This is a genomic window from Bifidobacterium sp. LH_230 (assembly GCF_056357555.1).
This window is the reverse complement of the sequence record NZ_JBKEWJ010000005.1, coordinates 57,672-115,342: the sequence shown is the minus strand read 5'-3', so window position 1 is coordinate 115,342 and position 57,671 is coordinate 57,672. Positions and strand designations below refer to the sequence as shown.

The 57,671-nt window shown below is 62.5% G+C and carries 40 protein-coding genes and 3 tRNA genes (2 of these 43 cut by a window edge); 24 read left to right on the top strand and 19 right to left on the bottom strand.

What is annotated here, in order from left to right; all coding sequences use genetic code 11:
• Positions 1 to 49, bottom strand: the 5' portion of a protein-coding gene (locus tag AC1A0G_RS03775; protein ID WP_476527652.1) for a nucleoside deaminase. 629 nt of this gene lie to the left of the window's left edge; only the first 49 of its 678 coding nucleotides appear in the window; the start codon lies at positions 47 to 49; the stop codon falls past the left edge of the window.
• Between the two features lie 652 nt (positions 50 to 701).
• Here AC1A0G_RS03775 and AC1A0G_RS03770 point away from each other — a divergent pair.
• Complete coding sequence (locus AC1A0G_RS03770) at positions 702 to 2,777, top strand: cation:proton antiporter (RefSeq protein WP_476527628.1); 2,076 nt, start codon at positions 702 to 704, stop codon at positions 2,775 to 2,777.
• A gap of 77 nt (positions 2,778 to 2,854) precedes the next feature.
• On the opposite strand, the gene AC1A0G_RS03765 is transcribed toward AC1A0G_RS03770, so the two are convergent.
• The 3 genes from AC1A0G_RS03765 to AC1A0G_RS03755 form a co-directional block, all read right to left on the bottom strand.
• Positions 2,855 to 3,565 carry an alpha/beta hydrolase gene (locus tag AC1A0G_RS03765; protein ID WP_476527650.1) on the bottom strand — a complete coding sequence of 237 codons (711 nt, stop codon included), beginning with the start codon at positions 3,563 to 3,565 and terminating at the stop codon, positions 2,855 to 2,857.
• Positions 3,566 to 3,866: 301 nt separating this feature from the next.
• Positions 3,867 to 5,294 (bottom strand): DUF4032 domain-containing protein, encoded by a 1,428-nt coding sequence (locus tag AC1A0G_RS03760; RefSeq protein WP_476527626.1) that lies wholly within the window; start codon positions 5,292 to 5,294, stop codon positions 3,867 to 3,869.
• Positions 5,295 to 5,452: 158 nt separating this feature from the next.
• Positions 5,453 to 6,580, bottom strand: a complete 1,128-nt coding sequence (locus tag AC1A0G_RS03755) for an ABC transporter ATP-binding protein (RefSeq protein WP_214374783.1) — start codon at positions 6,578 to 6,580, stop codon at positions 5,453 to 5,455.
• 518 nt (positions 6,581 to 7,098) lie between these two features.
• On the opposite strand from AC1A0G_RS03755, the gene AC1A0G_RS03750 reads away from it, so the two are divergent.
• From AC1A0G_RS03750 to AC1A0G_RS03720, 7 genes are all read left to right on the top strand, one after another.
• Positions 7,099 to 9,498: a serine/threonine-protein kinase gene (locus AC1A0G_RS03750; protein ID WP_476527624.1), complete on the top strand. Its 2,400-nt coding sequence runs from the start codon at positions 7,099 to 7,101 to the stop codon at positions 9,496 to 9,498.
• 135 nt (positions 9,499 to 9,633) lie between these two features.
• Complete coding sequence (locus AC1A0G_RS03745) at positions 9,634 to 10,620, top strand: DsbA family protein (RefSeq protein ID WP_476527622.1); 987 nt, start codon at positions 9,634 to 9,636, stop codon at positions 10,618 to 10,620.
• 655 nt (positions 10,621 to 11,275) lie between these two features.
• A tRNA-Thr gene (locus AC1A0G_RS03740) sits at positions 11,276 to 11,349 on the top strand.
• A gap of 333 nt (positions 11,350 to 11,682) precedes the next feature.
• The gene (locus AC1A0G_RS03735) at positions 11,683 to 13,434 is read left to right on the top strand and encodes an aggregation-promoting factor C-terminal-like domain-containing protein (RefSeq protein WP_476527648.1); all 1,752 of its coding nucleotides are present in this window, start codon (positions 11,683 to 11,685) and stop codon (positions 13,432 to 13,434) included.
• A 106-nt stretch (positions 13,435 to 13,540) separates the two neighbouring features.
• Complete coding sequence (gene rsmA / locus AC1A0G_RS03730; protein ID WP_476527620.1) at positions 13,541 to 14,422, top strand: 16S rRNA (adenine(1518)-N(6)/adenine(1519)-N(6))-dimethyltransferase RsmA; 882 nt, start codon at positions 13,541 to 13,543, stop codon at positions 14,420 to 14,422.
• A complete protein-coding gene (locus tag AC1A0G_RS03725) occupies positions 14,419 to 15,321 on the top strand; it encodes a 4-(cytidine 5'-diphospho)-2-C-methyl-D-erythritol kinase (RefSeq protein WP_476527618.1) in 903 nt (300 codons plus the stop codon). Before rsmA ends, AC1A0G_RS03725 begins: the two co-directional genes overlap by 4 nt.
• A 31-nt stretch (positions 15,322 to 15,352) precedes the next feature.
• Positions 15,353 to 16,045, top strand: a complete 693-nt coding sequence (locus tag AC1A0G_RS03720) for a LytR C-terminal domain-containing protein (protein ID WP_476527616.1) — start codon at positions 15,353 to 15,355, stop codon at positions 16,043 to 16,045.
• A 523-nt stretch (positions 16,046 to 16,568) separates the two neighbouring features.
• Here the strand turns inward: AC1A0G_RS03720 and AC1A0G_RS03715 are convergent.
• Positions 16,569 to 17,990 carry a CCA tRNA nucleotidyltransferase gene (locus AC1A0G_RS03715; RefSeq protein ID WP_476527615.1) on the bottom strand — a complete coding sequence of 474 codons (1,422 nt, stop codon included), beginning with the start codon at positions 17,988 to 17,990 and terminating at the stop codon, positions 16,569 to 16,571.
• Between the two features lie 86 nt (positions 17,991 to 18,076).
• Here AC1A0G_RS03715 and AC1A0G_RS03710 point away from each other — a divergent pair, with 86 nt between their 5' ends.
• Genes AC1A0G_RS03710 through AC1A0G_RS03700 form a run of 3 tightly spaced genes read left to right on the top strand, consistent with a single transcriptional unit; the run spans position 18,077 to position 25,336 of the window.
• A complete protein-coding gene (locus AC1A0G_RS03710) occupies positions 18,077 to 18,865 on the top strand; it encodes an NUDIX hydrolase (RefSeq protein WP_476527613.1) in 789 nt (262 codons plus the stop codon).
• A 58-nt stretch (positions 18,866 to 18,923) separates the two neighbouring features.
• Positions 18,924 to 21,206 carry a DUF6049 family protein gene (locus tag AC1A0G_RS03705; protein WP_476527610.1) on the top strand — a complete coding sequence of 761 codons (2,283 nt, stop codon included), beginning with the start codon at positions 18,924 to 18,926 and terminating at the stop codon, positions 21,204 to 21,206.
• A complete protein-coding gene (locus AC1A0G_RS03700) occupies positions 21,203 to 25,336 on the top strand; it encodes a lipid II flippase MurJ (RefSeq protein WP_476527608.1) in 4,134 nt (1,377 codons plus the stop codon). The genes AC1A0G_RS03705 and AC1A0G_RS03700 overlap by 4 nt, the downstream gene beginning before the upstream one ends.
• Positions 25,337 to 25,748: 412 nt before the next feature.
• Here AC1A0G_RS03700 and AC1A0G_RS03695 read toward each other — a convergent pair whose 3' ends face one another.
• A complete protein-coding gene (locus AC1A0G_RS03695; RefSeq protein ID WP_476527606.1) occupies positions 25,749 to 26,363 on the bottom strand; it encodes a sugar O-acetyltransferase in 615 nt (204 codons plus the stop codon).
• A 371-nt stretch (positions 26,364 to 26,734) separates the two neighbouring features.
• Here AC1A0G_RS03695 and trxB point away from each other — a divergent pair, with 371 nt between their 5' ends.
• On the top strand, positions 26,735 to 27,682 hold the full coding sequence (gene trxB / locus AC1A0G_RS03690; RefSeq protein WP_476527604.1) for a thioredoxin-disulfide reductase: 948 nt from the start codon (positions 26,735 to 26,737) through the stop codon (positions 27,680 to 27,682).
• A gap of 371 nt (positions 27,683 to 28,053) precedes the next feature.
• On the opposite strand, the gene AC1A0G_RS03685 is transcribed toward trxB, so the two are convergent.
• The 8 genes from AC1A0G_RS03685 to rpmH all read right to left on the bottom strand — a co-directional run bounded on the left by AC1A0G_RS03685 (position 28,054) and on the right by rpmH (position 34,160).
• Positions 28,054 to 29,427 (bottom strand): ParB/RepB/Spo0J family partition protein, encoded by a 1,374-nt coding sequence (locus AC1A0G_RS03685; protein WP_476527602.1) that lies wholly within the window; start codon positions 29,425 to 29,427, stop codon positions 28,054 to 28,056.
• A gap of 1 nt (position 29,428) precedes the next feature.
• Positions 29,429 to 30,412, bottom strand: a complete 984-nt coding sequence (locus tag AC1A0G_RS03680; RefSeq protein ID WP_476527600.1) for a ParA family protein — start codon at positions 30,410 to 30,412, stop codon at positions 29,429 to 29,431.
• A gap of 298 nt (positions 30,413 to 30,710) precedes the next feature.
• Positions 30,711 to 31,424, bottom strand: coding sequence for a 16S rRNA (guanine(527)-N(7))-methyltransferase RsmG (gene rsmG / locus AC1A0G_RS03675; protein WP_476527598.1), 714 nt, complete (start codon positions 31,422 to 31,424; stop codon positions 30,711 to 30,713).
• A 208-nt stretch (positions 31,425 to 31,632) separates the two neighbouring features.
• On the bottom strand, positions 31,633 to 32,163 hold the full coding sequence (locus AC1A0G_RS03670) for a Jag family protein (RefSeq protein WP_476527596.1): 531 nt from the start codon (positions 32,161 to 32,163) through the stop codon (positions 31,633 to 31,635).
• A 111-nt stretch (positions 32,164 to 32,274) separates the two neighbouring features.
• Positions 32,275 to 33,285, bottom strand: coding sequence for a membrane protein insertase YidC (yidC, locus tag AC1A0G_RS03665; protein ID WP_476527647.1), 1,011 nt, complete (start codon positions 33,283 to 33,285; stop codon positions 32,275 to 32,277).
• A gap of 5 nt (positions 33,286 to 33,290) precedes the next feature.
• Positions 33,291 to 33,614 (bottom strand): membrane protein insertion efficiency factor YidD, encoded by a 324-nt coding sequence (gene yidD, locus AC1A0G_RS03660; protein WP_476527594.1) that lies wholly within the window; start codon positions 33,612 to 33,614, stop codon positions 33,291 to 33,293.
• A 4-nt stretch (positions 33,615 to 33,618) separates the two neighbouring features.
• Positions 33,619 to 33,999, bottom strand: a complete 381-nt coding sequence (gene rnpA, locus AC1A0G_RS03655; protein ID WP_476505845.1) for a ribonuclease P protein component — start codon at positions 33,997 to 33,999, stop codon at positions 33,619 to 33,621.
• A gap of 26 nt (positions 34,000 to 34,025) precedes the next feature.
• On the bottom strand, positions 34,026 to 34,160 hold the full coding sequence (gene rpmH, locus AC1A0G_RS03650; RefSeq protein WP_163232700.1) for a 50S ribosomal protein L34: 135 nt from the start codon (positions 34,158 to 34,160) through the stop codon (positions 34,026 to 34,028).
• Positions 34,161 to 34,472: 312 nt separating this feature from the next.
• Between rpmH and dnaA the strand changes: the two genes are divergently transcribed.
• From dnaA to AC1A0G_RS03615, 7 genes are all read left to right on the top strand, one after another.
• Entirely contained in the window at positions 34,473 to 36,062 is a 1,590-nt protein-coding gene (dnaA, locus tag AC1A0G_RS03645; protein ID WP_476527592.1) for a chromosomal replication initiator protein DnaA, read from the top strand.
• A 1,750-nt stretch (positions 36,063 to 37,812) separates the two neighbouring features.
• Entirely contained in the window at positions 37,813 to 38,934 is a 1,122-nt protein-coding gene (dnaN, locus tag AC1A0G_RS03640; protein WP_476527590.1) for a DNA polymerase III subunit beta, read from the top strand.
• A gap of 240 nt (positions 38,935 to 39,174) precedes the next feature.
• Positions 39,175 to 40,638 (top strand): DNA replication/repair protein RecF, encoded by a 1,464-nt coding sequence (gene recF / locus AC1A0G_RS03635; protein WP_476527588.1) that lies wholly within the window; start codon positions 39,175 to 39,177, stop codon positions 40,636 to 40,638.
• A complete protein-coding gene (locus AC1A0G_RS03630) occupies positions 40,635 to 41,141 on the top strand; it encodes a DciA family protein (protein WP_476527587.1) in 507 nt (168 codons plus the stop codon). Before recF ends, AC1A0G_RS03630 begins: the two co-directional genes overlap by 4 nt.
• A 376-nt stretch (positions 41,142 to 41,517) precedes the next feature.
• Positions 41,518 to 43,608 carry a DNA topoisomerase (ATP-hydrolyzing) subunit B gene (gene gyrB / locus AC1A0G_RS03625; RefSeq protein WP_476527645.1) on the top strand — a complete coding sequence of 697 codons (2,091 nt, stop codon included), beginning with the start codon at positions 41,518 to 41,520 and terminating at the stop codon, positions 43,606 to 43,608.
• Positions 43,609 to 43,830: 222 nt separating this feature from the next.
• A complete protein-coding gene (gyrA, locus tag AC1A0G_RS03620) occupies positions 43,831 to 46,458 on the top strand; it encodes a DNA gyrase subunit A (protein WP_476527586.1) in 2,628 nt (875 codons plus the stop codon).
• A gap of 56 nt (positions 46,459 to 46,514) precedes the next feature.
• A complete protein-coding gene (locus AC1A0G_RS03615; RefSeq protein ID WP_476527585.1) occupies positions 46,515 to 47,087 on the top strand; it encodes a DUF3566 domain-containing protein in 573 nt (190 codons plus the stop codon).
• Positions 47,088 to 47,516: 429 nt separating this feature from the next.
• On the opposite strand, the gene gdhA is transcribed toward AC1A0G_RS03615, so the two are convergent.
• Positions 47,517 to 48,863, bottom strand: coding sequence for an NADP-specific glutamate dehydrogenase (gdhA, locus tag AC1A0G_RS03610; protein ID WP_476527583.1), 1,347 nt, complete (start codon positions 48,861 to 48,863; stop codon positions 47,517 to 47,519).
• 336 nt (positions 48,864 to 49,199) lie between these two features.
• Here gdhA and AC1A0G_RS03605 point away from each other — a divergent pair, with 336 nt between their 5' ends.
• Complete coding sequence (locus tag AC1A0G_RS03605) at positions 49,200 to 49,496, top strand: hypothetical protein (RefSeq protein ID WP_476527581.1); 297 nt, start codon at positions 49,200 to 49,202, stop codon at positions 49,494 to 49,496.
• An 86-nt stretch (positions 49,497 to 49,582) separates the two neighbouring features.
• On the top strand, positions 49,583 to 50,023 hold the full coding sequence (gene mscL / locus AC1A0G_RS03600; RefSeq protein WP_476527580.1) for a large conductance mechanosensitive channel protein MscL: 441 nt from the start codon (positions 49,583 to 49,585) through the stop codon (positions 50,021 to 50,023).
• A 21-nt stretch (positions 50,024 to 50,044) separates the two neighbouring features.
• On the opposite strand, the gene AC1A0G_RS03595 is transcribed toward mscL, so the two are convergent.
• On the bottom strand, positions 50,045 to 50,998 hold the full coding sequence (locus tag AC1A0G_RS03595; RefSeq protein ID WP_476527577.1) for an aldo/keto reductase: 954 nt from the start codon (positions 50,996 to 50,998) through the stop codon (positions 50,045 to 50,047).
• A 278-nt stretch (positions 50,999 to 51,276) separates the two neighbouring features.
• Between AC1A0G_RS03595 and AC1A0G_RS03590 the strand changes: the two genes are divergently transcribed.
• Positions 51,277 to 52,590 (top strand): ATP-binding protein, encoded by a 1,314-nt coding sequence (locus tag AC1A0G_RS03590; protein ID WP_476527575.1) that lies wholly within the window; start codon positions 51,277 to 51,279, stop codon positions 52,588 to 52,590.
• A 329-nt stretch (positions 52,591 to 52,919) separates the two neighbouring features.
• Here AC1A0G_RS03590 and AC1A0G_RS03585 read toward each other — a convergent pair whose 3' ends face one another.
• Positions 52,920 to 54,236, bottom strand: coding sequence for an ATP-binding protein (locus tag AC1A0G_RS03585; RefSeq protein WP_476527573.1), 1,317 nt, complete (start codon positions 54,234 to 54,236; stop codon positions 52,920 to 52,922).
• 519 nt (positions 54,237 to 54,755) lie between these two features.
• On the opposite strand from AC1A0G_RS03585, the gene AC1A0G_RS03580 reads away from it, so the two are divergent.
• Positions 54,756 to 55,427, top strand: coding sequence for a hypothetical protein (locus AC1A0G_RS03580; protein WP_476527571.1), 672 nt, complete (start codon positions 54,756 to 54,758; stop codon positions 55,425 to 55,427).
• A gap of 563 nt (positions 55,428 to 55,990) precedes the next feature.
• On the opposite strand, the gene AC1A0G_RS03575 is transcribed toward AC1A0G_RS03580, so the two are convergent.
• Together AC1A0G_RS03575 and AC1A0G_RS03570 are read right to left on the bottom strand one after the other, a co-directional pair.
• A tRNA-Ala gene (locus AC1A0G_RS03575) sits at positions 55,991 to 56,063 on the bottom strand.
• A 54-nt stretch (positions 56,064 to 56,117) separates the two neighbouring features.
• A tRNA-Ile gene (locus AC1A0G_RS03570) sits at positions 56,118 to 56,191 on the bottom strand.
• Positions 56,192 to 56,831: 640 nt separating this feature from the next.
• Here AC1A0G_RS03570 and AC1A0G_RS03565 point away from each other — a divergent pair.
• Positions 56,832 to 57,671: the start of a beta-N-acetylhexosaminidase gene (locus tag AC1A0G_RS03565; RefSeq protein WP_476527570.1), read on the top strand. The gene runs 1,506 nt beyond the window's last position; only the first 840 of its 2,346 coding nucleotides appear in the window; its start codon is at positions 56,832 to 56,834; its stop codon lies off the right edge, out of view.

Below are 57,671 nucleotides of genomic sequence, written 5' to 3'. Positions count from 1 at the left end.
CCTCCCCATCAGCCGCCGCTTCGGCCGCAAGCGCCAACGCGCGGCCCATCGCCTCGTCATTCGTCATGCATCCCAGTCTACGGGCCAGTAAGGCACACGCCGGCCTCCCCCGTCCTCATCGGCTGCCAGTATCCTACCGCTCACCACATTGCGTGATATTTGTGCTAGTAGTAGATGGCTACTAGCACAATCATCACGCGAACAGGGCCGGATGCGTGACATTCGTGCGAGCAATGACCGACTCCTAGCCAAAACATCACGCCAGAGAAACCATTTGCGTGATATTTGAGCTACTAAGCACCGGGTACTAGCAAAAACACCACGGCAGAAGCAACCGTCAGCGCAACTAATTCAGGACGAAGCCGCGGATTTCCGGGAATAGTTGCGCGGAGCAACCGTCAGCGCAACTATTCCCGGACAATGCGGCTGTTTTCCGAGAATAGTTGCGCTCAATGCAACGGCAATCACAGACCACAGACCGATACCAAGTCCGATCTTCGCACCGAACGGCAGTCGCGTCGGTTCGCATCCGGTACAAGCCGCTTTCGCGCCCAACGAAAACCGACAGTCGAGGCGGCCCGCGCCCAACAAAACCGCCCCGCACCACGCGCACAATCGCCCAGCGGAAACGTAACGTGTCGCGAAGCGCGGGGCTGGTAGGCTGAACACGGCAAAGGCAGCCGCGGGAGAAGGAGGAGAACGTGGCGGTTTTTGAACTCATCCTGTGCATCATCGCGGCGGTCGTGCTGTCCTCGTTCATCAGCAGGTTCATTCCGAAGGTCTCGACCCCGCTCGTGCAGATCGCGCTTGGCGCGATCGCCGCGCAACTGCCGTTTTTCCCGGACGTCGAACTCGACCCGGAACTGTTCATGGTCCTGTTCATCGCACCCCTGCTGTACCTCGAAGCTCATGAGATCGACAAGTCGGAACTGTTGCGGTCGATCAAGCTATCGTTGTCATTGGCGATCGGACTGGCGATCGCAACGATGGTCGCGGTCGGCGTGATCCTGCACGCGATCTGGCCCGCGATCCCGTTCGCCGCGGCCCTCGCGCTCGGCGCGGCACTCGGCCCGACCGACGCGGTCGCCGTCAGCTCGCTCGGCAAGGAGGCCGCGCTGACCAGACGTCAGACCGGCGTGCTCAAAGGCGAATCGCTGTTCAACGACGCATCCGGCATCGTCGGCTTCCAGTTCGCGATCGCGGCGGCCGTCACCGGCCAGTTCGAGGTCGGCGAAGCGGCCGGCGAGTTCGTGATGTCGTTCATCGGCGGCGGCCTGTTCGGCCTGGCGATCGGCATGATCGCGAACTGGCTGTTTGAAACGATCCGTTCGCTCGGCTGGGAGACGACCACCACGCGCATCCTGATGGAGCTGTTCCTGCCGTTCCTGCTGTACTTGGCCGCGGAGGACGTGGCGCACGTGTCCGGCATCCTGTCGGTCGTCGCGTCCGGCCTGTTCATCCGCTTCGACCGCACCGGCATCGGTCCGAACGTGGCGCGCACGAACATCGTGTCGAACAGCGTGTGGGGCGTGCTTTCGTTCACGTTGAACGGCGCGGTGTTCATCCTGCTCGGCATGCTGCTGCCCGACGCGATGGGCACGAGCTGGGACGACCCGGGCGTGAGCAATACGCTGCTGATCGGCGTGATCCTGCTGGTGTCCGGCGTGGTGATCGTAATGCGATTCCTGTGGGTGAGCGTGATGCTGCGCCTGGCGCGCGACGTGACCACGCACCAGCGGCGCAAGATGACGCCGGAACGACTGCGTTCGGCCGCGGTGATGACGTTCGGCGGCGCGAAGGGCACGATCACGCTGTCGCTGATGTTCACGATCCCGTACGCGCTGGCGAACGGCCACTGGTTCCCGATGCGTGACGAGCTGATTTTCGTCGCGTCGGGCGTGATCATCGTGACGTTGCTGCTGGCGAACTTCCTGCTGCCGCTGCTCGCGCCGAACCGGTCGAAGGATACGTCGCTGGAGATGACCGAGATCACGATCGAGGTGCTGCGGCGGACGGTCGAGGAGCTGACCGGCCGCGTGACCGACGACAATCGCCGCGCGATTTTGATGGTGATCGATTCGTATACGAAACGCATCACGCGATTGAAGCAGCGTGCGGGAGAGCTGGACCCGCAGGGGTACGCGCAACTGCAGATCGACGCGCTCGGCTGGGAGAAGGATTACGTCAAGCAGCGGCTGATCGATACGAAACGCAGCAAGGAAGGCACGCAGGCGAGCCGCGATCTGGAGATCGAGGCTTGCGAACGATTGCTGGATCAGATCATGAATTCGCTGCGGCATATCGACACCGATCGCAAGTCGGGCCGCGCGATGTGGCAGATCAAGGGTCGTGCGCGCGCGTTGCAGCGGCGTGTGCTCACGTTGATCCGGCGCACGTCGAGCCGCATCCGCCACACGACGCCGCTGATCAGCGACGATGCGGTGTTCGCGCACTCGCGCATGGTGCAGCTCGACGCGTTCGACCATGTGATCGACCGGCTGTACGAGGAGATGACGCGCGACAAGTACAACACCGAGCACTGCACGATGCTGCTGCTCGACTACCGTCGCGCCGAGTCCGCGTTGCGCGCGCGGCCGAACATGAGCGGCAGCGCGCAGACGATCACGATGGCCGAGGACGTGAAACGCGAGAGCTACGGCATCGAATTGGGCGTGATTCAGGACATGTTCGAGGCGGGCGACATCACGCGAGCGCAGGCGAAGGCGTTGCGGCGCAACGTGTACGTGATGAGCGTGGATGCTGATTCGAGCATCTAGCGGGGTGCCGAGCATGTCACCCCCTCAGTCAGCTGCGCTGACAGCTCCCCCTTCAGGGGGAGCACAGCAACTGGCAATCACAGCACGCCGGAGGAGATGCCGTTGAGCAGCAGCCACTGGCGCAGGTCCGCGAACTCCTCGAGACTGACCTCGTGGCCGAGCGCACGGTAGCTTTTCGTGGTCAGCCACGTGTGCTCCTCGAGCCATGCGGCGGCCGCGAACAGTTCGTACTTGGGGATCACCGCATCGTTTTTGCCGTACACGTAGAACACCGGCGTATCGAAATCCGCGAGCCGGTCGTCGGCCGGCGCGGTGCCGGGAGCGTTACCGGGAGCGATCGGGCCGGACAGCGAGACGGCCGCGCGGTAGCGTTCGGGATGGATGCGCAGCAGATGGATGGCCAGCAGACCGCCTTGCGAGAAGCCGATCGGCACGATGTCGCGTTCGATCGGGATGTGCTCGTCGACCCAGCGATCGATCGCGATCGCGGCGGCGTAGGCGGCACGGTCGAGATCGTCGCCGGACGGCGGTGCGGACGCGGCGGTCTGGCCCGGGAACCACGAGTAGGCTCCGGGCACATGACCGTCGGGCTGTGGTTCCTGCAGCGTGATCGGCGCGCGCAGCGACACGTAGTCGTTGTACGGCGCGATGTAGCGCATGATGTCGGCGAGGTCCTCCTCGTTCGAGCCCCAGCCGTGCAGGCACAGGAACATCGGACGGCCGGGCATGGCGTCACCGCCGCCGCGCGAATACTGCGCGTGGGTGATGGCTAGTGGCTGCTGCACGATCGACCTCGGTTCTGTGGGTGGACTTGATGGGGGTTGGAGGCGGGGCAAGGCATTGGATGTGGTGGGGGGTTCATCCCCTCAGTCAGCTGCGCTGACAGCTCCCCCTTCAGGGGAGCAGAGAGCTAGCCTATGTCACCAACACGTACAGCTCGCCTCCGGAGTAGAGAGCCAGCGGGGCTGCGCTAACGTTTCGTTGGACGTGGCGGGGTATTCACTCCCCCAGTCAGCTGCGCTGACAGCCCCCTCATCTGAGGGGGCCGAGGATGGAGGTCAGTGGTTCCGCAATAACGGGCCTCGCTGCCTAGTGGCTCCATACCGCCGCGTCCGGGTCGTCGTCCGGGTTGTAGCCGTCGTCGTCATACGCCGACGAACCGGCCTCGTTGTACGTGTACTCGTCGTCCACCACACCGGAATCGGCCTCGGCGTTCAACGCGTCCACGTCCTTCTTGTCGAGCTTGTACTGCGGCAGCACGTTCTCGATGTAGCTCTTCACGGCCTCGGCCATCGGCACGTCATGGCCGGCCTTCTCCGCAAGGAACCAGCGGTGGTCGAGCACCTCGTGGAAGAACTGCGCCGGCTCGATCTGCGAACGGTACTCGCGCGGGATCATGCGCACGGTCGGCTCGTACACCTCACGCATCCAATCCGTCGCGACGATCTCCAGCTCCTCGCCTTCACGCCACGTCGACGCGCGGTACGCGTCCAGATCGTTGAGCAGTCGGCGGGCCTGGTTCTCCTGCACGTCGAGGCCGGTCAGACGCAGCAGCTTGCGCGACGCGTAGCCGGCATCGACCACGCGCGGCCGCACGAGCACGCGCTTGCCGTCCTCCGCGGTCTTCATCTCCAGCTCGTCCACGTCGAAGCCGAGCTCGTTGAGCTTGTTGACGCGCTTCTCGATCTTCCACATCTCGTCCGGGTTGAATTTGTCGGTGTCCGTCAGCGCGCTCCACAGCGAGTGGTAGCGGTCCGCAAGCCGGTTGCCGACCTCGATCTCGTCGACGTCGCTCGGCAGCAGTCGGCCGGACGCGAGATCCATGAGTTCGCCGATGATGTTCGTGCGGGCGAGGTCGATATCGTACTCGCGCTGGCCTTCGGTCAGGTTGACGTGCAGGTCACCGGTTTCGGCGTCGACCAGGAACGCGGAGAACGCGTCGGCGTCGCGCAGGAACAGGACGTTCGACAGCGAGACGTCGCCCCAGTAGAAGCCGGCGAGGTGCAGGCGGACCATGAGCACGGCCAGCGCGTCGATGAGCCGCTCGGCGGTGTCCGGACGCAGGTTGCGGGCGAACAGCGCACGGTACGGCAGCGAGAACTTGAGATGCTTGGTGACGAGGATCGCCTCGAGCGGCTCGCCGTCGTGCGTATGACGGCCGGTGACCACGGCGATCGGCTGGACGGTGGGCAGGTCGAGCTTCTGCAGTCGGCGCAGCAGCTCGTACTCGCGCTCGGCGACCTGACGGGTGATCTCCTTCATCGCATACACCTCGTCGCCCACGTGCACGAAACGCACAACGTGACGGGAGATGCCTCGCGGCAGGTTGGCGAGCAGCTCGGCCGGCCAAGTGGCGAGCGGCTTTTCCCACGGCAGGGTGAACATCTTCGGGTTCGAGCTGGCGGCGGTGATCTTCAGCGCCTGCGGCTCGGGAGTTTCGGCGGACGCATCCTCGGCTTTGACGGATGTGGCCTTGAGGGCGCGCGGGTCCAGTTGGGTCAAATCGTTAACTTCCATAGCACTCCATCGTACTTGTACAGGCGGAACGGCTTGCGGGCGGCCTAGGTACAAGAAAGGCCCCGCTACTACGCGGGGCCTTTCCAACGAGGCCTAAGAGAGGAAGAGAATGCCTCGTTTAATGGTTGACACGGTTATCTCTCCGTGCCAAGTATCTACTAGTTCAGACGCAGCTCGGTCGACGGAGCGAACAGGTGCATCTTGGACGGGTCGATCTTGATCTTGACGGTCTCGCCGACCTTCGGCAGCGCACGCGGGTTCACACGAATCGTGGTGAGCTTGTTCTGGTCGGACATGACCTGAGAGGCCTCCGCGGCGGAACCATCGGTGATGATGTTGCCGTAGATGTAGCCGTCAGAACCAAGGTCCTCGACGTTGACAACCTTCAGGGAGAAGGCGTTCGGGTCATCCGGGGTAGCCAGGGAGGCGTCCTCCGGACGGAAGCCGACGACGATCTTGCCGCCGTCCTCAGCGGTCAGCTTGTTGACGGCCTCGGCCGGCAGATCGACGGTGTCCTCACCGATCTTCGCCTTGCCGTTGACCACCGGGTGGGTGTTCAGGTTCATCGACGGGGAGCCGATGAAGCCGGCGACGAAGACATTGGCCGGGCGATCGTACAGCTCGGTCGGAGCGCCGACCTGCTGCAGGATGCCGAGCTTGATGACGGCGATGCGGTCGCCCATCGTCAGAGCCTCGGTCTGATCGTGGGTCACGTACAGGGTGGTGACACCCAGCTGACGCTGCAGAGCGGCGATCTGAGTACGGGTCTGGACACGGAGCTTCGCGTCGAGGTTGGACAGCGGCTCATCCATGAGGAAGACCTTCGGCTCACGGACGATTGCACGGCCCATAGCAACACGCTGACGCTGACCACCAGACAGAGCCTTCGGCTTGCGGTCGAGGTACTCGGTCAGGTCGAGGATCTCGGCGGCCTTCTCGACGCGCTTGCGGATCTCGTCCTTCGGAGTGCCGGCGATCTTCAGGGCGAAGCCCATGTTGTCGGCCACGGTCATGTGCGGGTACAGAGCGTAGTTCTGGAACACCATAGCGATGTCGCGGTCCTTCGGCTGCATCGTGGTGACGTCCTTGCCACCGATGAGGATGCGGCCCTTATTGACCTCTTCCAGGCCAGCGAGCATACGAAGGGTGGTCGACTTACCGCAACCAGACGGGCCAACCAGCACCAGGAACTCGCCGTCCTTGATATCCAGATTCAGATCATCCACGGAGGGCTTGTCGTTGCCCGGGTAGATACGAGTAACATGGTCGAAAACGACTTCTGCCATGATGTTTATCCTTTCAGAGACAGGTACGTGTCTCACGATCCGTTGTAAAGGGATGTTGGGTTTGTTACTGTGCTTTGGTCCGCGACTTCCCACATTGGCCAAGTCCCAAACCGCGGCGTTCAGTTATCTTCGGTTCGTTGAAGATCTCTTCGCTGAGCCAAGCTCTACTATACACGCCGAGTTCGTTCCGTCAACGGTATGTTACGGCGTGTTTCCGCCATTTTCGTAATCTCAACGATAAGATTCCGCATTTCGTCCAATCATCGAACAAATCCGTCGTTCTTGTCGTGCATCTCACACGGCCGCCCGCTCGGATCAACACGCTCTCCGTTGCCGCGTTGCAGTCCGAGTTGCTCGCCGCGCGACGATTGTAGCGAGTCGCGGTCCGTGCACGCATGAAACGACAGGCCGGAAAACACCCCGGCCCAACGATCGACACTTCTCAAAATTTTTGGGAAGTGTGTCCATTCGGCCGGAGCCGCGGCACGCACTGACGGTCGAGCGGGTGTCTGGCTAGGATGGTGGGCATGAGTGACTTGAGCGCGTTGAATTTGCAGCCTGGGGATGTTGTCGGCGGCTATACGCTGATCTCTCGTTTGGGAGCGGGAGCGATGGGTTCGGTCTGGCGCGCGCGTGACGACGGCGGGCAGGAGTACGCGATGAAGATACTGCGTGACTCGCTTGCCGACGATGCCGATGATGCGAGCGATGACAGCGTTCGCGAACGGGTGACCGCACGCGAACGTTTGCGTCGCGAGGCAATGGCGTTGAAGAAGGTCAACCACCCCGGCGTGTGCGGGATCGTCGATATGGAACTGGATGATTCGGTCGCGTTCATCGTGACCGAACTGATCGAAGGCAAGAACCTGCGCGAGGATGTGCGCATCAACGGACGGTATTCGGGCGACGATCTGGAGCGGCTTGCACGCAAGCTGATCGCGGCCGTGAAGGCGGTGCATGATGCGGGGATCGTGCACCGCGATATCAAGCCGACCAACGTGATGGTGTCGGCGTCCGGTCCGGTGCTGGTCGATTTCGGCATCGCGATGACCGGCGGCGAAAGCCATGTGACCCGTACCGGACTGGTGATGGGCACGCCGGGCTTCATCGCGCCGGAGATCATCGACGGCGCGGAGTCCGATGCGATGACCGACTGGTGGTCGACCGCGTCGGTGCTGGCGTTCGCCGCGACCGGGGCGCCGGTGTTCGGCACCAAGCCGATGATGGCCGTGCTTGAGCGCGCGGCCGCGGGCAATGCGAACTTGACGGGCTTGCCGGCCGGAACGATGGCCGCGTTCCGCTCCGCGTTGAACCCGGACCGTTCTCGCCGGTGCACGCCGGATGAGTTGCTGCACGCGATTTCGATGGATGCGCTGAACCCGCAGGCCTGGCAGGATGCCGCCGATCAGGAAGCGGCGATGGGCGCGACGACCCAAAACGGCGAGAGCGACTCGACCGAGGTGGTGCGCCCTTTTGACGACGCGGTCGCGGACAATCCGCGACTGCTCTGGCGCGATGAGCCTTCTCCGTTGATCCATGATGCGCCGACTTCGTCCCCGGACGGGGCCGACGCTATTGCATTTGAGCCTTCTTCCTCTGCACGGGAGGCAACCTCCTACACTTCCCCTCGATTCACGCCCGAAGGTGGCACCCCCGCGTACGCTTCCCCGGCAATCCAACCACCCCGTAGACCAAGCAGTGCCTCGGCATACGCATCCCCATTGACTTCTTCCCGTGAGCAGCGGTCAGATTCTTCTGCGCCCACCTCCTCCTCTTTGCTCCCCCTGAAAGGGGAGCTGTCTGCGCAGCAGACTGAGGGGGCGCAAGCGACCACCGTCATGCCCACTGAGCCGACATCCGCCACCGCCGTACTCCCGAACCTTTCCGCCGCGGCGACCACGGTGATTCCGCACAACATCCCTGCTCCCACCACGGTCGTTCCACGTGAAACACCGTCCGAAACCACGGTGCTCCCCCACACGACCGACGCCCCGACCGCCGTTCTGGCCGGCACCACCGCAGCCCTTCCCACGCAAGCCGTCCCACCGCTCGACCCCACGCAGGCCAGCCCCATCCCGCCGCTGCCGGCGGCCGTCGAACCCACCCCCGGCTCCATCCCGCCGTTCCTCCAGGAGGTAGCGGCCACCCAGCCGACCCCGCCCCAACCGGTGCTGCCCCAAGCCCAGCCATTCCCGCAACAGATGCCCATCCCCCCGGACGCCAAACGCTCCAGCTACTTCACGCGCGGTCTCCTCCCGCTGTGGTTGCTCGCAATCCCGCTGGCCGCACTGGCCGCCAGCATGCCGGGCGTCGCTGTCTGCGCGGCCGGCGGCATCCTGTGGCTGCTGCTGACAATCGGCTATTCGACCGAATCGCAGCTCGAACGCGAATCCCGCCACGGCGGCGAGCGCCAGCGCTTCGATGGCGTCAAACGCACGGCCAGTCTGCCGTGGCATCTGCTCAAGGCACTGGCTGCAAGCGTGCCGCATACGTTGGCGATCATCGCCATCATGACAGCGCTGGCAGTCGCGGCAACCTTTGCATTGAGCCTGCCGGTCATGCACGTCGACTATCACATCGCCAACTGGCTGCTGACCATCCCCCTGCTCGACGACACGTGCGTGTCGCCGTCCGGACTGACGTTGGGCGCGGGCGCGGCGATTGGCTGGATACTCTCGTCGTTCGCGCCGCACAGCGCGATGCTGCGGATCGGCGGCGGCGCACTGCGCGGACTGTCCCTCGCCGATCCGACGCCCGCCGGAATCGACGTGTCAGCCGACCAACCGACCAACCGTCGCGGCACGCTGCTGATCGCGATCTGGGTCGTCCTCACATTCGCCACGACGCTGCCGCTGCTGTTCGGTAGCCCGATCGACTGGTGGCCGCTCGTCAACGGCATCCCGACGTCCCTGTTCTGACCACGTAGCCGCCCCGCCGAATGAACAGTATGTGAAACCGTTCCGCCGAGAGCGTCGAGCAGGGAGAAAACCGGCAGTCTCGCCGCATGTATCGGTTATTATGAGCGAGGTTACAGGGCGAAAGGACTGTATTTCATGGCAAAGAACGATAAGCGCGCGGCGAAGCAGCAGACCCGCGCCGAGCGCAGGGCCGCGGAAGAGGCGGCCGCACAGGCGGCGGCTGAAAAGGCCGCGAAGGAACGCAAGCAGCAGACGATCATCGGCGTCATCGCGGTCATCGTCATCGCGGCGCTGGTCATCGTCGGCGGCATCGCGATCTGGCGGTCGGTCAGCCAGACCGCCGAGGAGAACGCGAAGGCGAACATGTCGGTCGGCGACGCGTATTCCGCGGTGCAGAACGTGGCGACCAAACCGGAGCGCGCCGACAAGAAGGGCGGCATCCTGATCTCCAAGGACGGCTACGGCAAGTCCGTGGACGGCGCGCCGACCATCGGCATCTACATGGACTTCATGTGCCCGGGCTGCGGCTCCGTCAACCGTCAGCTTGACCCGACGCTGATCAAGATGGTCAACGCGGGCCAGCTCAACCTCGAACTGCACTTCCTGTCGTTCATGGACCGCTATTCGACCGACGAATACTCGAGCCGCGCCGCCGGCTCCGCGCTGTACATCGCCGATCACGACGACGACCCGAACCACCTGCTCGAGTACGTCAAGAACCTGTACGCCGAGGACTTCCAGCCGGAGGAAGGCAGCAACTACAAGTCCGTCAGCGACGACCAGCTCAAGGAACAGGCCGTCAAGGCCGGGGTTGCGCAGTCCGTGGCCGACAAGGCGTACGGCCGCGACTACCAGGATTGGCTCGATGCGATCAACACGTACACGCCGAAGCGCAGCGAGCTGCTGAACACGACCGGTTCGCTGGCGGGCCAGTTCTCCACGCCGACGATCACGATCAACGGCACCCGCTGGAACCTGAGCGATCTGACCACGGCCAACATGTCGATCACCGACGGATTCTTCGCGTCGGTCGGCATCGATTCGAGCAAGGTCGGCACCGAAGGCACGCTGCCGTCGATCGGCGCGGACGGCAAGCCGATCTCCATCACCACCGGCGAGTGATGCAGGGGCTTCCTCGGTAACAGGCACCGGCAACCACCCAACGGCCCGTCTCCATACTCACGGAGACGGGCCGTTGTCGAATTGTTCCACGGCTTGCCTCCCTCCCGCCGCTCGCATCCCGCCGTTCCTTGCCGTCCCCTCCAGCCGTCACGGCTCAGCCGCGCGCATCAATCCGCGTGACATTAGGGATACTTATCCGCCATTCCTATCACAAACATCACGGCAATAGGCTTGTTTGCGTGATCTTTGTGATAGCAGGGAGGGTTTACTAGCCCAAACATCACGCAAAATAGGCCGGCTCCGTGATGTTTCTGATAGGACCCCTTCATACTCGCAAAAAGATCACGCAAACCGGTCTACTGGCGTGATATTCCGGATAGGAACACCTCCTTACTAGCCACAACATCACGCCAAGAGATCCACAAGAGGTCTACTGGCGTGATCTTTTTGATAGGAAGGGGGCATTGCTCGCAACAACATCACGGCAATGGGCTTTTTTGCGTGATGTTTTTGATAGCCGAGAGGGTTCACTCGCCAAAACATCACGCGAAATCAAGGCTAGACACGTTTCGAATTGAACATTCGGGGCGTGCTGGTATGCTAGTCATTCGGTCCGAGTTGCAGCATCGACGCTACTGCCGATGCGCAGACTCACGCCTCCTTAGCTCAGATGGCCAGAGCGGCCGCCTTGTAAGCGGCAGGTCGTCGGTTCGATCCCGACAGGAGGCTCGTCGCGTGGCGAAACCGCGTATACTGAACATATACGCAGGATGAGCTGCGCAGCAGACTTACCCCGTGTAAGTGATCCCAGGAGCCTTCCCCCAACTTGTGGCTTCCTGGTGAACGGGCAGAGCGTTCCCCCAACCGGCTCTGCCCTTACAGGGGGCGGGAACTTCCCCTTCTCTCCCGCCCCCTTTTTCTTTCTTTTCCACTTCCGTCCGCGATGCCCCGACCGGCCGTAATGTGCGGGTATGGGTGATGGTGGGGCGGTTTGCGGCCGCCGTCCGGGCGGAACCGATACAATGCGTCACGTAGTGCTGTACAAGGGAAACGAGGATGCCGATGGCCAGACGCTGGACTCCGCAACGGTTGGTGATGCTGCGTCGCATTCGCGTCGCCGCGTGCGCCGCCATCGTAACCGCGGTGTCGGTCGGCATGTTCCTGTTCACGGCCCGCAAAACCGTCGCGATCACGGTCAACGGCGAGACGACCACGGTGACCACGTATGCAATGAGCGCCCAGCGACTGCTCGAATCGCAGGGCATCAAGGTCAAGACGCACGATCTGGTGGAGTCGAGCGCGGGCGGCGACAAGCTCACCGACCGCTCGGTCGTCACCGTGCAGAGCGCGTATCAGACCACCATCACCATCGACGGCCAGAAGGTCCCGTTCTGGACCACCGCGACGAGCGCGGAGCAGCTGCTCGGCTTCTTCGAGCAGAACGAGGCGGACGCAGCCAAGGTCACCGTGAACATTGACAACGTGTACAACAAACTCACCGGCGGGTTCGTGATCAATGCGGACGGACCGGTCACCGTCATCGCGGACGGCAAGAGTTCCGTGGCACCGAACGGCAAGCTGCCGGCCGCGTCGATCCTTGACGCGAAGGGCATTACGCTCGGCAAGGAAGACCGTGTGAGCGTCGAGAAGAGCGGCGGCAAGACGATCCTGCGCGTGCAGCGCGTGACGCACGGCCAGGAGACGCGAACGGTTGCAGTGCCGCACGGTACGCAGACGATTCTCGACCCGTCGCTCGACCCCGGCGAGACGGTGGTGCGCGAGCAGGGCGAGGACGGTGAGAAGCAGCAGACGTACAACGTGACGTACGTGGACGGCACGATCGAATCGGAGACGCTGGTTTCGGAAACGACGACGAAGATCGCGATCGATACGGTGATCGCGGTCGGTCCGGAGAAATCACAGACGGACGACCAGTCGAATGATGATACGTCCGGCGACGGTGACAACGCTGGCAGCGATGCGAACGACAGCGGATCGTCGGACAAGGATTCCGCGAACGATGGCAAGACGGATGCCGGCGATTCGAAAAACGATTCCGGCAACGGATCGAGCAATTCGGGCGGCAGCTCGTCGAAGAACGACGGCAGCAGCTCGGGCAATACCGGCAACTCGAACGGTTCGAATGACTCCGGCAACTCGTCACCCGGTGGTAATTCCAGCAACTCAAGCGGTTCATCGGGCAACGGTTCCGGATCGAACGGCAATTCGGGAAACTCGGGCAACGGCAACTCCGGCAACTCGGGATCGAATAATTCCGGCGGCAACTCGTCCGGCAACAGTTCCGGCAATTCCGGGTCGAACAACAACTCAAACGGTTCATCGTCCGGCGGCAACTCGGGTAATTCATCGGGCGACTCAAGCGATTCAGGCGATTCATCAGGAAACGGTTCGAGTAATTCCGGCGGCTCCTCGTCCGGCAACGACTCAAGCGGTTCATCAAGCGACTCCTCGGGCAGCTCCAGCTCGACCGCCCGCCTATGGCGACCGACCGTCGCCCAAGCGCAGACGTATGCCGCGGGCGCGGCCGCCCAGCGCGGCTGGACCGGCGACGAGTGGACCGCGCTTGTGAACCTGTGGACGCGCGAATCGGGCTGGCGCTGGAACGCCGAGAACGCGTGGAGCGGCGCGTACGGCATCCCGCAGGCGCTGCCTGGCAGCAAGATGGCAGCGTTCGGCTCGGATTGGAAGAACGATGCGGCCGCCCAGATCGACTGGGGACTGTCGTACATCGCCCAGCGATACGGCACGCCGGCCAAGGCATGGAAATACTTCCAGGAAGTGGGCTGGTACTGATGCGGGCGCATACCCGGCCGCAGCCAGCGCAACAGCCGCAATACCGGTCACGACAAGAGTCGCAGCACACCACGCACGAACAGAGCACAGAGAACAGGGAGCGCGCATGAGCGAGGAACAGGAGCAGCAGGGCCATCTGCTGGGCGCGGCGGACATCCGTCGCATCGCGGCCGACGCGGGCATCAGCCCGACGAAGAAGTTCGGCCAGAATTTCGTAATCGACCCGGGCACGGTGCGCCGCATCGTGCGCGAGGCCGACGTGACCGCGGACACGCATGTGATGGAGGTCGGTCCGGGCTTGGGATCGCTGACCTTGGCGATCCTCGAGACCGGCGCGCGGATGACCGCGATCGAGATCGATCCGCCGGTGGCCGAGCGGCTGCCGCACACGATCGAGGAGTTTATGCCGGACGCGGTGAACCGCTTCAGCGTCATCAACCGCGACGCGCTCACCGTCACTCCCGAGAACGTGCCGGATTTCAATGACGACGCCTCGTTCACGCTGGTCGCGAACCTGCCGTACAACGTGGCCACGCCGATCATCCTGACGCTGCTTGAGCGCTTCAGCAACCTCGGCTCGTTCCTGGTCATGGTGCAGAAGGAGGTCGCGGACCGTCTCGCCGCGACGCCCGGCAACAAGATCTATGGCACGCCGAGCGTGAAGCTGGCGTGGTACGGCGCCGCGCGCCGCGTGGGCAACATCGGCCGCAACGTGTTCTGGCCGGCCCCGAACGTGGATTCCGCGCTCGTGCGCTTCGACCGTCACACGCCGCAGGAACAGGCCGAACTGGCCGGCGGCGCGGACCGCGAGACGACGTTCCATCTGATCGACGCGGCATTCAGCCAGCGCCGCAAGACGCTGCACGCGGCGCTCAAGCACGAGGTGCCGAACGAGGCGTTCGAGCGCGCCGGCATCGACCCGACCCGTCGCGGCGAAACGCTCACCATCGCCGATTTCGCCCGCCTCGCGGCGGAGGTGCAGGCATGACGTCGGTCATCGTGGATGTGCCGGCGAAGACCAATCTCACGCTGCACGTAGGCGAGCCCCGCGCCGAGTGGGGCGGCCGGCACGCGCTCGACACGATCTATTGCGGCGTGGGCGTCTACGACACCATCACCGTCACCGATAAGGAGCCGGGCGCCGGCTTCTCCCTCGATCTTGCGGGCGGCCATCTGGGCGATCTCGCGTCCACGGCGAGCGACATGCGGCGCAATCACGCGGTGCTCGCGCTGTTCGCGTTGGCCGAGGCGAGCGGACGCTCCCCCGATGTGGCGATCCGGCTCGACAAGCGCATCCCCGTCGCGGCCGGTCTGGGCGGCGGCTCGGCCGACGCTGCCGGCACGCTGCTCGGTCTGAATAAACTGTGGCATCTCGACTGGCCGATCGAACGGCTGCGCACGATCGCGGCGACGCTCGGTGCGGACATGCCGTTCTGCCTGAGCGGCGGCTACGCGCACGGTACCGGTTTCGGCGAACGGATCGAACCGATTGACAACGATAGCCGGGCTGCGAACGATCTCAGACAGGCCGGGTACTGCGGCACACTGCTGATCGGCGCGTATCACGATGCGCTGAGCACGCCGGCAGTCTACCGGCAGTACGATCTCGTCGGCGCGGGAGTCAAGCCCGACGGTACGACGGACGCGAATCACTTGCAGCACGCGGCCATCTCACTGCATCCGCGCAGCGGCGAAGCGATCGAACAGGCCATCGCCGCGGGTGCGACCCAGTCGTTCGTCTCCGGTTCCGGACCGTCCGTCATCGCATTCGTACCGGACGATGAAACCGCTGCAAACGTACGCGACAGCTGGACGTCGTCGCGGTGCGTGGACCGCATCATCGCGGCCGATGCGCCGGCCGTTCCGCGCGTCAGCAAGTGCCGCTAATGTTGTACCAGTCGATTCGGAAGGCAAGGTCATGAGCGAACATTACGACGAGCGGGCGGCCCGCAAGGTCTACATGCGCAAGCGTCAGGGCGCGGTGTTCACCATGGCCGTCATGGCGATGGCCGTGGCTCTGGTGGTCTCGCTGCTGTTCTACTTCCATGTGTTCGGCCTCGGCAGCATCAAGACGGCGGCGTCGAAGCCGAACTACGGCGTGACGGTGCCGTGCGTGCCGAAGGGTTCGGACGGCAATCCGGCGAAGTACGTGGACAACAACAAGATCAGCGTGCGCGTCATCAACGGCACGCAGTTCGCCGGTTTCGCGCGCGCGGTGGCCGAGGAACTGGGCACGAACCGCAACTTCCCGAACGTGCAGACCGACAACTGGCAGATCGGCACGAACAAGAAGGGCGAGGCGATCTACAACACGTCGGTCGAGCGCACGACGATCTACTTCGGCAAGAACGCGATTCCCGAGGCGTACACGGTCAAGGCGAATTTCAACGATGCGGTGATGATCATGGACGACCGCACCGATATGCTTATCGACGTGGTGCTCGGCGCGACGTTCAACGACCTGATCGACCAGAAGGACGTGCCGACGTCGAACACGGAGATCACGAGCTTCGAGGGCTGCGTGGCGGCGGACAAGATCACGAACCTGCCCAAGGCGATCAAGCACGATCCGGTCGAGCCGGTCTCCACCGACCAGTCCGCCACCCAGTGACGCGGTAGATCACCATCCAGCCTGTAACTAGCCCAAATGTCACGCAAACCGCCCTGTTTGCGTGACATTGTTGCTAATACCCTCTCCTTACTATCCCAAATACCACGCTAAGAAGCCCCTTTGCGTGATATTTCTGCTAGGAAGCCACCTTCCTATCCCGAACATCACGCCAGACAACCTGTTCGCGTGATATTTGGGCTAGAAAGCCAACCCTACTAGCAGAAGCATCACGCCAGAAGGCCCACTTGCGTGATATTTCTGCTAGCAGACCCACCTTAATAACCACAACATCACACAAAGAAGGCCATATGCGTGATATTGGGGATAGGAAGCCGACTCCCCTATCCCGAACATCACGCCAGACACTCCGTTTGCGTGACATTGCTGCTAGTACTTTGTCGGGCTTAATGTGATGGGTTTGACGCTCCCCCAGTCGGCTTCGCCGACAGCCCCCTCAGCCGAGGGGGCCGAGAATAGAGACGCGTCAGTTTAGGTCCGACAAAATGCTAGTAGGCACCCCGCGTCACTGCTGCGCTTCGGCGGCGTACCAGCGCTTGAGCTCGGCCACGGCCACGTCGTGATCGACCGGGCCGTTATCGAGGCGGTATTCGAGCATGTGCTTGTACGCGCGGCCGACCATCGGCCCAGGCTCGAGGCCCAGCAGCGACATGATCTCGTTGCCGTCCACGTCCGGCCGGATCGCGTCGAAGTCCTCTTTCTCCTTGAGCTCGCGCACGCGCTGCTCCATCTCGTCCATCGCGGACGAGAACACCATCGCCTTGCGCTTGTTCTGCGTGGTCGCATCGGCGCGGGTCAGGCGGTTGAGCCGCTCGTACAGCGACCCCGAGTCCTTGACGTACCGGCGCACGGCCGAGTCGGTCCACGGCTCGTCCACATACCCGTGGAAGCGCAGGTGCAGGTTCACCAGTTCGCTCACGTCCTCGACGATATGGTGGTCGAAGTGCAGCGCGCGCAGCCGCTTGCGCGTCATCTTCGCGCCGACCGCGTCGTGATGGTGGAAGCTGACCTTGCCGCCCGGCTCGAACTTGCGCGTCTTCGGCTTGCCGATGTCGTGCATGAGCGCGGCGAGACGCAGCGTGAGATCGGGCCGCGGCACCGGGCCGTCGTCGCCGGTTTCCAGCGCGACCGCGCGGTCGAGCACGATCATCGTGTGTTCGAAAACGTCCTTGTGACGATGATGTTCGTCGATTTCCAGCTGCAGCGCGGGAATCTCCGGGAAGACGATGCCCGCAAGACCGGATTCGACCAGCGCTTCGATGCCGGCGCGCGGCCGGTCGGACAGCAGCATCTTGACGAGTTCGTCGCGCACGCGTTCGGCCGAGACGATCTCGATGCGATCGACCATGTCGGTGATCGCCGCGGCGGTCTCCGGTTCGATCGAGAAGCCGAGCTGGGCGACGAACCGCACCGCGCGCATCATGCGCAGCGGATCGTCGTCGAACGACTGGCGCGGGTCGACCGGGGTGCGCAGCACGCCCTTGGCGAGATCGTTCGCACCGCCGAACGGATCGACGAACTCAAGTTCCGGCACACGCAGCGCCATCGCGTTGACGGTGAAGTCGCGGCGCGACAGGTCGCCTTCCAGCGAGTCGCCGTAGTTGACCTCCGGCTTGCGCGATTCCGGATCGTAGACATCGGACCGGTACGTGGTGACCTCGACCTGCACTTCGGTGCCGTCCGGACGGCGACGCATCGCGCCGAGCGTGCCGAACTTGCGGCCCATATCCCAAAAACCGTCATGCCCCCAACGTCGCAGGATCGGCTCGAACTGTTCGGGACGCGCCGACGTGCAGAAATCCAGATCGTGAGATTTGCGATGCAGCAGCAGATCACGTACCGGACCGCCGACCAACGCCAGCTCATAGCCCTGTTCGGCGAACAAACGGCCCAATTCAATGGCTTCGGGCCATACTTCGAAATTCACGCGCACCCTTTCGCAAGTTGGGGAACTTTTGTTCTTCTCAGCATAGCGTTACCCCACCTGCGCAAAGTATGAGTAAGGTGGTTAGCATGATTACGCCAGCGGACCTCGCACGCATGCTCGACCATGCGTCGCTTCGTCATGCCCTGGACCCGTTGGCGCCAGACGAATTGATGTACTCCACGACCTCCGCCCCGCGGCGCGACGACGAGACCGTGGCGGTCGACGATGCGCAGGAACCGGTCGAACGCACGACGGCCGATCCGGCCGAACACGAGGAATCCGACACGCCGGGCACGCTGGACGGCGCGACGATCGTCGATTCGCAGATCCTGGTCGAGGTGACGAGCGCGGCCATGTCGAACCGGCCGTCGCCGGCGAACATGCCGCAGCGACGATCATCGGACGGACCGACAACGTTCGCGTCGCTGGACGCGCAGGAACTGCCGGTCGTGCGCGAGTATTCCGCGGGCGGACTGGTATTCGACAAGCGGGGCCGCGTGGCGATCATCGCTCGCCATTCGCGCAGCGGACACTTGGAATGGTGCCTGCCGAAGGGCCATATCGAAAAGGGCGAGACGCCGCAGCAGACCGCCGTGCGCGAGGTGCACGAGGAGACGGGCATCCTAGGCGAGGTGGTCGATTCGATCGCGACGATCGACTACTGGTTCACCGGAACCAGCCAACGTGTGCATAAGCTCGTGCATCATTTCGCACTGCGTCAGATCGGCGGCGAACTGACCGTCGACGGCGATCCGGACCACGAGGCCGAGGACGCGATCTGGGTCGACTTCAACGACCTGGACGGCGTGCTCAGCTATCCTAATGAGCGCAAGATCGCGTGGCTTTACGCAAGGAAACTGAACAGGCAGGCATGACGTGAACCTTCCCGCAGCTCCGGCACGACGTGCCCTTACCGCATTGTTGGCCGTACTGATGAGTACGGCCTTGTGCTTTGCCGCACCCGCACGGTCCGCGATGGCCGAGGACGGGCAGGATGGCACCGTCACGACGACGACCGACGAGGCAGCCAACGCGACAACCGACGCGAACGGCGACGCAGGCGACGATCAGTCGGCCGCAACGACCCCCGGCATCACGATCGACTCGGCCACCGCGGTCGTCACCGCATCGTCCGGCTACACACTCAAGGCGACCGTCAGCAATCCGACCGACCAGACGCTGCCGGCCGGCAAGCTGTACCTCAACATGAACTCGCGGTTCACGTTCTTCTCGCGCACCGACATTCAGGAGTGGGCGGAAGGCACGGCGAACATCCCGGCGATGGACGAACTCGGCAACGCGGACGTGGCCGAAATCCCGGCCGGCGGCAGCGCGAGCGTGACGGTGAGCGCGAAGCAGGAGGCGCTCGACACGCTCGTCTCGTGGGGGCCGAAGCCGCTGGTGATCACGTACGTGACCGGCGACACGTTCCAGGCACGCATCCACAGCTTCCTGACCCGTTCCACGGACGGGTTGAACAACGCGAGCACGCCGGCGATGAACCTGACGATCGCGCTGCCGATCGCGTCGAGCGCATGGGAGTCCGACGAGACGACCGTGACGAAGTTGGTCGACGGCAACGGCGGTACGTCCGGTCAATCCGGCGGTACGTCGAGCAAATCCGATGACAAGACGACGTCCGGCGACGAATCAGGTAAGCAGTCAAACGACCAGTCATCGCAGTCGGCGGACGCCGATCAGTCGAACGGTCAGTCGTCGCAGTCTGGCACCGGCGCGACGACAAACGGATCGTCAACCAGCTCGTCGGGATCGTCGTCCACTGCGAACGTGGTCACGCTCGGCGGTGACGCACAGCTGGAACGCACACGATTGCAACTGCTGGCAAAACATTCGTCGCTGCAGGTCATCGCCGACCCGACCACGCTCGCCGCGATGTCCATGCCGCCGCAAGTGAGCGGCATCATGCAGCCGGCCAGCTTCGACATCTCCTCGTACAGCGCGTACGGCGACGCCGACGCGTACCGTGCGGCCGGCGTCGAGACGAGCGCGTGGAGCGCGGACTCGGCGCTGGCCGACTACCGCACGGCCGTGGGCGACCAGTCCGCGAACAGCGCCGTATACGCGTGGCAGGGCAAGGCCGCATGGTCGCGCGCCTCGCTGACCGCCGCGAAACAGCAGGGCTATTCGACCGTGATCGCCGATCACGAATTCGACAACAGCGACGATTCGACCGTGCACACCGGCAAGATCGTCGTGCCGACCGACGCCGGCGACGTGACCGTGCTCACGCAACAGCGTGAGCTGAGCCGGCTCGCACAGGGCAAGGCGACCAGCGACGCCGCGGAAAGCGAGACGAGCATGGCCGGCCGGCTCGCGCGGTTCGTCGCGCAGAGCGCGTTCTACCAGATGGAACAGCCGTACACGACCCGCAACCTGCTCGTCTGCTTCGGCACGAACGCCGACACGGCCACGATCGACGCGTTCATGAGCGCCGCCGAACAGTCGACGTGGCTCAAGCTGACCGATCTCAACGCGCTCAGCCAGGCCGACGCGTACGCGAGCGGCGACGATGCGCTGCAGATCGTGCAAGACAGCGTCAATCTGACGACCGCGCAGGCGCAGCGCATCCAGCAGTCTCTGACCTCGCTGACGGCCAGCCGCAACAGCGTCACGCAGTTCACGACCGGCGTGCTCGACACGAGCGCGAACGGTGCGAAGTCGTGGGCGAACGAACTGCTGCGCGCACAGGCAACGTTCGCATTGCATGCGTTGTCAGGCCACGCGAAAACGGCCGAGAACATGGCCAACGGCGCGGTCAGCCTGGTCACGCAGCTGCTCAGCGGCGTCTCGATCGCACCGTCCGAATCGGTGACGGTGGTCAGCGAAAGCGCGAAGATGCCGGTCACCATCAGCAACCAGCATCCGTATCCGGTGCACGTGCGCGTCTCGTCGCTCACCGATTCGCCGGAAATCGTCACGTCGCGCATCGCCGAAACCGACGTGCCGCCGCATGGCGAGGCGCAGATCACGTTCACGATCCGCGTGGCCACGTCCGGCAAGGCCACGGCGAGCATCACGCTGCAGGACCGCGACGGGCACCCGTTCGGCGCCGCGCAGACCACCAGAATCACGAGCGTGCTGCGCATCAGCGACATGAGCGGCTTCGTGATCATCGGATTCGCCATCGTGCTCGGCGTGCTCGGCGTGCTCGGCCTGTGGCGTCAGTTCAACCGCAAGAAGGACCCCGACGAATGAGTTCATCACTTGGCCGCAACTCGTTGATCATGGCCGCTGGTACGGCGGCCTCCCGCGTGACCGGTCAGGTTCGCACGATTCTGCTGGCGGCCGCGCTCGGCACGACCGGCATCGCGGCGAACGCCTATCAGGCCGGCGCGATGATTCCGCAGGCCGTGTTCGCGCTGATTTCCGGCGGCATCTTCAACGCGGTGCTCGTGCCGCAGATCGTGCGCACGCTGCAGCAGGAGGACGCCGAGGAGCGGCTGAATAAGCTGATTACGTTGGCAATCTCGCTGCTCGCGCTCATGACGGTGGTGATGGCCGCGGCCACGCCGCTGCTGACCATGCTGTACGTCGACGGCACCCCGGAGATGCTGGCGTTGACCAACGCGTTCACCTTGTGGTGCATGCCGCAGATCTTCTTCTATGGCCTGTACACGGTGCTTGGCCAGGTGCTCGCGGCGAAGGACCACTTCGGCGCGTACGCGTGGAGTTCGGTGGGTGCGAACGTGATCAGCTGCGCGGGCTTCACCGCGTTCATTCTGATGTTCGGCCGCGCCACCCAGCAGCCGCTGGAGTTCTGGACCGGCGACAAGCTGCTGCTCACGGCCGGCACGTGGACGATCGGCGTCGCGTTCCAGGCGCTGATCCTGTTCCTGCCGCTGACGCGCTGCGGCATCCGCTACCGCCCGCGCTGGGGCATCCACGGCATCGGGCTGCGCTCGATGGGCTCGGTGGCCGGCTGGAGCGTCGCGATCGTCGTGGTCGACCAGGTCGTGAACCTGCTCACCACGCGCATCACCACATCCGCACCGGGCGCCGCGCACGCGCGCCTCGGTCTGGACATGGTCGAGGTCGCCGGCAACGCGACCTACCAGAACGCGTTCACGCTGTACATGCTGCCGTACTCGCTCATCGCCGTATCGGTCGCGACCGCGCTGTTCCCGCGCATCTCCCGCGCAATCGCGGACAACAACATCCCGGACGCGCGCGCCACGCTCAGTCAGGCGTTGCGCAGCATCGGCGTGCTCATGCTGTTCTTCACCGTCGCGTTCATCGTGATGCCGGTGCCGATCATCATCGCGCTGCTGCCGTCCGTCAGCATGCATGAGGCGACGCTGATCGCCGCGCCGCTGATGCTGCTCGGCGTCGGACTGCCGATCTCCAGCGCGTATCTCATCATCCAGCGCACGTTCTATTCGTTCGAGGACGGCAAACATCCGTTCCTGTTCATGCTGCTGTTCAACGTGTTCTTCATCGCGTTCGTGTTCGGCGCATCGCTGATCGCCTCGCCGACGACGTGGGTGATGTACGTGGGCGCCGGCTCCGCGGTCGGCCACATGCTCGCGTTCCCGTTCCTGATCCCGTCGCTGCGCGCGCGGTTTGGCGGTCATCTGGATGGCCGGAACATCTCGACCGCGTACGCCAAGTCGATCGTGGCCGCGGCGGTCGCGTCGGTGCTCGGCCTGCTGGCGCGCGGGCCGGTGTATGCGCTGCTGGGCATCTGGACTTCCGCCGACGCGGCCGAGGCCGGTTCGCGCGACGCGATCGCGGCCAACCGCGGGCATGTGGCCGCGCAAGCCGAGGCCATGAGCATGAACTGGCTGCAGGCGGTGGGCGCGTGCGTGCTGCTGACGATCGTGATCACGGTTGCATACGTTGGCGTGCTGTGGCTGCTGCGGTCGCGCGAGCTGATGATGGCGGTCGATATGGTGATGGCGCGGATTCGCCCGGCCGGCGCTGATTCTTCCGTCATTTCGAGCGAAGTCGAGAAATCTTCCCCAGACGAATCGGCATCAAAAGATTTCTCCACTCCGCTACGTTCCGGTCGAAATGACATGATGACACCGAGCATCGGTCGAAATGACATGGGAACACTGCCTCCCGCGCCGCCGGCACAGGGGCGCGATTCGGCGGCCGCACAATCATCCGCGCAGCCGATGGCCTCGACCACACCGACGATTAGAATGACACCGAAACCCTCGTCAGAATCATCTTCGCAATATGGAGTCGGAATGAAGCCTCAGCTGGGAGATACCATCATCAACCGCTATACGCTGGTATCGCCGTTGCGCAACACCCCCGGCCTGCAGGCTTGGAAAGCCAACGATCGCATGCTGGCGCAGGATTGCCAGGTGTTCGTCATCACCGACCGTCGCGCCGTCGCGCAGGTCAACGACGTCACGTCGATCCTCGCGTCGATGCGCGATCAGCGACTCACGCAGGTGCTGCAACTGCATCACGCCGGCGAACTGCCGATCGTGGTCACGCGCGAGGATGCCGGCCTGTCGATCAGCGATTACCTGCGCGGCCCGGCACGCAAGATCCTGAGCTATTCCGCGATGCGTTCGATTTTGGGCGAGACGACCGAGATCGTTCGCATGCTGCTCACGCGCGGCGTGGTCGACCACGCCATCAGCACCGACACCGTGCGCATCAGCGCGGCCGGCGTCCAGCTGGCGGACATCCCGGTGAGCATGATGCTGCAGGACGTGTCCGAGAAGGTGCCGCAGCCGGCGAACGGCGCGGAGGAGCGCGCGGTGCGTCAGCTGGCGGTGCTGCTGTACGCGCTGCTGACCGGCACGCCGTCGAACATGCACACCGAGTTCGACATGGAGGACCTGAACGACGACATCCCAGGCGAATTCAAGCTGATCTGCAAGCGCGGACTCGGACTGCACGAGGCGAACGAGACGTTCAACGCGCCGCTGTCGTCGCTGGCCGAAATCGACGCGCTGCTCGGGCCGTGGTCGCCGCTCAACCAGCTGATGGAGCATGACATCGCACTGCCCAGCATCCCCGGCACCGCATCGGTGATGCTCGCCGCGGTCAAGCCGACGCCGCAGAACGCGCTGCTCGACATCCCGGTCGGCATGGTCAACACGAACCCGCTGCCGCCGCTGTCGCTCAATACGCCGAAGTACGCGTCCGCGCTGACCTCCGACGACGTGGTGGACGTGACGCCGCTGACCGGCGACCTGTTCTCCGCGTTCGACGGGCAGAATCATACGGACGGCAACGGGGCGTCGATGCCTACCGTGCCGCTCAACGTGTCGTCCGTGCGCCACGGCGACGGCATGGGCGCTGCGCCCGCCGCTCCCGCCGTGCAGAACGTGCCCGGATACTCGTTCCCGGTGTCGGACGCGGTGTCCCGCCCGACGCTGCCGCTCGAACCGGTGCAGCCGCTGTCGAGCGAGGAGATCGCCGAAGACAAGGCCGAAGCCGCCGTCAACGACGTCGAGGCCACGCAAACCCTGCCGGCCGCCATCGCGCCGCCCGCGGTCCCGCCGCCCGTGGCCGATCCGGCGCTCGAGAAGACGCAGATCATCGAGCCGGTCAAGTCCCCCGCGCCTGATCCGAACGCGACCGCGGCCATGCCGCCGATCACGGTCAAAACCGCCGTCACGCGCCCCGACAAGATCGCGAACGCGGCGCAGGACGTGGACGTTGCGGACGAGCCGCTCATGATCGGGCTGCCGACCAAGATCATCGCGGTGATCGTCGGCCTGGCTGTGCTGGTCGGCGCCGGCTACTTCGCGATCCGCAGCCTGAACAACGCGGCGACCGGCAACGTCGGCGGCGGCTCGTCGTCCGAAGCCGACCCGTGGTCGGACAGCAGCGTGGACAACGTGCCGTTCGGCAACAGCACGAACGGTCAGTCGAGCAGCTCCAACGGTTCGGATTCGAGCTCGAACAGCAGCTCGAACTCGGGCAACGGTTCGTCGGACAAGTCGTCCTCGACCTCGACCGAGGGCAAGACCACCGTCGTGACCAAGGACAAGAACGCGAAGAAGGTCCCGGACCCGAAGTATCAGAACGATACGCCGCTGACCATCTCCAGCCAGTCGTTCCTCTCCAGCCCGGCCGGCCAGAGCGGCTTCGCCTACCATCTGCACTTCGACAAGTCGCAGAAGGTGTACCGCATGAAGATCACGATCACCACGTCCGGCGGCAAGGCGTACGTGCGCACCGGCACGGCCGACGACCCGACCAAGGGCAAGCAGGTGGCCGAGTTCTCGTTCGCGGAGGGCGGCACCACCGAGGTCAAGTTCAACTCCGTGGTCGACACGCAGGACGTGATGATCTGGGTGCCGATGGACAGCCTGCCGAACAACCAGCTCTACATCCAGAAGGTCGAGCTGTTCTAGGCAACATTCCCAGATAACATTCAGGAAGAACACACGAAGTGTCAGGAATCAGGTGGTTATATGTAGTCAGCGGTTGAAAGACCGCGACAACTGAACTTCCTTTCTTCCTTCTCCTCTCTCTGCAGAAAAGCCCGGCCCCGCAGCCGGGCTTTTCTGTTGTCTGCGAAGGATGTGCGGGGTATGGGGATAGGACCGTAGCCACTCGATGCGGCGCTCGGACTCTCAGCGCAACTATTCCCGGAAATAAACCCACTCTTCCGAAATTTGTTGTACTGAGACAATGGCAGCGCAACTATTCCCGGAAAGATGGGTTTATTTCCGGAAATTGTTGCGCTGATCTGCACGATATTTGGCCGAGGAGTGTGCCCCGCAACCTGGCTGTGCTGCGCTTGCGGAGTGAAAGTCCCTCGTATCAGATGCCTTCGGGTATGCGGCGGTCGCGCCAGTAGTATTCCCGGTCGTGGTCGTTGATCTCGCGCGCCACCCGGCATGGCGTGCCGAACGCGACCGAGTTCGCGGGGATGTCGCGCGTGACCAGGCTGCACGCGCCGATCACCGCATTGTCGCCGATCGTCACGCCGGGCAGTACGGTCACGTTCGCGCCGATCCACACATTGCGGCCGATATGGATCGGCTCGGAGAATTGCGCGATCCGCTCGCGCAGGTCGGGGCGGATCGGGTGTCCGGTCGTCACGAGCGTGACGTTCGGGCCGATCATCGTATGGTCCCCGATGAAGATCTCGCCGTCGTCGACCAGCGTGAGGTTGAAATTCGCGTAGGTGTGCGCGCCGAAATGCGTGCCGCAGCCCCAGTTCGCACGTACCGGCAGCTCCACGTACGCGCCCTCGCCGAAGTCCGCGAAGAACTCGTGCAGCAGCGCGTTGCGTCGCGGGTCGCCGGGCATGGTGGCGTTCAGCTCGTGCAGCAGCTTCATCTGCTCCTGCTGGGCCGCGTCCATCTCGGGGTCGCCGCAGAAATAGATGCCGGGCGAATGCATCACGTCAAGTACCCGTTGCGGAACAGTCATTGCATACTCCTTTGTCATGGGCAGGTGTTGGGCCTCGCGCCCACTACCCGCCGCCTCCTTGCGCAATCTTCTCTATTGAACCGGCGAACTCGGCTTTTCGCAAACTTTGAGGCAGTTTACGTGTTGTGCATAGGTCTTTCTCGAAACCTTGAGGCAACGCCCTTGGAAGCCCAGCTCATTCTTACCCCCGAAATCGGGTGTAGGAGGTGTCAGAACGCTCTGTATGCTCAAGGACCTGCCTCAGGGTTTGAAGAAAGACCCATGCATGCCTCAAGAACTGCCTCAAAGTTCGCGAAAAGCCTCTTCGCCCGGCGATTCAGCGAGAGGCGTGACACGGCCCGACATAGTCGCCGGTTGCTAGAGTGGGGCGTATGAGTGATGAGATTCGTGATGTGATCGTTATCGGTTCCGGTCCGGCCGGCTACACGGCCGCCATTTACCTCGGCCGCGCGGGATACCGCCCGCTGGTGATCGCCGGTGCTCTGACCCCCGGCGGCCAGTTGGTGAACACGACGGAAGTCGAGAACTTCCCCGGTTTCCCGGACGGTATCATGGGACCGGACCTGATGGACGCGATGCAGAAGCAGGCCGAGAAGTTCGGTGCCGAACTGATGTATGACGACGTGGTGTCGGTCGATTTCGGAGACGGCACCGAGCAGTCCGTCAAGTCGGTGACCGTGGACGGCGGCGAGACGTACCGCGCCCGTGCCGTGGTGATCACGACCGGTTCGAGCTACCGCAAGCTCGGCGTGCCCGGCGAGGCGGAATTCTCCGGCCGCGGCGTCTCGTATTGCGCGACCTGCGACGGCTTCTTCTTCCGCGGCAAGCCGATCGTCGTGGTCGGCGGCGGCGACAGCGCATTTGAGGAGGCGCAGTTCCTGTCTCGCTTCGGTTCGTCCGTGACGCTCGTGCATCGCCGCGACGAGTTCCGCGCCTCGAAGATCATGGTCGACCGCGCCCGCGAGAACGAGAAGATCTCGTTCGTGACGAACGCGGTGGTCGAGTCGGTGAACGGCGATGATTCCGGCGCGACGTCGGTGACGCTGCGCGATGTGGTGACCGGCGAGACGCGCGAACTGCCGGCTGAGGGTGTGTTCGTGGCGATCGGTCATACGCCGAGCACCGGGTTCCTTGGCGGTGCGATCGAACTGGATGAGGACGGGTACATCGTGGTCGACGGCGCATCCACGCGCACGTCGGTGCCGGGTGTGTTCGCGGCCGGCGACGCGGTGGACCGCGTCTATCGCCAAGCCATCAGCGCCGCCGGCATGGGCTGCCGCGCCGCCCTTGACGCCCAGGCCTATCTCACGGCGGAGTAGTAACCGAATCGCGCGTTGCGCGATGCCGTGTTTGTTGGCGGCGCGATTCCGCGCCGCAGTACCCCAACCCACCCGGCCTGCGCCGGGCACCCTCCCCTGAAAAGGGGAGGGAAAGGCCTCAACGTTCAGGGACTTCACCGACAACAAACGTCATCGGCGATTACAACACAAAGCGTGTACCGGCAAACAAGCCATCCAACACACGTCCCTCCCCTCTCGGGAGAGGGGGTGTCCAACGCCGGGAAGTCGTGTCGGCTGGTGAGCCTTCCCTCCCCTTTCAGGGGAGGGTGGCGGCGAAGCCGCCGGGTTGGGGTACGCGGCGCGTCAGCGCCGTCAACAATACGGTGTCGCGCAACGCGCGATGCCGTACCCTACTTCCAGTCGGAAGCCTCGGAAGCACCGCCTTGGCCGGCCATGAGCAGGTCGATGATGCGGTTCATGTCCTCGGGCGAGGAGAACACGATCTCGATGCGGCCGTGCTTTTCGGAGCCCTTGATCGACACCTTGGTGTCGAAGCGGTTCTCCAAGTGCTCGCGGATCGGCGAGTTCGCCCACGGATTGCTCTTGTTGGCGCGGGTCTTGCGCGGCTGGTCGCCTTCCGCGACCTTCATCGCCACGATCTCCTCGGTGGAACGCACCGACAGTCCCTCGGCGATGATCCGCTGCGCCAGCTCCTCCATATCGGCCTCGTTGTGCAGGCCGAGCAGCGCACGCGCGTGGCCGGCCGACAGCACGCCCGCCGCGACCTTCTTCTGCACGCTCGCCGGCAGGTTGAGCAGTCGCAACGTGTTCGCGATCTGCGGGCGCGACTTCGACACCGACTTCGACAGCGCGGCCTGCGTCAGGCCGAATTCGTCGATCATCTGCTGGTACGCGGCCGCTTCTTCGAGCGGGTTGAGCGCGACGCGGTGCAGGTTCTCGAGCAGCGCGTCACGCAGCATGTCGTCGTCCGCAGTGGTCTTGACGATGGCCGGGATTGTCTCCAGTCCGGCCAGCTGGGAAGCGCGCCAGCGACGCTCCCCCATGATCAGCTCGTACGGCGTGCGGCTCAGCTCGTCGGTTGCGGCGGCCAGCTGCGAGGCCGGACGCTTGCGCACGACGATCGGCTGGAGAATGCCGACTTCCTTGATGGATGCGGACAGTTCAGCCAGTTCGTCCTCGCCGAAGACGGTCCGCGGCTGATGCGCGTTCGGACCGATCTCGGAGATCTTGAGTTCGGCGAGATAGCCGCCCTGAACCGGCTTGAGTTCGACGTCTTCCGATTCCTTCTTGGATTCGGACTTGCCAGGCTTGGCCGGCTTATCGTTCTCAACGGACGACGGTTCGGCGGCGGCTGCCGGCGATGCGGCGACCGGGGCCGTAACGGCGGGTGCGGACGGTTCGGCCGATCCGCCGAAGAACAGATCGCTCGGATGCGCGATGTCGCCCAGTCCGGGCATCGCCGCGCGCTTCTTGGACGATTTGGCCTTGCCGCCGACCGCGCTCAGCGGGTCGCCGGAGCTGTTCTTGCCCATCGACGCGGCCGCGGTCGCGATCGCCGCGACGGTCGACGCGTCCTTCGCGGGCACAACGGTCGTGGTCTTCACCGGATGGTCGTTCTTCGCGACGACGGCGCTCGGCTTGACGGCCGCAGCGACTCCAGCCGCGCCCGCGATCACCGACTCATCGGCCTTCTGCTCGTGCGGCTCGCCGGGAAGATCGGGAAACAGCGCGCCCAGTCCCTTGCCTAAACGTGACTTTGCCATCTCAGTGTTCTCCTCGCTTGATTGCGATCGCTTGCAGTGCCTGCGCCGAACGCTTCGCGATCTCCAGCGCCGCCTCGCGGTATGCGGTCGCGCCCATGCACTGCGGCTCGTAGGAGATCACGCTTTGGCTGAAGCTCGGCGCTTCGGAAATCTTGACGGTACGCGGAATGGTCGTGTCGAGCACGATCGACGGATAATGCTGCTTGACTTCGTCGTAGACCTCGCGGCTGAGCAGCGTGCGCTTGTCGAACATGGTGACCAGCATGGTCGAGACGAGCAGCGTCGGATTGAAGTGCTCCTGCACGAGGCCGATGGTGTGGATGAGCTGGCCGAGGCCTTCGAGCGCGTAGTATTCGGCCTGGATCGGAATCAGCATCTCGTTGACCGCGCACATCGCGTTGATGACGAGCAGACCGAGGCTCGGCGGGCAGTCGATGAATACGTAATCATAGTGATCGGATCGTGCGAGATACTCGTTGACCGCGTCGCGCATGAGATTGTTGCGGTTCGGCGAATCGGCGACCTCGAGTTCGGCGCCGGACAGGTCGATGGACGCCGGCACGACGTCGAGTGTGGCGAAGTCCGGGCAGACCTGCTTGACCTGTTCGATGGTCAGACGCCCCTCGATCACGTCATAGACGGACGGCATGCCGGAACCGTGCGGGATGCCGAGCGCGGTGGAGGCGTTGCCCTGCGGGTCCATGTCGATGACCAGCACGCGGGCGCCGGACAGCGCAAGGGCCGCGGCGATGTTCACGGTGGTGGTGGTCTTGCCGACGCCGCCCTTCTGGTTGGCGACCGCGATCAGACGGGTGCGTTCCGGCTTGGGGAAGACGGCGGCCTCGATGGCCTTGTACCGTGATGCCTCCTGCGCGATCTGCGTGCCGAGCGGAGAACTTGCATCCTTGAAGATGCGATTGATGGTTTGCGTGACCGTCTCCGGTTCCGACAGACCCCCAACGCTCCGGTCATCTGCTGTGGACACAAGTTCCTCCTTCACAAGACAGTATGTTCCAGTTTCATCATCCGCATGGACATGGATGCGCCGGTTTTCGGCCCGCATCCGCAGGTTTTCCACACATCGGCTCCACTTATCCACACACTTATCCACAATACAGTGGATAAGTGTGGACAACAGTGGATAAGTGGATGTTGACAATGCGGCGAAAACCATAGATTATCCTTGCAAACACTCGGTTTTCACGCCCTGCAAGTTATCCACATTGCCTTTTAACACTGTGGATAACTTGTTTCATTCGGCATATGAGTATGTGGATAATTCCTTACCGCTTATCCACAATCACGACATGCGTCGGTTCGAGTCCGGGACCGACCTCGGCTTCGACCACGCGCGGATGCAGACCGCCGCGCTTGGCGATCTCCTTGGCGGCCTTGTCGATCTCGGCCTGCGCGGAACGCCCCTTCAATGCGATCAGCCGGCCGTGGGATTTCAGCAGCGGCAGCGTCCAGCCGGACAACTTGGTCATCGGCGCGACCGCGCGGCAGGTCACCACCGCGAACGGATGCATACCGGGCGTCTTGCGCAGTTTGGCAATGACCTCTTCGGACCGCGCGCGCAGCACGGTCACATTCTTGAGATCCATCTCCTCGACGCACTCGTTCAGCCATTCGACACGGCGTTCCATCGGTTCGACCAGCGTGAACTTGTGGTCCGGCAGGCAGGCCGCGGCGACGATGCCCGGGAATCCGCCGCCAGACCCGATATCGGCGACGGTTTTGAACCGTTCGTTCGCTGTCGCCTTGCGCACGAACGGCACGATCGCGGCGGAGTTCAGGATGTGGCGTTCCCATACGATCGGCACGTCGCGCGGACCGATCAGGCCACGCGGTTCGCCTTCGCGCATGAGTTTCTCGTGGAACACCTCCAGCTTGGGCAGCGCGTCGCCGAGTACTTCGGCGAGTACGGGAGCGCCGTCGAGCTGATCGGAGATCGGCTCGACGGGCTCGGATGTTTCATGTGAAACGTCAGTATTCATGCGATGCCCTTCATGACTTTCGCGTCATTTCGACCGAGCGAAAGCGAGCGGAGAAATCTGACGGGAGGCTTTCGGCTTCTTAAGATTTCTCCGCTCGCTACGCTCGGTCGAAATGACACATAGATTGGTTTGCCACTCGGAATGGCTTCTGACTCCCCCAGTCAGCTTTGCTGACAGCCCCCTCAACAGAGGGGGCCTAGGGCGGAGGCTACTCTTCGACCTCGTCGGTGTCGGCGGAATCGTCGGCGTTGGCCTTGAGATAGACGGTCACGTAGCGGCGCGGCTCCTCGCCGTGCGAACGCGACTTCAGGCCCTCGTCGCGGACCACATCGTGCACGACCTTGCGCTCGAACGAGTTCATCGGCTTGAGGTCGACCGGCTCGCCGGTCTCCTTCACCTCGTCGATCGCGTCGAGCGCGATGTCGCGCAGACGCTGGCGCTTGCGCTTGAGGAAGCCGTCCACATCCACGATCAGGTGCGAACGCTCGCCGGTCTTCTGCTGCACGGCCAGCCGGGTCAGCTGCTGCAACGCATCGACCACTTCCCCATTGCGGCCGATCAGATGCTTGATGTCGGTATCGTCGTCGGCGACGATCTGCACCATCGGCCGTCCGTTGCGCACGCCCATCTCGATGTCGCCGTCGTAATCGGCGATGTCAAGCAGTCCCTCGAGATAGTCCGCGGCGATATCAGCCTCCTCGTTGAGCTGATCGATCGTCTTCTCGTCGTCCTGCGCCATATCACAACTCCTTATCAGCGAGGCCAAAAGGTGGTCAAATCTACAAGTCAGTCTAAACCAAAAAATCTCACGGAAACGAATCACGCACCGTTTCCGTGAGATCATGGCACACTATTTCTTCTTATTGCGGTTCTTGCGCTGCGGCTGCACGCGCTGGTAGCCCTGCTTCTCCTTGAGCTCGGCCTCTTCCTTGGCCTTGATGAGCTTCTCCTCCTCAAGGCTGGGCAGTCCGGCCTTCGCGCGACGCTCGTTCTCGCGCTTGTGGTCGCGCACTTCCTTGTCCTTGGCGGCCGGCGAACCGGGCGTCGGGAAGGCGTACACCTGCCACGCAGTGCGGGCGAGGTTGCACACGTTGTTGGTAAGCCAGTAGACGAGCACGGCGAACGGCATGGTCACGCCGGAGAAGATGTACATGACCGGGAACAGCCACAGCATGCCCTTCTGCATGGCCGCGGCCTGGCCGACCATCGCCTCCTGGTTCGTGTTGCGCTTCATGCTGAAGTACGTGGTGAACCACAGGCAGAAGCACATGAGCGCGACGAAGACGCCGATGATGATCTTGCCGTGCGTGGATGCGGAGCCGAACACGTCGGTGACGTTCACGCCGAAGACCGTGGTCTGCGAGAACTGCTTGGCGGTGGCGACGTCGAACGCGCCGAGGGCCTCGCGCTTGCCGCGGGCGATGTACGGAATGGCCGAGAGCACGTAGAACATGCACATGAAGACCGGCGACTGGATGAGCATCGGCAGGCACGAACCGGCCGGGTTCGCGTCGTTGTCCTGATACAGCTTCATCATCTCGCGCTGCATGGCCTCTTTGCTGGCCTGGTCGTTCTTGCCCTTGTACTTGTTCTGGATGCGCTGCATCTGCGGCTGGATCGCCTGCATCTTGCGCATCGACTTCATCGTCTTGTAGTACAGCGGGAACACGCACGCATGCACGACGAGCACGAGGAAGATGATCGACAGCACCCACGAGAAGCCGACGGGCGACATGCCGAGCAGGGTCAGGAAGCTGTGGAAGATGGCCATGATCTGGGTCATCAGCCACTCGACCGGGGTCAGCAGCTTGTACAGCCAGCCCCAAAAGCCGCTGTCCAGCAGGAAGTTATCGTAATTGATCATCGCTAGGCCATCTCCTTACGTTGCGCATGATGATCCGGCTCGTCGGCATCATCATGCCAGGCCAGTGGTGTCAGTCGGGGCTCCTCATGGGCCTTCGACCACGAAAATCGATAAAAAACTGAATACCGCTGCGGCACATCGTCAATGCCGCCGCGACTCCACGGTCGGCAACGCAGCAGACGCAATACGGCGAGCACACCGCCGCGAAACGCCCCGTACCGCTCCAATGCCTCGATGGCATAGTTCGAGCAGGAGGGGTAATACTTGCAACAGGCCGGACGGTTCGCGGAAATCGTCCGCTGATACCAGCGGATCGCGCGAATCATACCGTCAGCCGCGTGCATCGGCGGCACGCTTCGCTGTTTTACGTGAAACAGCGTCGAACAGCGACGCCACTTGCCGGTCCAACGACTGGAAATCGGCATGCGCGGCACTCGGCTTGGCGCGCATCACGACGTCCACGGATTCGGGAAGCCGCGATTCGTAGGCGCGGGCCAGTACGCGGAACCGTCGCTTGACGGTGTTGCGCGTGACCGCATGACCCACCGATTTGGATACGGCGAGGCCAAGCCGCCGGCCATTCGCCGTCGTTTCGCCCAAAACTGAGGAATCGTCGCGCACCAGATAGTGCACGACGATATCCTTGTCACTGACTTTACGACGGCGCTTGAGCACGGTGACGAAGTCACGATGACTCTTCAGCCGCTCCACGTCGATGTTGCCGCCGAGCGTATAGGTCAGGCGGCCAGGGACTTGCGGCCCTTGGCGCGGCGACGGTTGATGGTCGCGCGGCCGGAACGGGTGCGCATGCGCAGGCGGAAGCCGTGCTTCATGTGACGGCGACGGTTGTTAGGCTGGAATGTCCTCTTCATAATTTAGCTCCCGGTGTTTTAGCCGCGCCAAGGCACGGCTCCTCATGAGTCAAGCTATACCAAAGTACTCTTACCCCTGGCCACAAGTCAAAACGCCGAGCGTATTTTCACATTTCGGTCGTTGTTCACGCTCCCGTTCACATGCTCGTAACCGTTGGAAAATAACGCGCCGACGGGGGCGAGTTATCCACAAATTACACGAATGTTATTCACATTCCAATGTTTTCAACACGCAAGCCTGTGGATAACTTCTAGGTTTTGGAGTAAAAATAGTCTGTTGCTATAGTATTCGCTCGAGTGGAGGAGGCCCCAATGGCGAACACGCCGCAGGACCCCGCCGCGCAGGCGGCCCGAATCTGGGCCGACGCGCTGGCTCTGCTCAAGCATAATTCCAACCTGACTTCGCGGGAAAAGGGATGGCTCGAAGGGGTCGTTCCCGAAGCGGTGTTCGGCACGACGATCGTGCTGTGCGTCGAGAATCTCGCCACCCAGCAGGCATTGCAGAAGGATCTGAGCGATCCACTGCTGCGCGCACTGTATATCGCATCCGGCGTCAACATGTTCCCCGCGTTCAAGGTGGAACCGCGACCGATCGTCCAGAACCAGCCAAAACCGATGGTTCCCTCGCCCAGGCCGTCGCAGTCGGTGCCGAAATATCAGGATTTCGAAACTCAGTCGGCTCCGACCGTCGCCGATCTCGGCCAGGAGAACTACCGGCCGGACGGCCACCGCCCGACCAAACCGCAGGTCCAGCCGATGCCCGACATCGCGCCGCGCGGCAACGCCTCCCCCATGCTCGACACCGTGGACACCACGTTCCCGGCACCCAGCATGAAGGTGTCGCTCGATCCGGTGACGCATCTGAACAAGAACGCCACGTTCGACACGTTCGTTCCCGGCGCCTCCAACCGATTCGCCCGCACCGTCGCGATGCGAGTGGCAGAAGGATCGGGGCGTGACTTCAACCCGTTGTGTATCTACGGCGGGTCGGGTCTGGGCAAGACCCACCTGCTGAACGCGATCGGCAACTATGCGCTGGTGTGCGATCCTTCGCTGAAGGTGCGCTACGTCACCTCCGAGGAATTCACGAACGAATTCATCGAGGCGCTGTCCGATACGAACAAGAGCCAGGGCCAGATCGCGGGCTTCAACAAGCGGTACCGAGAAGTCGACGTGCTGCTGATCGACGACATCCAGTTCCTCAGCGGCAAGGATGCGACGCTCGACACGTTCTTCCACACGTTCAACACCCTGTCGCAGGCGAGCAAGCGCATCGTCATCGCGTCGGATGTGCCACCGAAGAAGCTGAAGGGCTTCGAGGAACGACTGATTTCCCGATTCGAGTCCGGCCTGGTCGTGGACGTTACGCCGCCCGACATCGAGACCCGTATTGCAATCCTTCGCATGATGGCGCGGATGCAGCACGCCGACGATATTCCGGACGACGTGCTCGACCTGATCGCGGAACGGTTCACGGAGAACATCCGAGAACTGGAAGGCGCGCTGAACCGCGTGATCGCGGCGGCGTCGCTGAACGAGCAGCCGGTCACCCGCGCGCTTGCCGAGCAGACGCTGCAGGATTTCTTCACCGCCGATGTCGAGATCAAGCCGACCGACATCATTATTCAGGTCGCGAAGTACTTCCACCTGTCGTTCGATGACATCGTTGGCAAGGGACGCACCAAGAACGTGTCGATCGCGCGTCAGATCGCGATGTATCTGTGCCGCGAGAACACCGGTATGAGCCTGGTCGACATCGGCGAGGTGTTCCACGGACGCGACCATACCACGGTGATGCACGCGGTCAAGCAGATCAACCAGAAAATGCAGCAAAAGCAGGAGATCTACAACTACGTGATGGAGCTGACGCTGCGACTGAAGCAGCAGCCGGCCGATAACTGACGGCAGTTGGCGTTTTTGCGCGGTATTTCGCGCGATGTTCCGGCGGAATTGTTGCGGAATGCGGTTTCCGCGGCTTTCGCTACCCTCGCATACCCCATCCAGCAGAATCGTTTTGAGCGAACGATTTCGGGGATTTTTTGGACGCTTCGGGAAAAGCGCCGATTTTGGTCTGTCAGAACGATTGTGACGGATACGCGATTCGCGGTTTTTTGCTGAGGAAACGTTCGCGTTGCTCGCGAACGCGGATGTACTTGTTGCGTGGCTTGAAGTGCGGTATTGGTCGCACGTGTGCGACCAATGCTGTGTTGTGCGCGGCTGCGCCGCGAAGTACCCCACCCGGCGCTTCGCGCCACCCTCCCCTGAAAGGGGAGGGAAACCCATCAAGGCGGTACGAGAGGACAGCACGATTCGCCCTCCCCTGAGATGGGAGGGAAACCATCAAGGCGATACGAGAAAACGGCACGCTGCTTCACTTTCTCCTAAAGACGGGAGGGAAAGGTCACGGTCTTGGGACTTCGTGTGAAGCAAACGCTACCGACGTTTTGCTTCGTTGCGAGGTTCCTAACTGGAAAGCCTCTCCGATGAAAGGTATTTGTTCGGCTGTCTGCATGCAAATGTTTTTTGTGCGTGAATCGAAGTCCTCGAAAACCATGTCCTTTCCCTCCCCTCTTCAGGGGAGGGTGTCAGCGAAGCTGACGGGTGGGGTACTTCGCGGCGCAAGCCGCGCACAACACAGCATCGGACTCGCAAAGCGAGGACGATTCCGCCAACATCGCGCAGGCCGAACCGCATCCACCACAGGCCCGCTGAGCGAACGATTTCGGCACTATTTCACGGCTCCTGAAAAAATGCCCGATTTTGGTCGCTCAGAACGATTGTGGTGGACGGGCAGTGGTGCTCAAGAGCGCTGCCATGACAGCGTTTGCGCAACCTTGCAATCACACGTTGCCACCATCATTCCGCAACCGCGCAAATGCAGCTCAGCGCAGCCGCATCACCCGTTCACCACAACCCCGCTGAGCGAACGATTTCGGCACTTTTTCACGCGGATCGGGAAAATGCCCGATTTTGGTCTGTCAGAACGATTGTGGTGAACGGTCGAGGGCGCTCAAGAGTGCTGCCATGACAGCGTTTGCGCGTCCTTGCAATCACGCTTTACCACCACTGTTCCATCATCGCGCAGACACGTCGCGGCCAGCCGCATCGCCCGTCCAGCACAACCCCGCTGAGCGAACGATTTCGGGCGTTTTTGCCGGCGCCGAGAAAAACCGTCGATTTTGGTCTGTGAGCGCGATCGTGGTGAACGGGCCTTCCGAGCCACCCGCGAAACGGCCTCGACACGCCCGGATTCTACGTTGATTTTCAGGAAAGTTATCCACATACTTATGCACAAATGTGGGTAAATCCTGCGGATAACTTGTGGATAACTCATGCTGGGCTGTGGATAGCTCGTGGACTATTCGGCCGAAAATGTGGATAATTTTCGAGACCAACTTTTTCTGTGGATAACTCACCTACTTATCCACAGAAAATCCAGAAGTTATCCACAAAAATTACGATCCGGTCAGCGCTACTCGCTCTTGGCTTCCGACGAGTTATCCACAGTTTCCACAGTGCTTATTATTACGACTACCTAACTCACTTATCTCAAACTCGTCACCGCAATCATAACGCCCCCAAGTCCAAAATTCGCAAACGTGCACCCTACGGTTAGAATGGCGAGCAAGAACAGCAAACGAAAGTAGGACCAATGAAAGTCGAAATCGATTCCGCCGCGTTGGCCGACGCGGTCGCCTGGACGACCCGCGTGATCGAGGCCCGTCCGGCGAATCCGATTCTCGTCGGCATCCGGCTCGAAGCCGTCGACGGAACGTTGCAACTCTCCGCGTACAACTACAAGATCTCCGCGCGTCACCACATCGAAGCCGGCATCGACGAACCCGGCAGTGTGCTGGTGCTCGGCAAGCTGCTCGCCGACATCACCAAGTCGCTTCCCGCGGAACGCACCTACCTGTCGACCGACGACTCGACGCTGACCATCACGTCGGGCAAGTCGAAGTTCACGTTGCAGCTCATGCCGGAAACCGAATACCCCGATATGCCTGTCGTTCCGGCGAAAATCGGCCAGGTCGACGCGCCGACGTTCGCGCAGGCCGTCTCCCAGGCATGCGTCGCGGTGTCCCGCGAGGAGAATCGCCCGGTGCTGACCGGCGTTCGCGTCCAGTTCCGCGGCGACAAGGTCATCATGACCGCGACCGATCGTTTCCGTCTGGCCCGCGCGACCTTCACCTGGACCCCGACCGATCCGAACATCGATGCGACCACGCTGGTCCGCGGTTCGCTGCTGCGTGACATCGCGCGTTCGCTCGACGAACACCAGAACGTCGTGATCGATTTCGATCAGGATTCGTCGTCGCTGCTCGGTTTCGAAAACGCCGGCCGCGTTTCGACGTCGCAGCTGATCGACGGTGAGTTCCCGGCGACCGATCGTCTGTTCGCTGATGACTATCCGATCCAGGCGGTGATCGATCGTCAGCAGCTGATCGGCGCGATCAAGCGAGTCGCGTTGGTCGCCGAACGCAACGCCGCGATCCGCATGCTCTTCTCCGGACAGGAACTCAAGCTGACGGCCGGCGCGATCGACGAGGCTCAGGCTCAGGAAATTCTCGATGTCGATCTCGACGGCGAGGATATCGAAGTCGCGTTCAACCCATCGTATCTGATCGAAGGTCTGTCGGCGATCACCGAACCGTTCGTGCGCATCAAGATGACGACCGCGGTCAAGCCGGTCGAATTCAACGGCCAGCAGGAGAGCGACTCCGACGAGTCGATGGACTATCGTTATCTGCTGGTGCCGGTTCGCTTCAGCTGATGATCGGATCGGCGGCCGGGACTGATGATCGGAATGATGATCTGATTTCCGATAGGAAAAATGAAAACAAGATCCCGCTCGTGACTGACCTACCGCAAGTCTGACGGTGGATACAGCAGATGGCTGCCGATCGTACATAACTCAACAATCGTTGGAAAGACAATACGGAAAGCGCTTACCAAAGTTGGGCAAGAACAAACGGAAAGCGCTTTCCGTTTTCTGTGACTGGAGATGCCGCGCATGTACGTTTCACGCCTCGCGCTTGACCACTTCCGCTCGTGGGAGCATCTGGTGGTCGACTTCACGCCCGGCGTGAACATCCTGCAGGGCGCGAACGGACTCGGCAAAACCAATATCGTCGAGGCCGTCGAGGTACTTTCCACCGGCTCCAGCCACCGCGCGTCCTCCTCGTTGCCGTTGGTCGAACGCGGCTGCACCTCCGCCGTCATCCGAGCGAACGTGGACACTGCGGCTCCTGCGGATTCGCCGGTTGCCGGCCGCAATCCGGGCGGAGTCGACGGCGGCTCGGCCGACGCGGTCGCCAATGCGGATATCGATGCTGAAAACGGCTCTATTCCGCCCGCTGGTGACCTACTGGGGGAAAGTGGTGTATCTACCGCCCCCGGCGTCTCGAACGCCGTTACAGGCGATTCTGGGAGCGTTACGAATACATCTGCAACGCAGTCCCCCGCCGTCACCGGCGACGTCGTTCCCGAAACGACCACGTACGAACTGACCATCGCGGCGCGCGGCGCGAACCGTGCCCGCGTCAACGGCGGCAAATCCGCGTACCTGCGCGACGTGATCGGCCGCATCCCCAGCGTCTCGTTCACGCCCGAGGACCAGCGTCTCGTCGCCGGCGACCCGGCCAGCCGACGCACGCTGCTCAACCAGGCCGGCGCACTGCTCATCCCCGGTTACGCCGACCGGCTGCAAACGATCGCGAAAATCGCCAAACAGCGTGCGGCCCTGCTCAAGCAGCTCGGCGAGGCCCGTCGCAGCGACCCCGCGTTCGCGGAACTGCCCTCCCCCACCGACGCGGCGCTGGCCGGACTGGAGATCTGGACCGGGCAGTTCATCGACGCCGGCGTCACGCTCACCCGCGACCGCCAGCGCCTGACCGACATGCTCGCCGCCCCGTTCGCCGAGATCTACCGCGATCTGGCCGGCGAGAGCGAACGCGCAAGCCTTGTCTACCAGCCGTCCTTCGACGAGGTGCTGCTCTACCCCGACGGGCCTCAGCCGCACATCAGCGAGCATTTCCAGCGCATCTACCCGGGCGAGGTGGCGCGCGGGCAGAACCTGATCGGCCCGCACCGAGACGACCTCGACATCGAACTGGACGGCATGGCGGCGCGCGAGTTCGCGTCGAACGGCGAGATGTGGACGATGGCGCTCGCGCTCAAACTGGCGCTGTACCGTGTGATCGCGGCCGAACGCGGCGTCAAGCCGATCGTCATCCTCGACGATGTCTTCGCGCAGCTCGACGAATCGCGCCGCCGGCAGATCCTCGACTTCGCCGCGCGGCAGGACCAGGTGCTCATCACCGTCGCCGCAGCCAGCGACATCCCCGATCTCGACACGATCGGCGGGGGCACGGCCGGCGGAAACGCGCACATCATCGACGTGGCCGCGCTCAAACGCGAGCAGGACGCGTACCTGCACCCCGATCTGTCGGCGTTCGGTATCGAGGTCGAATCATGAAGCCGCCGATCGAACGCATCCTCAAACTCGACGAACGCAAGCTGCCGGCCGAGATCTTCGACCGGCTCGCCAAACACGGCGGCTACGTCATGCGCGACCGCAAAACGCAGGAGGAGAACCGCGAGAAGGCGTGGGAGAGCTTCGGCAAGCCCGGGCGCGATCCGAACACGCTGGGCAGCGTGCTCGGCGGCATCGCGGCCGGGCGGCATTGGGTGCCGCAGCTCAAGCTCGCGCAGCTGCGCGACCACTGGGACCAGGTCGTCGGTCCGGGCATCGCGATGCATTCGACCGTGGCCAGTTTCCGCGACGGCGTGCTCACGATCCGCGCCGAATCGCCGAACTGGGCCACGACCTTGACGTATATGATTCCCGAGCTGACCGCCAAGATTCGCGAGCGGCTGGCGGGATTGGACATCCAGGAGATCCGCGTGACCGGGCCGGCGAGCGGGGCCACGGGGTACAACCGGTATAGGCGCGGCGGGTACCGCGGACGGCGGGGGTGACCGTCTGCCGACCGCGGAGCTGACGGGCGTATAGATTTCTCGACTCGGCTGCGCCTCGCTCGAAATGACATATAACGTTCGACGCGACGAAAGCCGCCGCCGCGTATGGCTGTGCCTCTCGAAATGACATATAAGGTCGGCAGGGCTGACGGCTACGCCGAGCAAAATTGCGAATTTGGCCGCTGGGGGCGGTGTCGGCGTAGACGAGTAGACTTACGTGCATACTATGCACAAGGCTGGAAGAGCCCATTATTTGCGTTTTAGGGCATATCGCCCTTGCGAATGGCCTCTCAAGCGGGGGTAAAACGCAGAAAGGAATCCTGTGGCAGACGAAGCAGATTCGCTTGAAGGTTCCACCGACAACAACGATCAGCACATCACCGATCCCATCACCGACAAACAGGCCGAACTCAACGCGGCCGCCGAACAGATCAACAACGACGAACTGGTCGACGCGCAGCTTGACGACAGCATGTCCCCCGACCACTACGACGCCAGCGATCTGAAGGTCCTCGAGGGCCTTGAGGCCGTGCGCATCCGCCCGGGCATGTACATCGGCTCCACCGGCCCGCGCGGCCTGCACCACCTCGTCTACGAGATCGTCGACAACTCCGTCGACGAGGCGCTCGCCGGCTACGCGACGCACATCGAGGTCACGATCCTGCCGGACAACGGCATCCGCGTCGTCGACGATGGCCGAGGCATCCCGGTCGACGAGGTGCCCGGCGAGGGCGTCTCCGGCGTCGAGACGGTCATGACCAAGCTGCACGCCGGCGGCAAGTTCGGCGGCGGCGGATACGCGGTCTCCGGCGGTCTGCACGGCGTCGGCATCTCCGTCGTCAACGCGCTGTCCACGCGCGTCGACATCGAAGTGCGCCGTCAGGGCTTCCACTGGACGCAGACGTACATCAACCAGCATCCGACCGCGCGACTCAAGCAGGGCGAGCCGATGGCCGAAGGCGAGTCGACCGGCACGTCCGTCACGTTCTGGCCGGACGGCAAGATCTTCGAGACGACCGTCTACGACTTCGAGACGCTGCGCGCGCGCTTCCAGCAGATGGCGTTCCTGAACAAGGGCCTGAAGATCAGCCTGACGGACCTGCGCGAGCCGGACTTGGCCGGTGACGAGGTCGCCGGTCAGGACGACGACGGCGAGACGAAGCACCAGAGCGTCACGTACCAGTACGCGAACGGCATCAAGGACTACGTCGACTACCTCGTCAAGTCCCGCAAGGCGACGCCGGTCGAGGACGACGTGATCGACTTCGAAGCCGAGGACCTGAAGATCGGCATTTCCGCCGAGATCGCGATGCAGTGGACGACCGCGTACTCCGAGGCCGTGCATACGTTCGCGAACACGATCTCCACGACCGAGGGCGGCACCCACGAGGAAGGCTTCCGCGCCGCGCTCACCTCGCTCGTGAACCGTTACGCGCGCGAGAAGAACATCCTCAAGGACAAGGACGACAACCTCTCCGGCGACGACGTGCGGGAGGGCCTGACGGCCGTGATCTCCGTCAAGCTCACCACCCCGCAGTTCGAAGGCCAGACCAAGACCAAGCTCGGCAACTCCGAGGCGAAGACCTTCGTGCAGCGCGTGATGACCGACAAGCTCGGCGACTGGTTCGACGCACACCCGAGCGAGGCCAAGAACATCATCCAGAAGGCCATCGAGGCGTCCCGCGCGCGCATCGCCGCCAAGAAGGCGCGCGAGAACACGCGCCGCAAGTCGATCTTCGAATCGGCCGGCATGCCCGACAAGCTCAAGGACTGCCAGTCCAACAACCCCGAAGAGTGCGAGCTGTTCATCGTCGAGGGCGATTCGGCAGGCGGCTCCGCGATTCAGGGCCGCAATCCGGAGACGCAGGCGATCCTGCCGCTGAGAGGCAAGATCCTCAACACCGAGCGCGCGTCCATCGACCGCATGATGAAGTCCGACACGATCGAGTCGCTCATCACGGCCGTCGGCGGCGGCTATGGCGAGGACTTCGACGTGAGCAAGGTGCGCTACCACAAGGTCATCATCATGGCCGATGCCGATGTCGACGGCGCGCACATCGCCACACTGAACCTCACGTTGTTCTTCCGCTACATGCGCCCGATGATCACCGCCGGCTACGTGTACGTGGCCATGCCGCCGCTGTACCGACTCAAGTGGACGCGCGGCGACCACGACTACGTGTACACCGACCGCGAGCGTGACGAGAAGCTCGCCGAGGGACGCGCGGCCGGACGCCAGCTGCCCAAGGGCGAAGGCATCCAGCGCTACAAGGGTCTGGGCGAGATGACGTACCAGGAGCTGTGGGAGACGACCATGGACCCCGAGCGGCGCATCCTGAAGCAGATCCACATCGAGGACGCGGCGGCCGCGGACGAGACGTTCTCGATGCTCATGGGCGACGACGTGGAGCCGCGACGCCTGTTCATCCAGAGGAACGCGAAGGACGTGCGCTTCATTGACGCGTGACGATTTTTTCTCGGCTCCCTCTGATGAGGGAGCTGGCCGACGAAGTCGGACTGAGGGAGAGATTCGGCTGCAGGTCGACGAGAAATCTGAATCAGCCTTCGGCTGATGCGACATTGTTAGCGGCTACGCCGCAGACGCTCCCCCAGTCAGCTTCGCTGACAGCCCCCTCAGCCGAGGGGGCCAAGATCCTTTTTTACAGCCAACGATAAAAGGAACCAATAAGTGGCAGACGAAAACAGCACCGGCGGCAACGACCTGCCGGAGCAGAACGACGAGCGGGCCGAGCACTCGCTCGAGCCTACGAGCCCGCAGGCCAGCGAGAACCTGGTCCTCGACGAGCATCGCGTGGCCCACACCGACATCCAGAAGGAGATGCGCCAGTCCTACCTCGACTACGCGATCTCCGTCATCGTCGAACGCGCCCTGCCGGACGTGCGCGACGGCATGAAGCCGGTCCACCGCCGCATCGTGTACGCGATGTACGACGGCGGCTACCGCCCGGACCGCGGCTACTCCAAGTGCGCCCGCCCGGTCGCCGACGTCATGGGCAACTACCATCCGCACGGCGACGCGGCGATCTACGACACCCTCGTGCGTATGGCCCAGCCGTGGTCGATGCGTTACACGCTCGTCGACGGCCAGGGCAACTTCGGCTCGGCCGGTGACGATCCGCCCGCGGCCATGCGTTACACCGAGTGCCGCATGATGCCGCTCGCGATGGAAATGGTGCGCGACATCGACAAGGACACCGTCGACTTCGTGCCGAACTACGACGGCCGTACGCAGGAGCCGACCGTGCTGCCCGCACGCTTCCCGAACCTGCTCGCGAACGGCTCGTCCGGCATCGCCGTCGGCATGGCGACCAACATCCCGCCGCACAACATGCGCGAGCTGGCCACCGCCGTCCACTGGACGCTCGACCATCCGCAAGCTACCCGCGAGGAGCTGCTCGACGCGCTCATCGGCATCATCAAGGGACCGGACTTCCCGACCGGCGCGACCATCCTCGGCCACAAGGGCATCGAACAGGCGTACCGCACCGGACGAGGCCTGATCACCATGCGCGCGGTCGTCAACACCGAGGAGATCAAGGGGCGCATGTGCCTCGTGGTCACCGAGCTGCCGTACCAGGTCAACCCGGACCGTCTGGCCGCGTCCATCCGCGAAGGCGTGCGCGACGGCAAGATCCAGGGCATCGCCGACATGCGCGACGAGACGTCCGGCCGCACCGGCCAGCGCCTCGTGCTCGTGCTCAAGCGCGACGCCGTGCCGAAGGTCGTGCTCAACAACCTGTACAAGCACTCGCAGCTACAGCAGACGTTCGGCGCGAACATGCTCGCGCTGGTCGACGGCGTGCCGCGCACGCTCAGCCTCGACGCGTTCATCCGCCACTGGGTGAACCACCAGCTCGAAGTCATCGAACGCCGCACCCGGTACTTGAAGCGCGAGGCCGAGGAACGCGACCACATCCTGCAGGGCCTGCTCAAGGCCATGGACGCGATCGACGAGGTCATCAGGCTGATTCGCTCCAGCCAGGGCCGCGACGACGCCCGTCCGAAGCTCATGGAGTTCCTCGACATCGACCAGGTGCAGGCCGACGCGATCCTGTCGATGCAGCTCGTGCGCCTCGCCAACATGGAGCGCCAGAAGATCATCGACGAGCACGAGGAACTGCAGCGCAAGATCGCCGACTACAACGACATCCTCGCCAAGCCGGAACGCCAGCGCAAGATCGTCGGCGACGAACTCGACGAAATCGTCGCCAAGTACGGAGACGACCGCCGCACTAAGATCCTGCCGTACTCCGGCGAGATGAACGTCGAGGACCTGATCGCCGAGGAGAACGTGGTCGTCACGGTCACGCACTCCGGCTTCATCAAGCGCACCAAGGCCGACGAATACCGCGCCCAGCACCGCGGCGGCAAGGGCATCAAGGGCGCCAAGCTGCGCGAGGACGACGTGGTGGACCACTTCTTCCTCACGTCCACGCACAACTGGCTGCTGTTCTTCACGAACAAGGGACGCGTGTACCGCATCAAGGCGTACGAGCTGCCCGAAGGCTCGCGCGACTCCAAGGGCCAGCACGTGGCGAACCTGCTGCAGTTCGGCCCCGACGAGACGATCCAGACCGTGCTGTCGATCCCGAACTACGAGGTCGCCAAGTACCTGGTGCTCGCGACCCGGTCCGGCAAGGTCAAGAAGACCGCGCTCGCCGAGTACGATTCGCCGCGACAGGGCGGCCTGATCGCCGTGCGTCTCATCGAGGACGAGAACGGCGAGACGGCCGACGAGCTGGTCGGTGCCGCGCTGTGCAACGCCGAGGACGACATCATCCTCGTGTCTCGCCTTGGCATGAGCCTCAAGTTCGCAGCCGACGACGATCAGCTGCGTCCGATGGGCCGCCAGACCGCCGGCGTGCAGGGCATGAAGTTCCGCGACGGCGACAGCCTGCTCGCGATGGATGTCGTGCCGGACGATTCCGATCAGGACCTGCTCGTGGTGACGAACGAGGGCTTCGCCAAGCGCACGGCGATTTCCGAGTACCGACTGCAGGGCCGCAACGGCTTCGGCGTGAAGGCGCTGCAGCTTGCGGAGGGGCGCGGTTCGTTGGTTGGCGCGGTGATCGTGGCCGAAGACGATCAGGTGCTCGCGATCATGAAGTCCGGCAAGGTGATCCGTTCCGACGTGGCCGAGGTCAAGCGCACCGGCCGCAATACGCAGGGCGTGACGCTGGCCAAGCCGGACAAGGGTGACGAGATCATCTCCATCGCGCGCAACGAGGAGAAGGACGACGACGCGGACGAGTCCGCGGCTGAGCCCGCGGAACCCACTGCTCCGAGCGAGCAGTAACCGTCTGCTGAGACTGGTAGTCTCGCATAAGATAACGGCTCAGACAAGGAGCAACGATGAGCGAGAACCTTGAGGACGACGGCGAGGGCATGGCCCAGCCCGTCAGCTTCGCCGCCGAGCAGGCCGAACCGGCCGCACAGCCCGCGCATGTCGGCCGCGTGGCCCGTTCCGTGATCGGCGAAAGCGGTGCGTCGAACGGCACCGCGCATGCGCCCGCATCGGTGCCGCCCGCGGACCGTCCGAAGAAGAAGCGTCGCGGCACGCCGCGCGCCCGCCGCATGAACCTGTCGATCACGCATATCAGCGCATGGTCGGCGGCCAAGGTGTCGTTCCTGCTGGGCATCGCCGGCGGCATCATCCAGATCGTCGCCGTGCTGATCGTGTGGCTGCTGCTCAACGCGGCCGGCGTGTTCGAGAAGATCACCACGATCGTCAAGTCCACCGGTCTGGACACCGGCAGCTTCGATCTGGCCAGCATCATCAGTCTGCCCACGGTGCTGAGCGCCACGACGATCTTCGCCATCGTCGAGGTCGTGATCTTCACGCTGCTCGTGACCATCCTCACGCTGCTGTACAACGTGGTCACCGCGCTCGTCGGCGGCGTGCACGTCACCCTCGGCGACGACTGACTTCGCAAACGTACGCAAGTGGCTCCCCACCATCCCGGCGGGGAGCCACTTGCGTATGACCCGACGCCTCAGCCGAGTGACGTGCCCGTATGCCCCGTATACGGAACGACCGTAACTCAACAGCAACCCGTTGCCGGTGTTGAGATACGGCCGGTATTCGGTCCGGCGGCGGCCGTATCTCAACAGGAGGTCGCTGTTTATGTTGAGATACGGTCGTTTTGGGTATGGAAAACGGCCGTATCTCAACAAGGGTTTGTGGTTCTTGTTGAGATACGGCCGTTGAGCGCTTGAGTGGGGTGCTCGGACTGGATGATCCGGACCGCCCGGGGATGGTTGTGGCGCGGCGGCCGGACGGTGATCGATCAGGTGAGATGATCGATCACCGTCCGGCGGTCTTGATGGATGACGGCCCGCCGATCGGTTGACGGCTTACAGGATGCCCTGGGCGACCATCGCGTTGGCGACCTTGACGAAGCCGGCGGCGTTCGCGCCGAGCATCAGGTCACCCTCGTGGCCGTACTCCTTCGCGGCCTTGAGCGACTCGGCCACGATGGTCTCCATGATGTTCTTGAGCTTGGCGTCGACCTCCTCGAAGGTCCAGCTCAGACGGTAGCTGTTCTGGCTCATCTCGAGGCCGGAGACGGCCACGCCGCCCGCGTTCGCGGCCTTGGCCGGGCCGTACAGCAGACCGGCGTTCTGATACACGGCGATGGCCTCCGGCGTGGACGGCATGTTCGCGCCCTCGCACACGACCTTGCAGCCGCCGGCCACGAGCGCCTTCGCGGACTCCTCGTTGATCTCGTTCTGCGTGGCGCACGGCAGCGCGATGTCGCACGGCACGGTCCACACGCCGGAGCAGCCCTCGTGGTACTCGGCGGACGGCACGCGCTCGGCGTACTCCTTGATGCGGCCGCGCTCGACCTCCTTGATCTGCTTGACGACGGCCACGTCGATGCCGTTCGGGTCATACACGTAGCCGTTGGAGTCGGACACGGTGACGACCTTCGCACCCAGCTGTTCGGCCTTCTGCGCGGCGTAGATCGCCACGTTGCCGGAGCCGGAGATCACGACCGTCTTGCCTTCGAACGAATCTCCACGCAGCACGCGCAGCGCCTCGGCGGTGTAGTAGCACACGCCGTAACCGGTCGCCTCGGTACGGGCGAGCGAGCCGCCGAACTCGAGGCCCTTGCCGGTGAGCACGCCGGAGTACTCGTCGCGGATGCGCTTGTACTGGCCGAACAGGTAGCCGATCTCGCGGCCGCCCACGTTGATGTCGCCGGCCGGAACGTCGGTGAACTGGCCGATGTGACGGCACAGTTCGGTCATGAACGCCTGGCAGAAACGCATGACCTCGGCGTCGGACTTGCCCTTCGGGTCGAAGTCGGAGCCGCCCTTGCCGCCGCCCATCGGCAGCGTGGTCAGCGAGTTCTTGAGGATCTGCTCGAAGCCGAGGAACTTGATGACGCCCTCGTTCACGGTCGGGTGGAAGCGCAGGCCGCCCTTGTACGGGCCGATCGCGGAGTTGAACTGCACGCGGTAGCCGCGGTTGACCTGCACCTTGCCGGCGTCGTCGGTCCACGCGACGCGGAACTTGACCACGCGCTCCGGCTCGACGATGCGTTCGAGCACGCCCGCCTTCTCATACTCGGGGTGCTTCTCGATCACGGGTTCGAGGGTTTCGAACACCTCGCGCACCGCCTGCAGGAACTCGGGCTGGTCTCCGTCGCGCTGCTCGACCTGGGCGTAGACGCGCTTGATGTAATCGTTGGTGAACATGGATCTCCCTTGGTTCAGTCATCAGTAAGACGGTCTCATTGTATGGTCCGCTTGCTGAGATGCACAAGGATTTTTCCAAGATTTGGCTTGCGTCTCACATTGTTACTCGTTTGCAGTATTTGCTGCAAATAATTTATTGATCGATAAACAAGCGTCTTCCCCTTGCTATTCGGCCATTTTTTACCATTCTTTGAGTAGAATTAGAGTGAAAATTTATCGCGGGGGGGGGGCTTACGTTGTAGCGTATATGCGAAGGTTCGCGTAACCTTGGCGTGCAACTCAAAAAGTAAGCTACTCGTGATGGACGAGTGTGGAAATGGCGGATGAGGCGTAACGATGGTCAGCAAGAAAGTGGTGTTTGATGCCGATCGAGTGCAGTACCTGATCGGATTGCCGGCCGTGCGATCGGCGACGGCGAATCGAATCGAATATTCGGAGGATTTCCAGCGTGACTGCATGGAGCGGTATGCGAAAGGCGATTCTCCGGTGAAGATGTTCCGCGAGGCCGGACTTGGCCCGGAGATCATCGGGTACAAGCGCATCGAGCGGTGCATCGCCCGATGGAAGGAAGCCGCAGCCAAGCGCGCGGCCGAATCCGGCGAAGCGGCTGCGCAGACCCCTGCGGCTGCGTGATGCGACGGATATGATGCCTCCTTGCGTTAGGCTTGCGATTATTCCTATCGGAACGATTGCGGCATGACGCAGGGAGGCATTGTTCGATGATCGACGGGTTCAAAAAGTTCATTTCTCGCGGCAATATGATTGACATGGCGGTCGGTGTCGTGATGGGCAGCGCGGTGACGTCCGTGGTCAATGCGATCGTCAACAGCCTGATCAATCCGTTGATCGCGATGATCTTCGGCAAGCCGAACATGGACGGTCTGCTGGCGGTCACGTTCAACGGTGCGACCGTATCGATCGGCGCGGTGCTCGGCGCGATCCTCAACTTCTTCATCATCGCGGTCGCCGTGTATTTCTTCATCCTCGTGCCGATCAACAAGTTCCGCGACATGTCGGAAGCGCTGCTGGTCAAGGCCAAGCTCAAGGAAGCCGCCGACGCCGCCGCGGCCGCGGCCGAGCAGCCTGAACCGACCCCCGAGGAGCAGACCGTCGCGCTGCTCAAGGAGATCCGCGACGAACTCGCCAAGCGCGGAGCGTGACGGCCTGCTCGAACCGGCCGATCAGATCAGCTTGTTGCCGGCCGCGCGGTACAGATCCCACCAATCCTCGCGGCTGAGGTCGATGTCGGCGCCCGCGGCCATCTGCGTGATGCGTTCGGTGTTCATCGAACCGAGCAGCGGCTGGATGCCGGCCGGGTGACGCAGCATCCACGCCACGGCGATGCCGTTCGGCGTCGAATCGTACTTCGCGGCCAGCTTGTCCAGTTCGGCGTTGAGCTCCGGGAAGTGCGCGTTGCCGACGAACGGGCCGAATTCGGTGTCGGACTGGAACGGACACCACGCCTGGATCGTCATGTGCTTGAGGCGCGAGTACGGCAGGATACCGCCCGTGCGATCGGCCGCCTCGTCGTCGTTCACGTTGAAGTGGATCTCCGCGTCGAGCGGCTGCGTGTGCATCAGGCCGAACTGCAGCTGGTTGATCTCCAGCTTCTGCTTGAGTCCGCTCTGCAGCAGTTCGATCTGCCACGGTCCCATGTTGCTCACGCCGAAATGACGCACCTTGCCGCTCGACTCGAGCTTGTCGAACGCCTCGGCCACCTCGTCCAGCTCGAACAACGTGTCGATGCGGTGCAGCAGCACGGCGTCGACGTAATCGGTGCGCAGGGCCTTGAGTTCCGCGTCGAGCGAGTCAAGCAGGTGCTTGGCAGTGAAGTCGTAGCCGCGCGCGCCGCCGTCATCGAAACGGTAGTCGATGCCGAACTTGGTCTGGATGAAGATCTTGCTGCGGTCGAGGCCGGCGTCCTGCCACGCCTGACCGAATATGCGCGAGCTGGCGTGCAGTTCATGCACGTGGAATCCGTAGATGTCCGCGGTGTCGAAATAGTCGATGCCGGACTTGGCGGCGGTTTCGACCGTGCGGGCCGCGGCGGTCGCATCGAGCGCGTCCATGCGCATCACGCCGAGCGCGACGCGCGATGCGATCATGCCGGACTGTCCGATTTCCTGAGTTTTCATATCCACTCCCCTGTGCTGATAGTCATCGGTCGGTATCTGCCAGTCGATATCTTTCGGCCGGTAATCGTCAACCGATCTCCGTCACGCTGACGATATCCGGCGATATCCGACAGTCATCAACCGTACCGGTACCGCTGGTACTGCAATCGATTCAACCCTACTGCTTCAACCACACTTGAATGCAAGTTCTGCCATATCTATGAAATCATGCCAAAAAATACATTTTTATATAGATAAAATTGTATAGAAACGCATTTTATAATAGATAAGGATGCGACATGAAAAGGAATGCACTGCCAAAACTGGTTGAATGGTCGCGTTCGCCTAGTCGTAAACCCCTGTTGCTGTACGGTGCCCGGCAAACCGGAAAAACCTGGCTGCTCAACAAACTGGCTGCAACGGCGTTCGGGAACAGCCATGTGCGTTTCGATCTGGAACGGGACGACGCGGCCCGTCAGGTATTCGAGCGGGAACTTGATCCTGTGATTCTCATTCGTCGTCTGTCCCAGATCGCGCGCACTGAGATCATTCCCGGAACCACGTTGCTGATATTGGACGAGATCCAAGCCTCGAACCGTGCTTTGGCGTCCCTGAAATACTTCTACGAGGACATGCCCCAATTGCATATTGCCGCTGCGGGCAGTTTGCTGGGCGTGGCTGTCCACCAGCAGGGATTCACCATGCCTGTCGGCAAGGTGCGAACTATAACGTTGCATCCGATGGGATTCGACGAGTTCCTGGAGGCCGTCGGCGAAGGTGCGCTCGTCGATGAGATCCGGGAATGCTATCGGCATGCGACGCCGTTCTACCTGCATGACGCGATGCTGGAGCGGTTCTGGCAGTATCTGCTGGTGGGTGGTTTGCCGGAAGCAGTTACCACATTCGTGTCATCCGGAAACTATGATGCAGTCCGTGAGATTCAGTCGGATATCGTCGACTTGTATGTTGCGGACATGGCAAAATACGCGACTCCGACGGAGACTGCGCGCATACGTGACGTATGGAACAGCATCCCCGCGCAGTTGGCGAAGGAGAATCACAAGTTCCAATACAAACTGGTGAAAAGCGGTGGGCGAGCCGCCACCTATTCGTCCGCGATCTCGTGGCTGTTATCCGCTGGACTGGTGAACCGTTGCGTAAGGGTGTCCAGCGGACAGGTGCCGCTTGCCATGCACGAGGACGAGTCCGCGTTCAAAATATACATGTCCGATACGGGACTGCTGACAGCACGGTCGGGATTGGATTCCGCGCTGGCTCTGGATGCGAACTACCGCAGACGCATCGACTTGGGCGGCATCGTGGAGAACTATGTCTCGCAGATTCTGGCTGCAAATGATATCCCCTTGCGGTACTGGACGAGCGGCAACACCGCCGAAGTAGACTTCGTCATCCAGCCGCAACGGGCGGTTTGCGGCGTGCCGATCGAAGTCAAATCATCGGACCATACCAGATCACGAAGCCTGTCCGTGTACCGCGGCAAATACGATCCGGCTGAATCGGTTCGGCTATCCACCAAGAATTTCGGTCTTGAAGACGGCATTCGCAGCGTACCGCTGTACGCCGCATTCTGCATCACGCAGGGTGATCGCTGACGGTTGCGGGGAACGATTGTGCGGCTGAGATTTGGAGGTCCGGTTCGTCTGTCGGATCGTCTGTGCGTCCGGGCTTTCCTCCGCAATCCAAAAAGCCCGGCGGTTGGGCCGGGCTTTCGGAAGAGAGAAAGGAGAAGAAGGAAGAAGGTTGTTCAGTTATGTTGTGCGGTCTTTCGGCCGTTGACTACATATAATCATCTGATTCATGGCGTCGTGTGCGAGGAGTCTGTGAGTTGTGTGGGAGTCGTGCGGCGAAGGCGTGAACGTGTGTGCGTGGATGTGCGGCAGCTGGAGAGATTGCGGCAGCTGGGTCGTGGTGCGTGATGCAGTCAGCTGTTTGCTGTGATGTCCAGCTCGCGAAGACTGTCGGCCGACCACAGCGGAAGATTGAGCAGCCATCCTTCGTCCCGGTATCCGGCCAGACTGGTCCGTACCGCCTTACGCAGCGAAAAATGATCGACTGCAGTACGCAGGCTTTTGGCGTGAAGATTCTCCTCGGCCTTGACCTCTATCGGTAGTACGGCATCCGGATGATCCACGGCGAAATCGACTTCGGATCGTCCCCGCGGCGCGCTCCAGTAATATGGCTTCAGGTCTTGGGCGACCAGCTGCTGGCATACGTACTGTTCCGTAAAGGCGCCCTTGAACTCTGTAAACAGCGCATCCCCATCCAAAATGGTCTTCGGATTGAGTCCGGACAGTGCGCCAAGCAATCCGCAATCCACGGCGAACAATTTGAACGCGGACGAGTCGGCGTAGGAAGACAACGGCGTACGGATCGCGGAAACGGCAGGGACCTTGGTCGCCGCGCCGTAATCGCACAGCCACTGGATGCTCTCTTCAAAATCCCTGGCGCGTGCACCGTCACGAAGAGCGCCGTATATGAACTTGCGGTTTTCCTTCGCGAGTTGGGAAGGCAGCGACGACCAGACCATTCGGATACGCTCCAGCATGCGCAGCGGGGCGTGCTTGGAAAAATCTGAATCGTAATCGTCGAGAATGTCCCGCTGCAGTCTGCGAACTTCCGAAAAATCATGATGATCGGCAAAATCGGCGACCGCGGCCGGCATGCCGCCCACCACTAGGTATTCCTTAAGCCATACGGTGAGCTTGTCCCGGAACGAGGCATCCAGATCGCGTATGCCGTCACGGTCAGCGAGCATATCGGCCATCATGTCCTGTCCGACGGCGCGAAGATATTCGGAAAAATCCAAGGGGTGCAACGTGAGCGTATTCACCTTGCCGACCGGATACGAGTCGCCCTCGTGCCGGGTGATGCCCATGTAGGAGCCAGTGGCGATGACATGATATTCGGGTGCGTCCTCGCAGAAGTATTTCAGTGCGATCAGCGCTCGCGGGCACTCCTGAATTTCGTCGAGAATGATGAGGGTGTCCTGTGCGATCTTGACGCCGGTTTCCAGACTGATATTGCGCACGATGCGATGGATGTCGAGATCTCCGTCGAAGAACCGGCGCGCCCGCTCGTTGTTCATGAGATCGATGCGGGCCACGTTGGCGTACCGGGTTCTTCCGAATTCCTGGGACAGCCAGGTTTTTCCGGTTTGGCGCGCGCCGCGGATGATGAGCGGCTTGCGGTTACGTGAGGTTTTCCATGCGTCAAGCTGGTGCAGTGCGGTGCGTTCCATTGCTATGGCTCTTTCCCGGATTACAATCGCGTATTGTGGGTTATATGCACATATTACGTACGTAAAATGTGGGAGTCAAACAGATTGTGCGTATGTGTCGATGTTTTTTGTGGTTTTGATCGCAACCCAAAAAGCCCGGCGGTTGGGCCGGGCTTCGGGAGAGAGAAAGGAGAAGAAGGAAGAAGGTTGTTCAGTTATGTTGTGCGGTCTTTCGGCCGTTGACTACATATAATCATCTGATTCATGGCGTCGTGTGCGAGGAGTCTGTGAGTTGCGTGGGAGTCGTGCGGCGAAGGCGTGAACGTGTGTGTGCGTGGGGGTGAGGCAGCTGGGTTGCGGTGCGTGGCAGTTAGGCTGCGCGACGCATGGTGGTCGAAGTCTGACGCGAGTTGTCCGGTTGAGATAGGTGGAGACGATCGGAACGGCCGGTCGCGAGAGCATGGCGCGGTGACGTCCGCGCGATTGACGATATTGCTGCTGCCAATCGGCAGTAGGACAGGCGGAACTGAGGCTGAGGACATGGCTGAGCATATGACCACGAAGATGACCACGGCAACCGATGAGCACCGTCCGCTGGTACTGATCGATTTCGACGGTGTGATCAACCAGTTTCCGGACGAGAAAGTGCGCCGCCGGCAGAACTCGACCGCGTGGATGAAGCCCGACGATCCTCGCATCCCCGTGTACGATCCGGCCAATTGGTTCCCGCCCGACCGCAGTCACACCGTGTGGGCCGGCAACTATCACGGCAACATCCGCATCCACTGGTCGTCGCAACTGGTCGATCGTCTGCGCGATCTCGACGCCGAGATCCTATGGCTGAGCACATGGCAGCCGTATATCGCGGCGCTGAATCTCGCGCTCGACGTGGATTGGGAGACGATCACCTGGTATGACCCGATCACTCGGGAAGGGCGGTACACCGGCAAGCGGCGTTCCGTGATCTCGCGGCTTGCGCTCGGCCGGCCGATCGTGTGGATCGATGATGAGGAGACCACATACGATGCCGGACTGGCCATTCAATCAAGCGGGCCGACCGCGCCGGTGCTCGGCGTGGGGCCGTATTCGGATATCGGCATCAGTCGTCCGCAGATGGACCTGATCGAACGGTTCGTCGCCGCGCCGCCAGCCGAGCCGACGGTACGATTCGAGGTCACCGGCAACGGCCACGAAGGCCACTGGGGCTTCTGAATTGGATTGGTCGGTTGGTTGTGCGGCTGAGGAGAATAGGCTATGGGAGTCGGGTGCTGTCTGCGGTCTTCGATTTTTGTCATGCTTTGTTGTTGCGCACGATTACATGGTGGGGTGTGACTGGATGTCGTGTCATGCTTTGGCGGAAATGGGTGGTTCTGGGCAGGTGTGACAGGCTGCTAATGTCCGCATGTGGAGTACTGTCCGGAGATCGTTGCTATTGCAAGGATCTTGAGATTATCTGTTTGTCATGCTCTGGCTGAAACCCGCTTTTTCTGTATTGCGTGACAGATTCGTTGTCACACTATCCCCGAAAATCGTTTATTCCTGTGATGTGTGCCAGCGAATCATGCCACGTCAGCCCCAAATCCTTCTTTAACTCCCGTGTGTGACAGCGTCTGATCTATTCTTATGGACGCGCGAGACCGTGTGAGACTCGGGGGTGTCCTAGCCAAGCACACGATTGGTCCTAGCTTCAGACTTGTCTGCTGATGTCTACTGAAACTGAATTGCGGCAGAAAGCAAAGACCCTTGGAATCGGCTTGATTCCAAGGGTTAAGGGGTGGAGCATGCCGGGTTCGAACCGGCGACCCTCTGCTTGCAAAGCAGATGCGCTACCAGCTGCGCCAATGCCCCAAAGCTGGGTAGTTAGAAAAAAAGAGCGGCACGCCGGCCGCTTCATTTTTCCTGTGGGCCCGGGAGGACTTGAACCTCCGACCTCATCCTTATCAGGGATGCGCTCTAACCACCTGAGCTACGGGCCCGATCCATACGCTGCAAAAGCGCACAATCGATTAGATTACCAGAGATCGTGTATGCGTCAAGCTGGATCTGCTTATCGGCGTGTCGCGCAGAATGACGCCGCTTGATATATGTTCGGATTCGCCCACTACCTCGTCATAAGTGGGTAAATCCGGACGGAAAAATCCGTAAGTGGGTGTTTGCCTACCATAAAAACTGCCAAATCATAGGTTTCATGGTAGGCAAACACCCACTTATCTGTTCGTGGTAGGTGAAAGCCCACCTATGAGAGCTGTTCATGGTAGGTATCCGCCCACTTATCGAATCGACGTCCGCAATCACCCGCTTACACCGGCCGTTTATGGTAGGCAATTGCCCACTTACGGGTTTGCGCATGGATTGTTCCGCTGGTTTACCTTGAATCTGCCGTCCGCGATGGTCCGCTTACGTATTTCTCGCGGGTTCATCGTCCGGGTTCGCCCACTTACGCAAGTCCGGCGATGGCATACAGACACTCGCCCTCAACAAACCCGGTTCACCCAGCCAAACCGCTAGACTGGTGCAGTGTTGAACAAGGCCTCCGCCGGTCCATCGAACCGCAGCGCAAAGCCGGGCATGATGTGGTGTCCCGGCCCGATGCGGCGGACGGCAGAAAGGAACGTCATGCAGTACTCCGTCGAGGGTGAATCCAAGAACTTCGAACTGATCCCGCAGCCGCAAAACGTATCGATCGAGCCGAGCGCGTACGTACTGCTGCCATATGTCGACCGTATCGTCGAAACCAAGAACGCCGGCGATGCCGGTTGCGTATTTGCGAACCAGATCGCCGACGACATCGAAGCGACGACCGGACTGCGCTGGGATGTCGCGAACAGCGATCGTTGGCAGTCATTCATCACACTGTCGATCGACAACAGTGATGCCGCAGACGATATCGCCGATGATGTCGCCGTCAGGCAGACGATAGCCGATACGACCATTGATACGACCGGCAGCAACGTCGATCATCGACAGAACCGATCTTCCGAACCTGCAGACATTCCAGCCGTCGGTCAATCCTCCCCCGCATCGCGATCCCCGCTCGCCCCGACCGCATACCGACTCACAATCTCACCAAGCGGCATCACGGTCATCGGCGGCAGCACAGCCGGCCTACGCGACGGCGTGCAGACGTTGCGCCAGATCATCCGCCAATGCGCGCCCGCACTGCCGGTGATTACGATCGCAGACCAGCCAGCGTATGCAGTGCGCGGCTACTATCTCGACGCGACGCGCGGCCGCGTCCCCACGCTCGACTGGCTGAAAACGTGGGCAGACAAACTCTGCCTCTACAAATACAACCAACTCCAGCTCTACATCGAGCACACGTTCGCATTCGACGGCCTGAGCGAAACCTGGCGCGGCGCCAGCCCGCTCAAACCCGCCGACATCATCGCCTTCGACGACTACTGCGCCGCCCGCGGCATCGAACTCGTCCCATCCGTCTCCACATTCGGCCACCAC

Bases quoted from the DNA above. Each gene is read 5' to 3' on its own strand.
- AC1A0G_RS03580 (WP_476527571.1), top strand. From the start codon at position 54,756: ATGGCTGAGCATATGACCACGAAGATGACCACGGCAACCGATGAGCAC.
- AC1A0G_RS03670 (WP_476527596.1), bottom strand. From the start codon at position 32,163: ATGGCGCAGGACGACGAGAAGACGATCGATCAGCTCAACGAGGAGGCT.
- AC1A0G_RS03595 (WP_476527577.1), bottom strand. From the start codon at position 50,998: ATGAAAACTCAGGAAATCGGACAGTCCGGCATGATCGCATCGCGCGTC.
- AC1A0G_RS03590 (WP_476527575.1), top strand. From the start codon at position 51,277: ATGAAAAGGAATGCACTGCCAAAACTGGTTGAATGGTCGCGTTCGCCT.
- AC1A0G_RS03720 (WP_476527616.1), top strand. From the start codon at position 15,353: ATGAGCGAACATTACGACGAGCGGGCGGCCCGCAAGGTCTACATGCGC.
- AC1A0G_RS03710 (WP_476527613.1), top strand. From the start codon at position 18,077: ATGATTACGCCAGCGGACCTCGCACGCATGCTCGACCATGCGTCGCTT.
- mscL (WP_476527580.1), top strand. From the start codon at position 49,583: ATGATCGACGGGTTCAAAAAGTTCATTTCTCGCGGCAATATGATTGAC.
- AC1A0G_RS03630 (WP_476527587.1), top strand. From the start codon at position 40,635: ATGAAGCCGCCGATCGAACGCATCCTCAAACTCGACGAACGCAAGCTG.
- AC1A0G_RS03735 (WP_476527648.1), top strand. From the start codon at position 11,683: ATGGCCAGACGCTGGACTCCGCAACGGTTGGTGATGCTGCGTCGCATT.
- recF (WP_476527588.1), top strand. From the start codon at position 39,175: ATGTACGTTTCACGCCTCGCGCTTGACCACTTCCGCTCGTGGGAGCAT.
- AC1A0G_RS03700 (WP_476527608.1), top strand. From the start codon at position 21,203: ATGAGTTCATCACTTGGCCGCAACTCGTTGATCATGGCCGCTGGTACG.
- AC1A0G_RS03755 (WP_214374783.1), bottom strand. From the start codon at position 6,580: ATGGCAGAAGTCGTTTTCGACCATGTTACTCGTATCTACCCGGGCAAC.
- AC1A0G_RS03585 (WP_476527573.1), bottom strand. From the start codon at position 54,236: ATGGAACGCACCGCACTGCACCAGCTTGACGCATGGAAAACCTCACGT.
- rsmG (WP_476527598.1), bottom strand. From the start codon at position 31,424: ATGAATACTGACGTTTCACATGAAACATCCGAGCCCGTCGAGCCGATC.
- AC1A0G_RS03745 (WP_476527622.1), top strand. From the start codon at position 9,634: ATGGCAAAGAACGATAAGCGCGCGGCGAAGCAGCAGACCCGCGCCGAG.
- AC1A0G_RS03695 (WP_476527606.1), bottom strand. From the start codon at position 26,363: ATGACTGTTCCGCAACGGGTACTTGACGTGATGCATTCGCCCGGCATC.
- yidD (WP_476527594.1), bottom strand. From the start codon at position 33,614: ATGATTCGCGCGATCCGCTGGTATCAGCGGACGATTTCCGCGAACCGT.
- AC1A0G_RS03605 (WP_476527581.1), top strand. From the start codon at position 49,200: ATGGTCAGCAAGAAAGTGGTGTTTGATGCCGATCGAGTGCAGTACCTG.
- AC1A0G_RS03750 (WP_476527624.1), top strand. From the start codon at position 7,099: ATGGTGGGCATGAGTGACTTGAGCGCGTTGAATTTGCAGCCTGGGGAT.
- AC1A0G_RS03615 (WP_476527585.1), top strand. From the start codon at position 46,515: ATGAGCGAGAACCTTGAGGACGACGGCGAGGGCATGGCCCAGCCCGTC.
- AC1A0G_RS03725 (WP_476527618.1), top strand. From the start codon at position 14,419: ATGACGTCGGTCATCGTGGATGTGCCGGCGAAGACCAATCTCACGCTG.
- dnaN (WP_476527590.1), top strand. From the start codon at position 37,813: ATGAAAGTCGAAATCGATTCCGCCGCGTTGGCCGACGCGGTCGCCTGG.
- rpmH (WP_163232700.1), bottom strand. From the start codon at position 34,160: ATGAAGAGGACATTCCAGCCTAACAACCGTCGCCGTCACATGAAGCAC.
- trxB (WP_476527604.1), top strand. From the start codon at position 26,735: ATGAGTGATGAGATTCGTGATGTGATCGTTATCGGTTCCGGTCCGGCC.
- dnaA (WP_476527592.1), top strand. From the start codon at position 34,473: ATGGCGAACACGCCGCAGGACCCCGCCGCGCAGGCGGCCCGAATCTGG.
- gdhA (WP_476527583.1), bottom strand. From the start codon at position 48,863: ATGTTCACCAACGATTACATCAAGCGCGTCTACGCCCAGGTCGAGCAG.
- AC1A0G_RS03705 (WP_476527610.1), top strand. From the start codon at position 18,924: ATGAGTACGGCCTTGTGCTTTGCCGCACCCGCACGGTCCGCGATGGCC.
- rsmA (WP_476527620.1), top strand. From the start codon at position 13,541: ATGAGCGAGGAACAGGAGCAGCAGGGCCATCTGCTGGGCGCGGCGGAC.
- AC1A0G_RS03760 (WP_476527626.1), bottom strand. From the start codon at position 5,294: ATGGAAGTTAACGATTTGACCCAACTGGACCCGCGCGCCCTCAAGGCC.
- AC1A0G_RS03685 (WP_476527602.1), bottom strand. From the start codon at position 29,427: ATGGCAAAGTCACGTTTAGGCAAGGGACTGGGCGCGCTGTTTCCCGAT.